Consider the following 54,393-nt stretch of genomic DNA (forward strand, 5'->3'; position numbering starts at 1 on the left):
CTCGTTAGGCAAGTCCTTCGGGCTTGCGGGCTTACGGCTCAGCTTCGCGCTCGCCGCGCCTGATCTCGCTGCGCGGCTCGGCGCCAATCTCGGGCCGTGGCCCGTGTCGGGCGTGGCGCTTGCCATCGGCTCGCGGGCGCTTGCGGATCGTAGGTGGATCGAGACGACTCGAATCTCGCTAGCGGCTGCGGCGGCGCGCCTCAATACCATGCTTCAGGCAAACGGTCTTGAGGTCGTCGGCGGTACGGCACTGTTCCGCCTGGTCCGCACAGACGAGGCATCGCTTCTCTTCGACCGGCTCGGCCGTGCCGGCATTTTCGTGCGCCGCTTCGCTTACGAGCCCCAATGGCTGCGATTTGGCTTGCCCGGCGCAGAGCCAGAGTGGCAGCGCCTCGAGGCGGCGCTTCGCGGTTAGGCCTCGCTCTTCGGCACGCACACGCGCAAGCCGTCGCGCTCGATCTCGACGTGGATGTTGCTCTCTAGCTCGGGCGCATCGAACACCTCGTCGTCGACGCGCAGCGGCCCTTCACGCCAGACCAAGGTTGCTTTCCGCGCCTTGATCTCATCGAGCGGGATCGGCGTGTCGTCGGGCTCCGCCGTCAGCCAATCGATCAGTTTCTTTCTGTGCTCAATCGGGAGATAGACGATGTCGAGCAACTGGTCGGCTCCGCCGCCGGACTGATCAGGACGCGCGGGCCCGTCATGCCGACATTGAGAATCTCCACGAAGAGAAAATCGCCTTCGATTTTCCTGCCATCTGCCTCGAATGAGACGTGCCGTGGTTCTGCCTCGGCGAGGATGCCGGCAAAGTAGTCGCGTCCCCACTCGATTTTCCTGTCCCGCGAAAGCTCGGGGCCGTCACAGCCGACCGCTTTGGCCAGAGCGCCCCAGCCAACCGATTCGAGGAAATGCCATTTCCCCCAGGGTCCGGCGGCGCCGCCGATGTCGAGCCGCTTGACGGGCGCACCGCGCAGAGATTTGACGACAGCCTCGACCTTTCCGGTTATGCCGAGACTGCGGGCGACGTTGTTCGCCGTGCCGAGCGGAAGGACGCCAATAAGAACCTTTCGGTCGGGAATGCTCCGCGCAACCTTGCTGATGGTGCCATCGCCGCCGGCGACGATTACGATCTCGGCGTCGCCGCGCGCCAGCGCCTCTTTGTAGGCGTCGTCCTTTGAGGAGAAATAGCTAGTCGAGAATCCGGCGTCATCGAGGATCGCAAGAAGCGCCTCTGGCGTTGGCTGGCCCGAGCCGGCGGACGGATTGTGAACCAGCAAGGCGCGCATCGCCCAAACAACGCACGCGGCGGCGCTGCCGTTCCGTCAGGCCTGAGGCGCCTTGGTTAATGGGCCCAGCGACGATTGTAGTGCTCGGCGAGCTCGAGATTGCCTTGCGCTTCTTCCGGCAAGAGTCTCGCGATCACCCCCATGGCGAGCTCGACCGAGATCTCGCTGCCGCCGCACTCCTTGAGCTGCGCGCGCAGCCAGCCATAGACCTCTTCGTCGCCGGCCTTGAGCCCGACAGCGATCTCTTCAAGCATTTGCACCAACGATTCGGCTGCCATCGTGCCCCTCCATTCGAACCAAGCCCGACGGGCTTATGGTTGCGGTCACGCGCTCCTGGTGCGATTCCCCCACAGCAATCATACTGCGTCTTGCGCGGACGCGAAGTTGCCTTAGGGCCACAGTCCCGGCTTTTCTCCGCTATTCGCCGCCAGGCGGCCCCACGAACGGGATGGGCTTGATCGATGCGGTGGAGAGAGCATCCCCCTCTGCCGCGGCAAAGAGACCATCGCGCAGCACTGGCCGGCAGTAATGGCGCCCCTTGGAGACGTTCGTGACGAGCAGGTCCACGTGGATGTGGTTGTAATGGTAGCGGTCGCTGCCGGGGCCGAGCACGGTATAGAACTCGGCGCACGCCCCGGTGAACACCTCGCGCAGGAAGGCCTTCTCCCGCGCATCGCCGCGCCACCAGCCCTTCACCACAGTGATCTCCCGGCCGTTGGCAAGCCGGAAGGCGGCGATGTCGATGGCGTTGCCATAGGCATGTTCCGACAGATGCCCTCTGCGGCTGCCATTGCGGCCGCGGCAGCTATAGGAGGCGATCTGCCTCATGCCGACCACCGGCTGGCCGAACTGGCGGTGGGCCGCCTTTTGCACGGAACTCTGCATCCAGCGATCGAGGCTCGCCGTCAGCGGGCAGTTGACGGTGGCGGGCGGCGAGACCGCAACCCTGCCGCCATTAAGTCCTGACACCTTAAGCGCTGCGCCGATCCCGCAGGCGCTTGGGCCGGAGACGCGGGAGGCATTCTGCACATAGGCTGAGGCGCGCACATACCCCGCGGCAAGGCATTGCGCCTCGGTCTTGTCGCGCCAGGCGGCACGCTCCTCGTACGGGACGCCGCCACCGCCGCAACCCTCGACGCAGACCACGACCGCGAGCAATGCGGCCAGATACGCAAACCGTGCCCCCACCATGCCCGGTACGATGCGAGAAAGGGTCTGAAGATTTTCTCAATGCCGCGCGTGCCAAAACAAGAAGGGCCGCCCGCGAGGGCAGCCCTTCCATTGTCGGCCGCGGTCTTAGGAGACCGTACCTTGAAGCGTCGTTAGGCGCTCGTGCCTTGGACCTCACGAGAGGCGAGCGTCCAGGTCACATGAGCCTCCGACCGCGGGCTATGACAATGAGACACTGGATCACCTCCTTTCGATTGTTGCTGGGATGGACCGTCATATAGGCGCTCCAGCGCTGGGAGGGAACGCCAATTCGGCTGCCTATGCGATGGGAGACTGCAATAGTTGTATTTGCGGCCTGGCGCTGAAGGCGTGGCTTGGGCTCCTAATATCCGCCGCTCCGCTTCTTCGAGCACTTGCCGGCCTCGGCATTCCACGTGCCGCCGGCTGCCTCGCAAGCGGCCTTGGTCGTGTACTTGCCGGCGAAAGCGGGGATGGCGACCCCAAGGGTCATGGCGAGGGTCAGCACCGAAATGAGAACTTTCATGACGTTACTCCCGAGCTGAGCTGGAGGAAGTGTAAGCCAATCCTGCGGCCGGCCAAAGACAAGTCTACGAAAGCAGCAGCCATAGCCCCATGAGGATCAGCGCCGCGGTCCATAGCAGGTCGACATTGATCCAGCCGCGCGACAGGAAATCGAGCCCGACCCACTCATAGACGATCAGCGCCACGGTGCCGGTCGTGACGAGCATGGCGAGGCTGTGCACCAGGACGGCAAGCGAAGCGATGGCGAACGAGGTCATCGCCGGTGCATGTCCGGCATGCGCGCTGGCGTCGCCCGCATGCTCGAGCGGCAGCAGCACGGGGATTAGCATCATGCCGGCGCCGTGCGCCGTCGCCATGACGAACGACCAGACGCCGAGCCCGAGCAGGCCGGTCGTCATGCCGATGCGGAAGCGGTGCTTGTGGCCGTAGAGCGCGTGATAGAGGCCCCAGGCGATGAGGAGCAGGCCAGAGACGATCTGGAGCGCGCGTTCGTGGATCGCGAGTCCAAGCGCGCCCACCGCATAGACCACGACGGCTATCGCCAGCGCATGGCCGAGCGCGATGGGAATGAGCGACAGCAGGACCACGCGCCAGCTCTTGCGGTAGAGCCCGAGCGCCACGGCGAACAGCCAACCCATGGCCGGGTTGAGGCCGTGGAACGCGCCGAGCCCGATCAGGATCAGCCATGGCGTGAGACTCGAGGTGCCGGTCATGGTTGGATCGACTTCACCCCGAATCCACTCGTCATGCCCGGCCGAAGTGCCGGGCATCCAATAGGGAGGCGCAACAGCCTCCGAGTCCATCGAGAGTCACCATTGGATGGCCGGGCCTTCGCCCGCCGAAGCGATACTTGGAGAGATGCCGTGACAAGGCTTCGGCCCGCGTAGGCGGGACAAGCCCGGCCATGACGATTTACTACGGATAGCAATAGGAATCCGAGGAGCAGTCGCCGCCTTGCAGGCGTACCTGATGCGGCCGGTGGCTCTTCGGCCAGGTCACGAAGAATTTCTCGTCAAAGGCAAGGCCGCCATCGGCGCCCGCGTCGAGCTTCACCATCCAGCCGTCGATGCCCTCCGGATAGAATTGCGGATCGACCGCTCCATAGAGCGAATTCGTAAAGTAGATGCGCTTGCCGTCGCGGCTGATCTCGACCATTTGCGGGCCGCCATTGAGCGGACCGTTCGCCGCGGGATGTGACGCACGCGACACGATGCCGCCGATGCGCACTTTGCCGGTGAGCTTCGGCGCGAACGGGTCGCTCACGTCGTATTGGTGGAGGTCGCCAGTACCCCAACACGCCACGTAAAGGAAACGGTCGTCCATCGAGAGGTCGATGTCGGTGACGAGCGGCGGTACCGCCTTGAAGCCCTTGAGCAGCGGCGGCAGGAGGTCGGGGTCGGCAGGCTCTGCCGGAATGTCGATCACCTTCTTCACCGCCCATTTCTCGCCATCGCGATACCACGTCCAGATCGACGACGAGAGATCCTTGAGGCTCACGACGCAATTGACGAAGCCATAGGCCTTGGTCGGATCGTGCGCCGGGCGGAGCTCGAACACGAGCTGATAGTCGGGTCCGAAGTCGATCTCTTGCAGATGCTTGCGCTTCTGCAAGTCCCAGAAGTGCAAGCGCCGGCCATATTGCGCGCCAAGCAGGATCTCGGGGATCAGCCCGTTCTCCACCGTGTTGGGCGCGCCCCACTCGCTCGTCACCAGAGTGTCGTAACCGAGATGCCACCACGCGTCGTAGGCGAGCTGCTGCGGCCCGCGCTCCACCTCCCAGCGGCCGAGCAGGTCGAACGTCTCGGGATCCATGAGAAAGATGCCGCCCGGTGCATCGCCGTTGGCATTGCCGAGCGCGGAGACATAGATGCCGTCGGGGCCGCAATGCACGGTGTGCGGCCGGCTGTAGCCGGTGGCTTCGATCAGCTCTTCCGGCTCGATCACCCGGACGATGCTGGGTATCTTCGGGTCCGGCTTGGTGTCGATGATGTACATGCGCGAGGAGCGCAAACCGGGGACAATGAGAAAGCGCCGCTCCATGTGCGGGTGGGGCGCATTAGGGCAGAGACAGGAGCTGCACGCGTTCCAGCCATAGTGGTGCACCTCGTCGCCGGTCTTGGGCATGTCCACACCACCGACGATCTTCGCGTAGGTCGGCGAGCTCGGATCGACATCGACCACGGCGATCGAGTCGGGAACGTCGCGGTTCGGCGCGAAGGCGGCGACATAGGCGAGCGTTTCGGCCGGCGCCTTCGCCGCAAGCCGCGGCGAGGGATAGAACGTTGGGTCTGGCGTCCATCGCGTCATTACGTGCTCCTCCCAGATGGACACCCATCTTCGCCGGTCGCCGTGTCATGGACAAGGCGGAGGAGACAGAACCGACATTCGATTGTGCTAGCCGAGGCCGAGCGCCTTCTTCGCCTTGACCGTAAGCGATTGGCGCGTGGTGAAAAACCCGTCCCACGGGTCGGTCTTCAGCCGCTTGAGGCGGGCAGGGAGCGTTTTCACGTCGTACGGCGCGCCGCTTTTCAGCGATTTCAGCTCGTCCCAGCGGAGCGGCGTCGCCACCGGCGCGCCCGGCTTGGCGCGGGTCGAGTAGTTGCAGATCGACGAGCCGCCGCGCTGATTGCGCAAATAGTCGACGAAGATCTTGCCGACCCGCGTGCGCTTCAGAGGGTTCGCCGTGTAGCGGTCAGGGCGAGCGGCGACGAGCGCGTCGGCCACCGCCTTGGCGAACGGCTTGACCACGTCCCAACCCTCCTTCGGGGTGAGCGGCGCCACGACGTGTAGCCCCTTGCCGCCGGTCGCCTTGAGGAAACTCTTGAGGCCGAGATCGGTCAGGAACTCGCGCACCTCTTGCGCCGCCGCTTTCAGTATAGCGACGTCGAGATCCTCGTCGGGATCGAGATCGAACACCAGCCGGTCCGGCTTGCTGACATTCTTGACCGACACGCCCCAGTCGTGAATTTCGAGCGTGCCGATCTGCACGAGCCCGAGCAGGCCCTCCTCGTTCTCGATATAGAGATAAGGCTTCTTGCTCTCGCCCCCCGGAATCGGCACCTGCTTGATCGCCTTGCTCATGCCTTTCATGGCGTGGCGTTGGAAGAAGCGCTCGCCGTCGATCCCCTCCGGGCAGCGCACGAGGCTGATCGGCCTCTTGGCGACGTAGCGTAAAAGAGGAGATGCAACGTCGTCGTAATAGCGAGCGACGCCGAGCTTGGTCAGATCGATATCGGGGTAATAGACCTTGTCGGGGCTCGACAGCGTGATCTTGCCGAAGGAGACGTCGCTCGTCTTCGCCGTCTTGGTGGTGGCAGTTCTGGCCATGCCGGCCTCCTCATCCTCTTCACCCTCGCGGCGCACCTCGCGCGCCGGCTTGTCTTCGCGCAACCCCTGGAAGCTCGGGTGCCTGAGCCGCCCGTCGCGCGTCCACTCCGCGTAGTTGACGGTGCAGACCAGTCTCGGCTCGAGCCACACCGCGTCCTTGTGTTCCGCCTGGGGCACCTCCTCGAATGGCGACGACTTTCGCTCGAGCGGCTTGAACCTTTTCGCGAGGCTCGAAAAGCTCTCGGCGTTGAAACCGGTGCCGACCTTGCCGGCGTAGATCAGCTTGGCACCATCGAACGTGCCGAGCAGGAGCGATGAGAACGGCTTGCCGCGCACGTCCGACTTGGCGTAGCCGCCGATGACGAACTCTTGCGCCTTCTTGCATTTGATCTTGAGCCAGTCCTTGCCGCGGCCCGAGCGGTAGGGCGTGTCGGCGCGCTTCGACATGATGCCTTCGAGACCTGCGGCCGAAGCCTCGTCGTAGAATGCCTGTCCCGATCCCAGGACATGGTCCGAATAGATGAGGAAGTCAGAGACGCCCTTCGCCGCCATGAGCTTGCGCAGGCGCTCCTTGCGCTCGATCAGCGGCTTTTTTCGGAGGTCCTTGCCGTCGAGGAACAGAAGATCGAAGGCGAAATAGCGGATGGCGGGATCGGCGGAGTCGATATGCTCTTGCAGCGACTTGAAGTCGGTGACGCCGGACGGCAGCACGTAAGCTGCCTCGCCGTCGATCAGCGCGCTCTCGCACGGCAATGTCACAATCGCCTTGGCGATCGCCGGGAAGCGCACCGTCCAATCGAGCCCGCTGCGGCTGAACAGGGTGACGTCGTTGGCCGCCTTTCGCGCCTCGATGCGGTAGCCGTCGTATTTCAGCTCGTGCAGCCAGTTCGCGCCCGCAGGCACCTCCGTGTCGAGGGTTGCAAGCTCGGGTTCGACGAAAGGAGGCGTTACGACTTTGCGCGGCGTTTTGGCTTTGGCTTGGGCTTTGCCTTCGGCTTGGTCTTTGCCGTTGCCGCGCGCTTGGCTCGCGTCGGAGTTTTTTTTTGAGCCTTGTTGGACGACCACACGGCCGAATCTTCGCCGGTCTCGATCTCGGCCATGGTCCGGCCGGTTTTCACGCTCGTATCGTATTTCTCCGTAGGCTCGTTGCCGTCGCCGGCATATGCATCGCGCTTCTTGATGAGGAGCCAGTTCTCGCGCTTTCCGCCCGTGCGGTCCTTCTTCATGCGCACGAGCACGTAGTCGCCCTTGAGCCGCTTGCCGTTGAGGCGGAACTTGAAATCTCCCTTAGCAAGGCCCTCGTCGGGATCGCCGATCGGCTCCCACGTCCCCTCGTCCCAAATCATCACCGGGCCGCCGCCATACTCGCCCTTGGGGATGACGCCCTCGAAGCCGCCATATTCGAGCGGGTGGTCCTCGGTCCTGACCGCAAGCCGCTTCTGGGAAGGATCGAGACTCGGGCCCCTGGTCACGGCCCAGCTCTTCAGGACGCCGTCATGCTCGAGCCTGAAATCGAAATGCGTGCGGCGCGCCGCGTGCTTCTGGATGACGAAGCTGTTGCCCTTCTTTCGCGCGCGTTTTGGCCCCGGCTCCGGCGTCTTGGCGAAGTCCCGCTTCGCCTTGTAGGTGGCGAGCAGGTCCGCATCCCGCGTGCGCGCCATGTCTTTAGGCCGATTTCCGCTTCGGCGTCCGCGCCGTCTTCTTGCTGCCGCGCGCCGCGGCGGCCTTCTTGCCGCCGGATTTGGCCGCGCCCCCGCTCTTGCCCTGCTGCACGCTCTTCTTCAGCGCGTCCATGATGTTGATGACCTTGGCGCCGCCCGGCTCCTCGGTGACGATCTCAGGCTTGCGGTGCTCCAGCTTCGCCTGGATCAGCTCCCACACCGCTTCGGAATACTCGTCCTTGAACTGCTTCGGTTCAAATTTCCCCGCCTTCCGCTTCACCAGCTCCTTGGCAAGATCGAGCGCTTCCTTGTCGACTTTGACCTCGGGGATGTCGTCGAACAGCGCGTCGGCCGCGCGGATCTCGTTGGCGTGGCGCAGCACTTCGAGCAACAGACCCTTCTCGAACGGCTTGATGGCGACGATATTGCCATGGCCGCGCAGGATGAACTGGCCGACCCCGATCTTCTTCGTCTCTTTCAGCGCCCGATGGAGCAGGACGTAGCCCTCATCCGCCATGTCGCCGTCGGGCATCAGGTAATAGGGCGTCTGGAAGTAGCGGTCGTCGATGGCGTCCTCGTCGACGAAGCGCGCGAGATCGATGGTCTGCTTCGATTCGAGCTTGAGCTCGTCGATTTCCTTGGGGTCGATCAGGACGTATTTGCCCTTCTCATACTCGTAGCCCTTGGTGATCTCCTCGTTCTCCACCGGGCCGACGCCTGGCGCGATCTTCTGGTAGCGGATGCGCTTGCCGGACGGTTCGTGAATCTGGTGGAAGGCAATGGCCCGTTCCGCGGTGGTGGCGGGGTAGAGCCTGACCGGGATGTTGACGAGCGACAGACGGAGGTGACCGGTCCAGAAAGCGCGGGGTGCCATTGCGCCTTACTCCTTGGAAACACACGTCAATGCGCCGGCCGCGCGCCCGCGGCCGGGCTAGTTCAACAACGCCCGGCATCCCCAAGTTCCGGCGGAAAACGGGGCCAACGGGCTCAATTTTCTAGCATATAACCATTTTCCTTAAGCATAAGTTCGAGCGCCTCCGGAAACGTGACTTTCGTCATCTCTCCGGGACACTCGCCGCGCTCATCGAGGTCCTGGTCGCAGGCCTCGAGCCCCCAATCGGTATTGCGGTCGTAGTATTTGAGCATCAGGTCCCAGGCGTCCTTGCCTTCGCCGAGCCTGATCTTCTGCGCCACGTAGCCGGCGAGGAATCCGTTCACCTCCTCCTCCGGCACGCCGACGATCATGGTCTTGAGCCATGCGGCGTGCGCCGTCTTGAAGCGCGCATCGCCGCTCATGTCCTCGATCTTGTCGCCCTTCAGCGCCAGCACCTGGAGCGGCGCCTCCGAGCAGGCATAGCAGGCGAAGGCGTAGAGAAACGCGTTGTCGCGGGTCTCAAACTCGTAAGTGCCGTCACCATCGAGATCGACCGCGAGCATGGGGCCGCCGTCGAACTCGCCGACGTCGACCGTCGTCCATTCCGAACCCTCGGCGTTGCTGGTGATGACGCTCGTCACGGAGCAGCAATGCGCGCCGCCGGTGTAGAACGACACCACCACCTCTGGGTAGGGATTGTTGGGATCGAGTTCGGCGATCTGCACGCTGACTGGCGGATCGGCGAAGCCCGCGCTTTCGCCTTGAAGCTTGGCCACGACGCGCGGACCGGCGGGCGAGGCGCCGTCTGCCGCGGCTTCGTTCGTGGCGTTCACCTCCCCGCCGGTGACCCCGGTCCCGGACGCATCGCCCATGTCCGGCTCTGTGCCGCTTTCGAGATAGACCGTCACCACCGGCGCCCGCCACACGGTCTCGCCCACACCGATCTCGCCAGGCAGGATGGCTTCCTCGGGAATGTCTTCCAGCGCGGGCGCCGGCTCGTCCTCGGTGGCGGACTCCGCCGCTGGCGCCTCTCCCGCCTCGTCAGGCATATCGTCGGCAGGCGTTTCCTCTGCCTCCTCGGGCGGCTCCTCATCGATATAGGTGAGGGTCACCCGCACGGGTCCAAGGGAGATTTCCTGCTCGGTTGGCTCCACACCCTCCTCGTAGCCCCCGACCACGATCTTGGGCGAGTCGTCCTCGGTCGCGATCTCTGGAACGTCGAGATATTTTCGGTCCAGTTGCTTGACCGCCGCGCCAAGGCTGGGCTCGGCGCTCTCCGCGGTGGTGGCGATGGCGAAACCCAGCGCCGCGGCCAGGACAAGATACCGAAAGTCGACTAGACGCATGGTGTAAGTCTCTCTAGATACTAACAAAAAAGCTCCTCCCTCAGAGCGACGCCACTCTAGCGCGCCGCCCTGTGCATCCCCAACCCTCGACGCTCGGACGGTTACCGGTGTCAACAACCGCACCCGCTTGCATGATCGCGTGTTAGGTGATTGCTTGCCGCCGCGGCTTCCTAGGGACATTGGGCACCCGGAAAGTGGCATTGGATGGACATGAACGAGAGCGATGAGAGGCAAGGGCCGCTTGCTCCCGCCGCCGTCATCACCGGTGCCACGCAAGGCATCGGCCGGGCGCTCGCCGATGAATTCGCCAAGGGCGGGCACACGCTCCTTCTCGTCGCCCGTGACGAGGCGAAGCTCGCCAAGACCGGCCGTGAGGTCTCGGCCGCACATCACGTCAAGGTCCACCACGTCGCCTGCGATCTTTCCACGGCCGAGAGCTGCGATCGCGTCGAGGACGCGCTCCGCCGCAACGGTCTCTACTGCGAGTCACTGGTCAACAACGCCGCGATCATGAGGGCGGGCTTTTTCCAGGATCAGGACCGGGAAACCCTGCTCAAGCTGGTCGATCTCAACGTGCGCGCCGCGGTCGATCTGACCCGCCGGTTTCTCCCCGACATGCTGGCGCGCGGCCGCGGCGGCGTGCTCAACGTCGCCTCGCTGGAAGGCTTCATGCCGGTGCCCTATCAGGCGACATATGCCGCGACCAAGGGGCTCATGATCGCCTGGAGCCGGGCGCTTGCCTGGGAGGTCTATGGCAGCGGCGTGCGCATCTGCGTGGTGACGCCCGGTCCCATCGCCACCGACTTGCACGCCAAGGCCGGCGCCGAGCACTCGCGCTATGTCGTCTACCTGCCGTTGATGACCCCGGAACAGATGGCCGAGGCCGCCTACCGCCGCTTCATGCGCGGCAACTGGGTGATCATCGAGGGCTGGCTCAACCGGCTCATCGCCTTCGTCGTGCGCTTCGTGCCGGGCATCATGCTGATCCCCGCCATCGGCTGGTTCTTCCGCGTACGCGACGCCGACGGCAACCTTCAGCAGCCCAAGCCGCTCAAGAAGCCCGAAGATGCGAGCCGGCGCCCGACCTCAAAGGCCTGATGCCGCCCTCCTGGAGCGTGTCATTAGCCGAGCCAGCCAAGCTCTTTCGCCTTCGCAACGGCCAGGTGGAAAGCTTGGTCCCTGAACTTGGTCGCGTCCGGTGCCGTGGGGCTTGGCTCTGCCCAAATGTCTGTGACGATCAAGTGGGGATTGTCGGGCCGCTTCTCGTACCTCACCCACATTTCCGTTTCGATCTTCGTCACGGTGATGCTGTTGCCGCGAACCGTGACGGATAGCAGCTCGGCGACTTCATCCTCGGCTATCAGGTCCGCGACGCCTTGAATGAAGCGATCTGTTTCGTCGTCTGGCATGACGGCGATTTTAGTCCAACATCGTGCCGCTTGCAGGGCATCGAACCGGGGTCCGGGCCGGAACGGGGATCTGAACGATCGATTTCCAAGGTAATGGTGGAGCCGAGGGGAATCGAACCCCTGACCTCAGCAGTGCGATTGCTGCGCTCTCCCAACTGAGCTACGGCCCCATCAGGGTGCCAGGTATCAGACATCAGATATCAGATTTCAAGGGGTAGACCGCGGTGCCCGATTTCCGCCCTACTTCCTGATTTCTGACTTCTGACATCTGAAACCTGACGGCTTGCCCTCGCCGCCGCCTCTCCGCTACATGATCGCCAGGCCGCGCCGGGAGGGGTCGTTTCATGGTGCCATTGATCGGTTTCATCGTGCTCGTCATCGACCTCTATATCTGGGTGGTCATCGCGAGCGCGATCCTGAGCTGGCTGATCGCCTTCAACGTGGTGAACACCAGCAATCGCTTCGTCTATACCCTCGCCGACATGCTCTACCGGGTGACGGAGCCCGCGCTTCGGCCGATCCGCAGCATCCTGCCCAATCTCGGCGGCATCGACATCTCGCCGGTGATCCTGATCCTGTTTCTCCTGTTCATCCGCGATGTGGTGCTGCTCGGCTGGATCTTGCCGGCCGTCGCCTAGTTCCGGCGGTGAACGTCACCGGCCCAAGCCTAAACGTTCGCAGGACCGCCACGGGCGTGATGCTGCCGGTGCGGCTCACGCCGAAAGCCGCCCGCGACGAGGTCGTGGGTGTCGAGGACTTCGGCGGCGAGGCGGTGCTAAAAGCGCGCGTGCGCGCGCTGCCCGAGGACGGCCGCGCCAATGCCGCGCTCGAGAAGCTCATCGCCAAGTGGCTGGGTGTGCCGGCAACGTCAGTCAAAGTGGCGCACGGCGGCAAGGCGCGCCTGAAGCAGGTCGCGATTGCTGGCGATCCAACCGCGCTTACCCGCCTGATCTCCGAACGCCTCGCCAAGCTCAGCGCATAGCGCCGGCAATCTCTGCAGCGATAGCTTCCGCCGCCGCGCGCGGATCGTCGGCGCGGGTGATAGGCCGGCCGATCACGACATAGTCGGCCCCCGCCACGATGGCGATCTTTGGCGTCACCACCCGCGTCTGGTCGTGTGTGTCCGCCCCCTCGAGACGAATGCCCGGCGTGACGATCAGAAAGTTGCGCAGGCGCTCGCGCAGGGCCGCCGCCTCCTTGCCCGAAGCGACGATTCCGTCAAGGCCTGCGTCTTGCGCGAGCCGCGCACGCTCCTGAACCAACGCGAGCGGTGGCATCTCGATGCCCTGTTGCGATAGGTCGGCCCGGTCGAGATTGGTGAGCACCGTCACGCCGAGCAGCTTGAGTTTGCTGTCGCCCCGGCCGCGCACCGCCGCGTCGAGCGTCTTGCGGTCCGTGGCATGCACCGTGAGGAATGTGGCGCCGGTCCGCGCGATCGCCGCGGTCGCCCGCTCGACCGTCGCTTCGATGTCGAGCAGCTTGGCATCCAGGAACACGCGGCGGCCATCCCCGACAAGCTCGTGCGCCAGCGTCAGGCCGCCCGCAAACAGGAGCTCGAGCCCGATCTTGTAGACGCCGACGCTGTCGCCGAGCTGGGCGATAAGCGCCCGCGCCTCGTCCACATGCGCCACGTCGAGCGCGACGATGATGCGGTCTTTGGGCTTCATGCGGCGAACCGCTTGGCGGCCACGGCGAGGGCCTCGACCACGCTCTTGAGGAGGGTCTGCTGCGCCTCGTCCTTGAGGCTGCCGTCCTCGTCAAACGCATGCGCCGCCCGCGGCAGCGCGATCTGTTGCGGGATGACCGCGGCGCCCATGCCCACTTCGAGGATCTGCCTCAAAGTGAGCAGGCTTCGCATGCCGCCGTAATAGCCGGGCGACGCGCCGGAGACCGCGAACACCCGCGACTTGAACACTTCGAGCCCCGTTTCGCCCTTCTCGCGTACGCGTGTTACCCAATCGAGCGTGTTCTTGAGCAGCGCGGGAACCGAGGCGTTGTACTCGGGCGTGGCGATGAACACGCCATCGTATTCTTGCAGCAGCGCCTTGAAGGCGCGCGCCCGCTTCGGCGGCCCGTGCTCTGCTTCGAGGTCGCCGTGATAGATCGGCATCTCGTAGTCGGCGAGATCGATAAACACCGCCTCGATGCCGTTCGCCTCGGCAATGCGTTGTCCGAGCCGCGCGAGCTTCTTGTTGTGGGAGCCTTCCCGCGCGCTTCCGGCGAAGAACAATAGGCGCATTCGCTCCTTCCTCTAAGTGCTCGAACTCTTTTTGTCGGCGCCATCCTCGCCAATCGCGAACGCATGGCGCAGCGGCACGGTCGCCGCGGCGGCGAGCGGCGTGGCCAGCGCGAGCCCGAGCAGCCCGAACACGGCGCCGAACACGAGCTGGTTCAAGATCACCACGGCCGGCGGCATCGACACCGCGCGCGCCTGGATCAGCGGCGTGAGCAGATAGCTCTCAAGGAACTGGACGCAGCAGTAAAGCCCGAGCGCCCACAGCGCGAGGTTGAAGCTTTCGCCGCCGGCGACCAGCACGATGGGGATCGCGCCGATGATCGGGCCGAGATACGGCAGGAAACAAGCGAGGCCTGCGAACAGCGCCAGCACGAAGGCGATCGGCACGCCGAGGATCAGGAGGCCGACATAGGTGAACGCGCCGATCACCGACATGGTGATCGACTGCCCGATCAGCCAGCGCCGCAGAAGGTCGCCGGTTTCGAACATCATCCGCAGCACCTCGTCGCGGCGTTCGGCCGGCGCGAGCCGCGCCACCAGATGGACATAGGTATGGGGGTCGGCGGCGAGGTAGACGCCGAAGAACAGCACGATCAGCCCGGCGCTGAACAGGCCGAAGATCGACAGGGCGACGGAAGTAGCGCCGGTGGCGATGCCCCATTGGCTCATGAAGTTGCCGAGAAGCTGGATCAAGTCGACATTTTCGAGCAACGCCGACCGGTCGACGAAGCTGGCGACGGTGGCCGTGAGCGACGTGGCGCCGGCGGCGATGCTCTGGGCGAGCAGCGCGATCTGCTGCGTCAGTGTCGGTCCCGCGGTCCACAGCGCGAAGGCCAGACCCCCGGCAAGGCCGACCGCGACGATGGCGAGCATCAAGAGGCGCGGCAGGCCGGTTAGCTCGGCAAGCGCGCGGCTCGCGCCGTAGAGCACGATGGCGAGCAGTATGCCAGCGAAGGTGAGGAGGATCGCCGTGCGCGCGTACCACAGGCCGACGGCAACGGCGAGGACGGCGATCGCCGCGGCCGCGACCTTAGCCGCCCGCGCGGCATCGAAGGGTACGGAGTCCTTCTTCGCCACTCTCTTGGGATCGCGCAAGGCAGGCTCGCCGGCCATCGCTGTCTCGCTTGCTGGCGCGCATGACTGACGGCGAACTGGCGCGCGGGGAAAGTCTCGCCCGCAATCTACGTCAAAGGCGGAGGCGATGGGTAGCCGCTACTCGCCGATACCCTCGAAGAATTCCTTCACGCGGGCGAAGAACCCGGCCGACGCCGGGCTGGTGTCGGGGTTCGAGGCCTCCTCGAACGCCTTCAGGAGATCGCGCTGTTTGCGCGAGAGATTCTTCGGCGTCTCGACCTCCACCTGGATGTAGAGATCGCCCTGCTGCTTGGAGCGCAGCACCGGCATGCCCTTGGCCTTGAGGCGGAACTGCTTGCCGCTCTCGGTCCCTTCCGGGACCTTGACCCGGCTCCTGCCGCCGTCGATGGTCGGCACGTCGATCTGGCCGCCGAGTGCCGCCGTGGTCATGGATATCGGCACGCGGCAGAACAGATCGGCGCCGTCGCGCTGGAAGAATTCATGCGGCTTGATCGACAGGAAGATATAGAGGTCGCCTGGTGGACCGCCGCGCAACCCCGCCTCGCCCTCGCCGGCGAGCCTGATGCGCGTGCCGTCCTCGACGCCGACGGGGATAGTAACGGACAGTGTGCGCTCGCGCGTGACTCGGCCCGCGCCGTTGCACGACGGACATGGCGTCTCGATGGTCTCGCCCCGCCCTTGGCAGGTCGGACAGGTCCGCTCGATGGTGAAGAAGCCTTGACTCGCCCGCACCTTGCCAGCGCCGCCGCAGGTGCGGCATGGGGTCGGCGTGGTGCCGGCTTTGGCCCCGGAGCCTGAGCAAGCCTCGCAGGTGACAGATGTCGGTACGCGGATCTGTGCCGTCTTGCCCTCATAGGCTTCCGCCAGGGTGATCTCCATGTTGTAGCGGAGGTCGGCACCGCGCTCGCGCGCAGAGCGCTGACGCGGCCGGCGCTGGCCCATGAACTCGCCGAACAGGTCGTCGAACATGGCCGACATGGACGCCGAGAAATCGGCGCCGAAGCCGTGCGGGCCATGGCCGCCGAGGCCGCCGTCGAATGCCGCGTGGCCGAAGCGGTCATAGGCCGCCCGGCGCTGCGGGTCCTTCAAGGCTTCGTAGGCTTCGTTGACTTCCTTGAACCGCTTCTCGGCGTCGGGGTCGCCGTTACAGCGGTCGGGATGGCACTCTTTGGCGAGGCGGCGAAACGCGGACTTGATGTCGCCCTCGCCGGCGCTGCGTTGCACTCCAAGTACGTCGTAGTAGCACCGTTTCGCCATCACCCCTCCGGACCCTCACACCGCCGTCCCGTATCCGGCGGCACAGAAGCCTCTTGTTGGGCGGTGGGGATCCTCACCGAAGCGACGACCCCGCGCCAATCACTTTCCATTACGCCGACTTCTTGCTGTCGTCGTCCTTCACTTCCTCGAAGTCGACATCGACCACCTTCTCGTCGGGGCCGGCGCCGGTCGACGCCGACGGACCGCCGTCGCCGCCGGCGGCCTGGCTCGCCGCATACATCGCTTCGCCGAGCTTCATCGAGGCTTGCGCCACCGCGTCGACCTTCTCCTTGATGGCCGCCACGTCCTCACCCTCGGCGGCGGTCTTGAGCTCGGCCAGGGCCTGCTCGACCGCGGCTTTGTCGCCTGCCGCGACCTTGTCGCCGAAATCCTTGAGCATCCGCTCGGTCGAGTGCACGAGCGCTTCGGCCTGGTTGCGGGCTTCCACCAGTTCGCGGCGCTTCTTGTCCTCCTCGGCGTGGGACTCGGCTTCCTTGACCATGCGGTCGATGTCGGCGTCGGTCAGGCCGCCCGAGGCCTGGATGCGGATCGACTGCGCCTTGCCGGTCGCCTTGTCCGTCGCCGAGACGTTGACGATGCCGTTGGCGTCGATGTCGAAGGTCACTTCAATCTGCGGCACGCCGCGCGGGGCGGGCGGAATGCCGACCAGGTCGAACTGGCCGAGCAGCTTGTTGTCTGCCGCCATCTCGCGCTCGCCCTGGAACACGCGGATGGTGACCGCGTTCTGATTGTCCTCGGCGGTGGAGAACACCTGGCTCTTCTTGGTCGGGATCGTGGTGTTGCGGTCGATGAGGCGGGTGAACACGCCGCCCAAGGTCTCGATGCCGAGAGACAACGGCGTCACGTCGAGCAGGAGCACGTCCTTGACGTCGCCCTGCAGCACACCGGCCTGAATGGCGGCGCCGATGGCCACCACCTCATCCGGGTTGACGCCCTTGTGGGGCTCGCGGCCGAAGAAGTTCTTCACCGTCTCGACCACTTTCGGCATGCGCGTCTGGCCGCCGACGAGGATCACCTCGTTGATCTCGGCAGGCTTGAGCCCGGCGTCCTTCAGCGCGGCTTGGCATGGGCCGACGGTCTTCTGGATCAAATCGTCGACCAGGCTCTCGAGCTTGGCGCGCGTGAGCTTCATGGTCAGGTGCTTCGGCCCGGACGCATCGGCGGTGATGAACGGCAGGTTGATCTCGGTCTGCTGCGTCGACGACAGCTCGATCTTCGCCTTCTCGGCGGCCTCCTTCAGGCGCTGCAGCGCCAGCTTGTCGCCGCGCAGATCGATGCCGCTCTCTTTTTTGAACTCGCTGGCAAGATAGTCGACGATGCGCATGTCGAAGTCCTCGCCGCCGAGGAACGTGTCGCCGTTGGTCGACTTCACCTCGAACACGCCGTCGCCGATCTCGAGGATCGAGATGTCGAACGTGCCGCCGCCTAGGTCATAGACGGCGATGGTCTGGCCTTCCTTCTTTTCCAGGCCGTAGGCGAGCGCGGCGGCGGTCGGCTCGTTGATGATGCGTAGGACCTCGAGCCCGGCGATCTTGCCGGCGTCCTTGGTCGCTTGGCGCTGCGCGTCGTTGAAGTAGGCGGGAACGGTGATGACCGCCTGCTCGACTTTTTGGCCGAGATAGGACTCGGCCGTCTCCTTCATCTTCTGCAAGATGTAGGCGGAAATCTGCGAGGGAGAGTATTTCTTGCCGTGGGCCTCAACCCAGGCGTCGCCGTTGTCGGCTTTGACGATCTTGTAGGGGACGAGTTTCTGGTCCTTGGCGACCGTGGGATCGTCCCAGCGGCGGCCGATCAGGCGCTTGATGGCGAATAAGGTGTTCTCGGGATTGGTGACGGCTTGGCGTTTGGCGGGCAGTCCGACGAGGACCTCACCATCGTCGGTGAACGCCACCATCGACGGCGTCGTGCGCATGCCCTCAGCATTCTCGATGACTTTGGGGTTTTTTCCCTCCATGACCGCGACACAAGAATTGGTCGTGCCGAGATCGATTCCGATCACTTTCGCCATTACGAGCCTCTCCTTCTGGCAAACCGTCCGGGCCCTGGAACGGCACCCGGATGTGACGCCCGCGCCTCACACGCGTCGCATCGGTCCCCATCGCTACGCCGCTCCCGCCGGCGAGGCCGGCAGGGTTCCGCGGTTATATAGGTGGCAACCCTATGACCCGCAAGGATAAGGGATGGTTGAGGATTAAGACGCTACAGTGGCTTCCAGGTCACACGCGATGGAGGCGATCATGGAGACCCTCTTCGAGCAATATCCGCTGCTCCTGCCGGCCCTTGGAATTCTCGCAGTGGCGTCCTTGTTCGCCTTGGTCTGGGTTGCGACCAGCACGATCTGGATTCGACCACCCGGCGATGGCCGGGATCGTGACGCGTGGCCCGGTGGCGCGACATTCACGGGTACCGGCGGCGATGCCGGCTGTTCCAACTCCGGCGGCGGCGATTGTGGTGGCGGCGGCGGCGGCGGGGACTAGGCGTAGCGATCAAGCCAAGCGCTTCCAGACGCCAATCAGAGTTGGAGTGAGACAGTAATAGCGGCCGTCGGCGGCAGCCTCGGCCATGTCCGTCTTGAACGCCTCGGCAAGCGCCCGATCGGCGATGCCAAGTTCGACAGCCGAGGCGAAAAGTCCTTGGTAGACGCCGATCAGCATTGCCGCCATGTCACTGAGCGGAAGGAATTTCACGTCGGCGAGCGTGCCGTCCGGCGCGCCGATGCCCACTCCCTCGAATTGCGCTGGCAGCTGGCGCCCTGCCCGCAGATTGCGCCCATGGCCGCGGAACACGCCCTCGAACAGACGGTTGAACTCCCCCATGGCGGGGCACAGCGGCTCGACCGCGATGCCGCCGAAGTCGAACTCCTGCGCCGCCACCACGCCGCCGGGCTTAGTCCAGCCGAGCATCTTCTCCAGCGCGATGACCGGCTCCTGCATGTGCATGAGGAACAGACGGCAATAGGTGAGGTCGAAGGGAGCGCCGGGAATGGTACCGGCTTCCATTACGTTGGCTTCGACGAGCGCAAACTCGGCGCCGCCCTCCGCTTTGAGATCGGCGAGTGCTTGCGCGCCCAGCGTGCCATCGATTTCGAGACCGGTGACCTTGCCCGAGGGGCCCACCCGGTCGCCCATCAGCCGCATCACTGCGCCGGGGCCTGAGCCCACGTCGAGGCAGGTCATGCCAGGGCCGAGCCCTACTCGGTCGAGCAGCGCCTCGGTCGCGCCCTGCCACATGCCCGCCTGATTGCGCAGGCGCTGATATTCCTCGTCGTCCCGCGCGTGGATGTACCCATCTGGATTTGAGGTCTGCGCCTGAGCCATGGCTCCTCTTCTGCAGCCAATGAGGTATAGGGGCGGGACGGTAGGCTAGGACTGAGGCGGAGCAAAGGTCGCGTGCAATATTATCCGCAACACTTGGACGCCGCGGCGCAAACCGCCCTGCTCGGCGCGATCCGGGAAATCATCGCCGCAGCGCCCCTCTACACGCCGGCCATGCCCCGCTCCGGCAAGCCGATGTCGGTGCGCATGACCAATGCCGGTCCCCTCGGCTGGGTCACCGACAAGGAGCACGGCTACCGCTACCAGGCGACCCACCCCGTGACGGGGAGGCCGTGGCCCACGATCCCGCCGCTATTGCTCGATCTGTGGGACGGGGTCTCGGGCTACCCGCACCCGCCGGAGGCCTGCCTCATCAATTACTATGCGGGCGATGCCAAGATGGGGCTGCATCAAGACAGGGACGAGGAGGACTTCGCCGCGCCGGTGCTTTCTGTGTCGCTCGGCGACACCGGCGTCTTCCGGGTCGGCGGCAAGTCGCGCAAAGATCCGACGCAGAAATTCGAGTTGAAGTCGGGCGACGTGTTCGTGCTGGACGGCGACGATCGCCTCGCCTTTCACGGGATTGACCGCATCCTCCCCGGCACCTCGAACCTTCTGCCCGAGGGCGGCCGCTTCAACCTCACGCTCCGGCGGGTCACCAGCCGAATTTACTTAAATAGCTAGTCGCCGGGGCCGCCTTCGGGGAAATCGTCGTTAGCCGGCGTACCGAAACCGTTGCCCTGCTCCGCCTTCGCCGCCTTGGCACCGCCTTTGGCTACGGCGACCAGCGCCGGACGCAACACTCTGTCGCCGATCATGTAACCCGCCTGCATCACGTCGACCACTGTGCCCTCCGGCACGTCGGTGCTGGCCACCTCGTACATTGCCTGCTGCGTGTTCGGGTCGAAACGCTGGCCAAGCGGCTCGATGCGGGTGACGCCGTGGCGCTCCAGCATATTGTGCAGCTCCCGCTCGGTGAGTTCGACGCCCTCGAGGAAGCTCTTGAGCGCTGGATCCTGCGACGCGGCCTCCGCCGGCACATGCTCGATGGCGCGCCGCAAGTTGTCGCCCATGGTGAGTACGTCGCGGGCGAAGTTGGAGATGGCGTAGCGCGCGGTGTCCGACTTCTCGCGCTCGGTGCGCCGGCGCAAGTTCTCCATGTCGGCCATGGTCCTGAGCAGCTTGTCGCGCATGTCGGCATTTTCGGCGAGCAGCGCCTCGAGGTCGGCGGCGACCTCGCCGTCATTCCCGGCTTTGGTTTCGGCCTTGGGGGAATCAGGTGTCGCCTGATCCTCGTTGACCTCCCGCGGATCACTCTTGTCGTCGGGCATTTGTCGCCTCGGCGAAGTGGTTCAACTATGGATTCCTTGGGGATATCAACCGGGAGCGAATAAAAATCAAGGGACAAGGTGCCGGGATCAGGGGGCGAGGCGCCCGAGTAACCTTGCCGTATAGTCAACCATCGGAATGATGCGCGCGTAGTTGAGGCGCGTCGGGCCGATGACGCCCAGCACGCCGACGATCTTCTGTTCGGTATCGGCAAACGGCGAGACGATCAGCGCCGAGCCGGAGAGCGAGAACAGCTTGTTCTCCGAGCCGATGAAGATGCGCACGCCGTCGGCGCGCTCGGCGAGGCCGAGTAGATGGATGAGATCCTTCTTGGCGTCGAGATCCTCGAACAGGAGCCGCACGCGCTCGAGATCCTCCATCACCCTGACGTCTTCCAGAAGATGCGCGCGTCCGCACACGATGAGGCTCTGACGGTCGCCGCCGTCGCCCGACCAGGTGGCAAGGCCCTCGGTCACCACGCGCGCGGTCAGCTCGTCGAGCTGGGCGCGGTGCGCCTCGATCTCCGCCTCGATGCGGATACGCGCCTCGGCGAGCGTCAGTCCGCCGATGCGCGCGTTGATATAGTTCGTGGCCTCATTGAGCGCCGTGGGCGGCAGCCCGGGGGGGATCGTGACGATGCGGTTCTCCACGTCGCCGTCTTCGCCAACCAGCACGGCAAGCGCCTTGCCTCCCCCGAGATTGACGAACTCGACTTGGCGCAGCCGCTTGCTCTGCTTGTCGACCAGCACGACGCCGGCGCAGCGTGATAGCCCCGACAGCATCTCGCCCGCTTCGGCGAAAAAGTCCTCAATGGCGCGGTTCCGCCCCCCGACCGCCATGCGGCTCTCGATCTGGCTGCGCTCCGCTTCCGTGATGTCGCCAATCTCGAGCAGTCCGTCGATGAAGAGCCGCAAGCCGGTTTGTGTAGGCAGTCGGCCGGCGCTGGTGTGTGGCGCGTAGATAAGGCCGAGGCTTTCGAGGTCGGACATGACATTGCGCACCGAAGCCGGCGACAGGGTCATCGGCAGGGCGCGGCTCAGATTGCGCGAACCGACCGGTTCGCCGGTTTCGAGATAAGTCTCGACGATGCGCTTGAAGATCTCGCGCGAGCGTTCGTTGAGCTGGCGCAAGCCGACCGCGGCTTCGGCGACGAGCTTCGCGCCCTTGACGTCGGAATGACCCATGGCGGGAAATCTAGGAGGCGCCCCGGCCCCCGTCAAACCGGCTCGGGGGCCTAGTTGAGCGGAGCAAAATCGGGCATGGCCGGCGAGGTGAGCTCGTCCGGCGCGCCGAAATGAGCGAAGTAGCGCGTTTTGATGGCCTCGACGGGCATAATGACAAAGACATCGACCGTGCCAAACTGATGGTCGATCACCGCGCCGTCGCCGACATAGGCGCCGACCCGCAAATAGCCCTTGATCAGCGGTGGCAAGGCCTTTAGCGCCGCGCGCATGTTGACCGCCTCTTTCGGCATCATGTTCATGTCGACGCGTAGGTGCTCATGCGCGCGGACTCGCCAGTCCTCCGGCGCAAGTGAATTGTGGTAGAGGAAGCTCAGCGCGAGCGCGTGCTCGGTGGGATCGATCCCGGGGAAGCTCGCACAGCCGATCATCACGTCGCCACCGTGCTCCCGCACATAGGACCACACCCCCTGCCACAGGAGTTCGAGCGTCCGTTTGTTTCGGTAGGGCTTTAGCACGCAGGAGCGGCCAAGCTCGATGAAACTGTAGTCAGGCTTCGATTGGATCAGCGGCGCGATGTTGTATTCACCTTGCGTGTAGAACCCGTCGTAGAGATCGGCGACGTCCTGGCGGAGCACGCGGTAGGTGCCGACTACTCGCGAGCGGCGCCAGCGTCCCTTGGCGGGATCGCCGCGATCGATCACAAGCAGATGGTCGAAGATCGGATCGTAGGCGTCCTCATCGCGCCGCGACAGCATGGCGAGTGCGCCGGGCACGGCTGACATCTCCTCGTAGAACACCGTGTAACGGAGCCGCTGCGCGCGCCTGATCTCGCTCTTCTTGCGAGCGAGCTGCACTTCGAGCCCGCCGATGCGGCCATAGACCTTGGGCGGTTGGAAGCGGTTGCGGAAGCCGCCGGACGAAAGCCGGCGCCGCCCCATGAACGGCAGTCCGCCGCCTTGGCCCGGCCTGAACGTCAACCCTGGAAACATGACCCCACCACGAAATCGGCCCGCAAGACGTCCGGACGTTGGCTTCATCGGCATGCTTTGGCCCGTTTGGTCAACTTTCGGGGAGAACGCGCCGCGGGAGGCCGCAGGCTACCGACGCTACCGAGGCCTGCGGTTACCCCGATTCGGCCACAACACAAGCCGGTTAGCAAACCAATTCGAAGCCAATGTGACAGTCTGGGGATAGTGGCCGCGCCGTCCGATTCGCCCTGAGATTAAGCTGCGCCGGCGCCGGCCGTTTCCTGGCCTTCCGCCCCTCCGCGGCGCCAGCGCCGGAGAAGCACCGCCAGGTCCCGCTTCTCGAATGGCTTGGCGAGGTAATCGTCGAGACCGGCGGCAAGATAGGCGGCTCGGTCCTCGGCGAAAGCATTAGCGGTCAGCGCCACGATCGGCGGGCGCCCTTCGCCCGGTCGCGCACCGTCCGGATAGAGCGCGCGGATGCGACGCGCCGCCTCGACCCCATCCATGTCGGGCATGTGGATATCCATGAGCACAAGGTCGAAGCCGCGTCCCTGGCCGTCGGCGCATTCGCCGGCCGCCTTGGCGATCGCCTCGGCGCCATCGCGCGCGCGCGCCACGCGCGCGCCCGACTTCTCGAGCACGGTGCAGGCGAGTAGGGCGTTGATGTCGTTGTCCTCCGCAAGAAGGACCGAGAGGCCCGCGGCGACGTCCATCGCGCCGGCCGCCGCGCTCGGGCTGGACGCCGCCGCACCAGGCCGCTTGGCTCCGTCCTCTCCCGCCTCGTCGAACAACTGGGTCAGGGCCGACAACGGCCTCACCGGCCGCACCAGATAACCGTTGAAGCCTTGCGCGCGGAAGTGTGGGATATCGCCCCGCTCGCCCGGATCGATGACTACCACTGCCCGCACCCGGCGTTCATTGGTACCGGCGCTGAGCAGCGGCAAGAGGCGCGCCGCGCCCGCCTCGACATTGGCCTTGTCGGTAAGCAACGCGCCGAATGGCATGCCTTTCGCGGCGGCGCCCGACACCACGCGCTCTGCGTCCTTCGCCTTTACCCGCGCGACGGCAGCGCCCATGGCGACGAGAAGATCGCCGACCAGCGCCGCCTCGATCGCGCCGTCGAGCACGAGCAGCACCCGCTCGCCTTGCGGCGGCTTGGGCCATCCAGCGCCGAGCCGCGACATGCGCGCCGGTGTGGCGAACGGCAAGTCCACGGTGAAGGTGGCGCCCGCGCCCGGTACACTCGCCACGTCGATACGGCCGCCCATCTCGTCGACCAGCCGCTTCGAGATGGCGAGCCCGAGCCCAGTGCCGCCGTGGCGCCGCGCCGGGCCCTGCTCGCCCTGCTCGAACTCGGCGAAGATGCGCTCGATGGCGTAAGGCGCGACCCCGGGGCCGGTGTCGCGCACGGCGAAGCGCAGCACGGCGCCGTTCTCCCGTGCCGGATCACCCGGCGCGATGCCAAGGGTCAAGGCCACGCCGCCGTGGTCGGTGAACTTGATGGCGTTGCCCATGAGATTCATCAGGATCTGGCGCACCCGCATCTCGTCGCCGATCACCGTCTTCGGCAGATCGGGCGCGGCGAACCAGCCGATTTCGAGCCCCTTGTCGCGGCCGCGCGGCGCCAGCAGCTCGACCACGCCTTGCGCCGCGTCGGCGATGTCGAACGGCGCGACCCTGAGCTCGATCTTGCCGGCTTCGATCTTGGAGAAGTCGAGCACCTCGTCGATCAGCGCGAGCAAGGTCGTGGCCGAGGTCGAGACGGCCCGCGCATAGGTGCGCTGCTCGGGCGATAGCTCTGTGTCGAGCAACAGCCCGGCCATGCCGAGAATACCGTTCATCGGCGTCCTGATTTCATGGCTCATGGAGGCGAGGAACCGCGACTTGGCATGGCTCGCGGTCATGGCCTGGTCGCGCGCTTCGGCGAGCGCAAGCTCGGTGGCGCGCTGTTCGGTGATGTCGCGGCCGACGCTTTGGATTTCGCTCACGCCTTCCTCGCCGGCGACGGCGAAGTCCTCCCATGCGAACCAGCGCGGGCCTGACACGGTGGAGAGTTCAACCACCCGGCTCCGCCGCTTGTCGCCTTGCGGCGCTGCATCGTCCTGATGGTCGCTGAGAATCGGCAAGTGGAACACCTGCCCGAGCGCCGCATCGCGCTCCAGGCCGAAGGTCCCGCAGAACGCATCGTTGACGAAGGAGAGCCGGTTATCCGCGTCGCGGCGCACGATGACGTCGCCCTGATGATCGAGCAGGTCGCGGTAGCGCGCTTCGCGCTCGCGCACTTCCCACTGCAGGTCCTTCAGCGATTCGAGGCTGGCATCGAGGCGTGCGGCGAGCGTCTCGAGCCGTGCGCTGCCGGAGTCGGAATTGCGGGCGGCGAGGAAGGCGAGGAGGCCCACGCCGAGCACTAGCGGCAAAATCGTCAGCGTGGTGTCGATGCCGAGCAGGGTGACGGAAAGGGCAATCAGCGCTAGCGCGGCGAGGCCGAGAGCCACCCGCACGCCAATCCCACCGGCGCGATCGGCGCCGAATCTATGCCGACTGCTACGCTGCAATGCTGACGCCATCGATTATGGCCGGGCGGAAAACCCGGCGGTTTCGTTGGCGGCAAAGAAGCAGAGAAAGCTTGAAAAAGGCTTTAGCGGCGGGGCCTCACGCCGCGGCCTGAGCCCGGCGCAGGGTCTCGCCGCGATAGCTCAAGGCCTCGGCGATGTGGATGCGGGCGACTTTTTCCTCGCCGTCGAGGTCGGCCAGGGTACGGGCGACCCGCAAGGTGCGGTGATAGCCGCGCGCGCTCAACGAGAGCGCGTCGGCCGCGTCGCGGAGCAGCCTTAGACCGTCGGACTCCGGGGCCGCGATTTCTTCGAGCAGCGCGCCGTCGCATTCGGCATTGGTGCGGATGCGCGGCAGCCCGAGCGCTGCATAGCGCGCGGTCTGCGCACTTCGCGCCGAGGTGACCCGCGCGCGCACTTCGGCGCTGCCTTCGCAAGGTTGCGGCAGCACGAGATCCGCGGCGGACACGGCCGGCACCTCGATTTGCAGGTCGATGCGGTCGAGCATAGGCCCGGAGATGCGCGCCTGGTAGCGCTCGGCGCAAGCCCGCCCTTGGCGGCACACATAGCCGGGCTCGCCCGCATGCCCGCAGCGGCAGGGATTCATCGCCGCGATGAGCTGGATGCGCGAGGGATAAGTGATGCGGTGGTTGGCGCGGGCGATCACCGTCTCGCCGGTCTCGAGCGGCTGGCGGAGCGCGTCGAGGACTTGCGGGTTGAACTCCGGCAACTCGTCGAGGAACAAGACGCCGAGATGGGCAAGCGCGGCTTCGCCAGGCCGCGGGCGGGTGCCGCCGCCGACCAGCGCCGCCATGCTTGCCGAATGATGCGGCGCGCGGAACGGGCGGTTGCGGCCGATACGCCCCCCGGCGAGATCGCCGGCGAGGCTCCGGATCATGGAAACTTCCAGCATCTCGGCCGGTTGGAGTGGCGGCAGAATGGAGGGGAGCCGCCGCGCCAGCATCGACTTGCCGGCGCCTGGCGGACCGATCATCAGGAGGTGGTGCCCGCCGGCGGCCGCCACTTCGAGCGCGCGCTTCGCGGTCTCCTGGCCCTTGATGTCCTTGAGGTCCGGCATCGCCTCGTGGCCGGGATCGGGAATAGGCTCGGGCCGCCGCAAGGTCTGCAGGCCCTTGAAGTGGTTGATGAGCTGGATGAGGTCGGCCGGCGCGAGGATCGCCATGTCAGCCGCGGCCCACGCGGCCTCGGGCCCGCACGGCCCAGGGCAGATAAGCCCCTTGCCAAGGGCGTTGGCGCCGATCGCGGCGGGCAACGCACCGGCGACCGCGGCGATCGACCCGTCGAGCGCCAGCTCGCCGAGCACGCAATAGCTCTCGATGGCGTCGCGCGCGATGGCGCCGGTCGCCGCCATCAGCCCGAGCACGATGGGGAGGTCGTAGTGGCTGCCCTCCTTGGGGTGATGCGCTTCGGCGGCAGCGCGAGGCCTATAGCGTTCAGAGCCCCGCGCACCCGCTCGCGGCTCTCGGCCACCGCCTTGTCGGGGAGGCCGACAATGGTGAAGTGGCGCAAGCCGGGCCCGATCTGCACCTGCACGTCCACGCCGCGGGCCTCGATACCCTCGAAGGCGACCGTGGTGACGCGCGCGAACATGGAGAGCCCCCGTCCTGCAACCGGGTCTTACTCTAGCGAAAAGTCGGCCGGGTCACAAGAACAATAAGGGAACATTCCTCAGCTCCAGACATAGCCTGCAAGACAGCCGAACAGGAGGCCGAGCACGAGGAGATCGGCGATGCCAAAACGCATCAGCCAGTGCGGCGGCTCGCGGTAGCGTGGCACGAGCCGTACGAGCAGGAGCCCACCGTAGAGGATCCAAGCCGTGACAGCGCCTGACAGCAGAAGCGCGGCGCGCTCGGCGTTGTCCTGCGGCGCGTCGCCGAGTAGCAGGAACAGGCCCGCCATGCCCGCCGCGACATAAACCGCGTAAGCAAGGATCAGCCACAGAGTCTTGATGAGGCCCGGCCGGTCGGTGCGCCATTGCTGCACGACCGCGGGCACGTTGGCGATCAGGACGCCAATGACGAGAAGGAAGATGCCCCAGTCCTGCATGTCGGCGCACCCGGCGGAACCACTTGTGACCTCGCGCCATTGTTCTGGGTCAAGGCACGCCGCTGGTGCAAGATCAATCTTGCGCCTGCCTCGCATTCATGAGCTGCTGCCATGCCGAACGACCCCCGCGCACGAATCCTTCTCATTCACATCGCGGCCTATGTCGCCGTCGTCGTCATCTGCGCCGCCGTCAATTTTTGGCTCAGCCCGGACAATCTCTGGTTCGTGTGGGTGCTGCTCGGCTGGGGTATCGGCGTCGCCGCGCATGGCCTTGCCTTCTGGCTGCGCACGACGCATCGCCGCGAGCGCGTGTTCGTCGATCCCAAAGCGCGCGGCTTCACTGTCCACCTGTTCGCCTACCTCGCCGTTGTCATTCTGCTGTTCATCGTCAACCTGACGGTGACGCCGAACGTGTGGTGGTTCTATTGGGTGGCGCTCGGCTGGGGCGCCGGCGCCGCCTTCCACGCCTGGTGCGCGTTCGGTAAGCGCCGCCACGCCGTGACGCAACGCGCGGACAAGGCGGCGGAAGCGCCACCGCGCAAAGGCGCGCGGGGTCGCCGACGCGCGAAGCGGGGCTGACGGCCGTTACGCTTTCGGAATGAGCGTGTTCGACGGCAGGCGCGGGTCGAGCAACCGCGCCGCCTGTTCCGCACCGGTGACGGGCAGACCGGTCTTGTCGAGGAGGCCGATCTGGGCGAGGAGCGATGCTTGGTCCCAATAGATGCGCTCGAACTTGACCTTGCCGCCTTCGAAGCCGACCACCACGACGAACGGGATCGTCACCTTGCGCCCCGTCGGCTTCACGCCGGGCAGGATCGCCGGTATCTCGCAACTATGAGTAAAGGAGAGGATGACCTCGTCGACGAGTTGGGTGTCGCCCACCGTGCGACTGACGAGCTCGATTGCAAGATCCTCGGGCCAATGCCCGATGAACCACGTGCCGTAGAACTGACGTACTGCCTCGCGCCCATTACCGCCCGCCATGGTCGGCACATGGGTCACGTGCGGCGCATCGCCCATGGTCGCCATCGTCGCGCTGAGATCGCGCGCCTTGAACTCGGCATGCGTATGGGCGTCGAACTTCGCGCCGAGCCCTTTGGGGTCGGCAACCGTCATGCCTTCATCCTCACAGGCCGTGCCGCCACCTTCTTCTCGATCACGTCCCAGATCATGGCGGCGATGTCGGGTCCGCCGAACTGCTGCACCTGACGGATGCCGGTCGGCGAGGTGACGTTGATCTCGGTGAGGTAGTCTCCGATCACGTCGATGCCGGTGAAGATTAGCCCGCGCCTCTTCAGCTCGGGCCCGAGCCGCGCACAAATCTCCTTGTCACGAGCGGTTAAGGTCGTCGCCTCGGCGCGGCCGCCAATATGCAAATTTGAGCGCGTCTCGTCCGCCGCCGGCACGCGGTTGATGGCGCCCGCGATCTCGCCGTCGACCAGGATGATGCGCTTGTCGCCGGCGCGCACCTGGCTCAGGTAGCGCTGCACCATGATCGGCTCGCGGAACGTCATGCCGAGCAGCTCGATCAGCGAGTTGAGATTGGTGTCGCCTTCGGCGATGCGGAAGATGGCAGCGCCGCCGTTGCCATAGAGCGGCTTCACGACGATGTCCTTGTGGCGGTCGCGGAAGGCCCGGATCGCCTCGGGCGAGCGGGTGACCAAAGTCGGCGGCATCAAGTCGAGGAAGTCGAGCACGAACACCTTTTCCGGCGAGTTGCGCACCGCGGCAGGATCGTTGACGACGAGCGTTCCGGGTTGCAGCCGCTCGAGGAGATGCGTCGTGGTGATATATGCCATGTCGAACGGCGGGTCCTGGCGGAGCAGCACCACGTCGAACTCCGCGAGGTCCACGGCACGCGGGTGCGCAAGCCGGTAGTGATCGCCCGGCTTGTCCTCCACCGTGAGGCTGTGGCCTTGGGCCATGAGCCGGCCCTCGATCAAGGACAGGTCGGCCGGCGTGTAATAGAACACGTCATGCCCGCGCCATTGCGCCTCGAGCAGGAGTGCGAAGGTGGAATCGCCCCTGATGTCGATGCGCTCGATGGGGTCCATCTGGAAGGCGACTTTGAGCGACATGACATCTGTTATAGGCAGACTCTCTTCGCAAACACCATCTCGTCATTGCCCGTCAACGGGGAATGCGTCGGCTATCACCCGCGGCCAGGCCAAAGGCGCGGTCAGCACCACGTCGAAGGCAATGTCGTGGCCGGCGAAGTCCGGGTGGCTGGAGAGCCAGTATTGCGCCGCGCGCACGATGCGTCGTCTTTGCTTGGCCGGCAGGGTCCACGCCGCGTCGCCAGTGGTTTTGCGCCGCTTCACCTCGACGAACACGAGCCTTCTGCCCTTGAGCGCCACGAGGTCGATCTCGCCGACCGGCGTCTTGTAGCGCCGCGCCACGATCGCATAGCCCTTGAGTCGGAACAGGAGCGCCGCGAGCGTCTCGGCGAACACGCCGCTCCGGTATGCCTTGACCCGCGCGTGTTGCATGCTCAACCGCGCTTGCGGGTGACGGAGAGCCCGAGATCGTACACGCGCGTGCGGCTGACGCCGAGCGCCGCGGTCACCCCTCGCACGGCGTCGCGGAAGCTCTGCGTCGCCAGCGCTTCCTTGAGCGCGGACACGATCTTCTCGTCGCTGACCGCGCTTTCTTCGGCCGTCGGCGGCGCCACCACCACCACGAACTCGCCCTTCGGTGTTTCTTTGTTTGCGGTCGCGAGCTTCAGCGTGTCGAGCCGCCCTCGCGTTACCGTTTCGTGCAGCTTGGTCAGCTCTTTGCAGACTGCCACTTCGCGGGGCCCCAGCACCTCCGCCATATCGGTCAAGCTCTTGGCGAGTCTTGGGCCAGTCTCGAAGAAAATGAGCGTTGCTGGCACACCCTTGAGCTCCGCGAGCCGCGTGCCGCGCGGCCCCGATTTCGGCGGCAGGAAACCGGCGAACAGGAACGTATCAGTGGGGAGCCCGGAGCTCGTGAGCGCGGCGAGCGCGGCGGATGCGCCGGGAATGCTTGTCACTGCGAGCCCTTGATCGAGCGCCTCGCGCACCAGCTTGTAGCCAGGATCGGAGATAAGCGGCGTGCCGGCGTCGGCGATGAGCGCCACCGAGAAGCCGGCGCGGATGCGCGCCAAGAGGCGCGGCCGCTCCCGCTCGGCGTTGTGCTCGTGATAGGGCGTCAGTTCTGCCTGAATGCCGAAATGCGACAGCAGCTTCTTGGAGTGGCGCGTGTCCTCTGCGGCAATCAGGTTCGCGCGCGCCAACACGGCAAGCGCGCGGAGAGAAATGTCACCGAGATTGCCGATCGGCGTTGCCACGAGATAAAGCCCGGGCGGAAGCGGCCGCTCGATGAGGTCCGCCAGCGCCTCGCCGGCGCGCGTCACTGTCCGGCGCGCCGCATCTAGGTTGTCGTTTCGCTGGTCTTGCACGAGGCGAGCTTAGCACTTGTAGCGCGCCGCTGCGTCGACGGCGGCGCCGGCGTTGCCCTGGCCGCCCGAAGCGTCCGTGTTATAGTCCGCACCGCGCCCATCACGATTGAGCCATAGTTGCAGCCGAGTTTCTCGGCTCGCGCAGGGACTGGAGCCATTCCGCACACGCTTCGCCATCATCTGAGCGCCATCAAGCGCATCGTCGCCAGCCTGATCGCGGCGCTGTCCGTGTCGTGTGGCGCGCCTGGCGGTGGCGGCGGTTTTGCCACCATGCCGGGTGAGGCCATCACCGGCGCCCCCGGCCAGGTCAAAGTGGCGCTGCTTCTGCCCATCTCCGCGCCAGGCTCGACCGCCAACGTCGCCAAGGCGATTAAGCAGGCGGCCGAGCTTGCCCTGTTCGACTTCGACAATCCCAACGTGTCGCTGGTGCCCAAGGACACCAAGGGCACGCCGGACGGCGCCCGGCTCGCCGCCGAAAGCGCGATCCAGGACGGGGCGGAGCTCATCGTCGGCCCCCTCTTCGCCCAGGAAGTCGCCGGCGCCGCCGACGTGGCCCGTCGCGCAGGCGTGCCAATGATCGCCTTTTCCAGCGACGAAAAGGTCGCGGGCAATGGGGTTTACCTCCTGAGCTTTCTCGCCGGCCGCGACGTGCCGCGCATCGTGTCCTTCGCCATGGCGCGCGGGAAGCGAAACTTTGCTGTGCTCGTGCCGCAGACGCCTTACGGCCGCATCGCCGAAGCCGCTTTCGCCAAGGCGGTGGCCGCCGGCAGCGGCAGCGCGCCGGTACGTGCGAGCTTCACTTCGGGTAGCATGTCCGGCGCCGTCCAGCAGATCGCGAGCGCGGTCAAGTCGGGCCAGCGCATCGACGCGCTGTTCCTGCCCGCGGGCCGCGAGGAGTTGCCATCGCTCGCGCCGCTTCTGGCCGCCGCCGGCGTCACAGGCACGAATGTGCAATTCATCGGCACCGGCCAGTGGGACTATCCGAATGTCGGCGGCGAGCAGGCCCTGGTCGGCGGCTGGTACCCCGCGCCCGATCCTAGCGGCTGGAACAAGTTCTCCGCGAGCTACGCCAAGACCTTCGGCGGCACGCCGCCGCGCATCGCGAGCCTCGGCTATGACGCCGTGAGCCTCGCCGTGTCGCTGTCGCAGAACCCGCAGGGGCAGCGCTATTCGTTCTCGCAGCTCACGCGGGGAAGCGGCTTTGCCGGCGTCGACGGCCTGTTCCGCCTGCTACCCGACGGTACGTCCGAACGCGGGCTCGCCATCCTCGAAGTGCGGCCGGGGAGCCCGCGGGTGCTCGACCCCGCGCCGCGCTCCTTCGCCACCGCATCTAGCTACTAGGCCGCGAGCTCGAGGATCACACGCTCCAGCACGAGCCGCCCATCTTGCGTCGCCATGAGCCTGTCGCCTTTGCGCGCCACAAGGCCGTCCTCCTCCAGCCGTCGCACGCGATCCTCCCCGAGAGCGCGACCCGAGAGCGCCGCGAGCCTGGCGAGGTCGACTCCCTCGCCGAGCCTGAGCGCCATGAGCAGATACTCCTCGGCGGTCTCCTCAGCGCTCAGCGCCTCGTCGGCGCAAAGCCCGTGCCCACGTACCTCGACCTCAGCGAGCCAGCCCTCCGGCGATTTCGTCGTTGAAAGCGCGCGCTTCGCGCCGCCTGTTGTGATGCGCGCGTGCGCGCCGGGGCCGATACCCGCATAGTCGTGTCCACGCCAATAGATGAGATTGTGCCGCGACTCCGATCCAGGTCTTGCATGGTTGGAAATCTCGTAGGCAGGAAGGCCAGCCGCTTCGGCTAGTTCTTGCGTGAGGAGATAAAGCTCTCTCGCCCGCGCGCCGTCCGGCACGTGCAACGTGCCCGCCGCGTGCCGCGCGGCGAACGGCGTGCCGTCCTCGATGGTGAGCTGATAGAGCGAGAGGTGATCGGCCGCCTGGTCGAGCGCGCGAGACAGCTCGTCTTGCCAGTCGGCGAGCGTCTGTCCCTCGCGTGCATAGATCAGGTCGAACGACACCCTGGCGAAATGGCGTTTGGCGAGCGCCAGCGCCGCGAGCGCCTCGTCCGCCGTGTGCTGGCGGCCCAGCGCCTTCAGACTCGCATCGTCGAGCGCCTGCACGCCGAGCGACAGGCGATTGACGCCTGCCGCGGCATAGCCGGTGAAGTTCTGAGCTTCGACACTGGTCGGATTGGCTTCGAGGGTGATCTCTGCGTCGCGTGCGATCTGCCAATGGCCGGCGACTGCGTCTAGGATCGCGGCGACGGTCGCGGGCTGCATCAGCGACGGTGTGCCGCCACCGAAAAACACGCTCCGCACGGTGCGCCCCGGCGCCCGCGCCGCGAAGTAGTCAAGCTCCGTAAGATAGGCAGTGCGGAATCGCGCCTCGTCGATGCGGCCGTGGCGCACGTGGCTGTTGAAGTCGCAATAGGGGCATTTCGCCTTGCAGAACGGCCAATGCACGTAGACCCCGAACGGCTCCTCGCTCGTCCTCTGAGTAGTTCGCGGCTCCCCCTCACCCAGCGCAGCCTCGCTGCGCGAGCCTCGGCCACCCTCTCCCACCAGGGGAGAGGGCTCGGGCCCGCCGAAGGCGGCGGGAGGGCGAGAGGTTGTACTAGTCCTCGACATACAGAGCATTCATCAATTGCTCGAAAGCGCGCATGCGGTGCGAAAGTTGATTCTTCAGCTTAGGGTCCATTTCGCCGAAGGTCTCAGTATAGCCGTCCGGCACAAAGATGGGATCGTAGCCGAAGCCTCGGGCGCCTCTCGGCGGCCAGACTATGGTGCCGAACACCTTGCCCTCGAACACTTGCGCCAACCCGTCGGGCGCGGCGAGCGCCAGTGCACAGGTGAAGTTCGCCGTGCGGTCGGCAGCGCCGCTCGACTCGAGCTCCCGGTTCACCCGCGTCATGGCTTGACCGAAATCCTTCTCAGGACCGCCCCAGCGGGCAGAGTGAATGCCCGGCTCGCCGCCCAGCGCCGCGACTTCGAGCCCTGAATCGTCAGACAATGCAAGCTGGCCCGAGCCTTTTGCCGCGGCCTTGGCCTTGATCAAGGCGTTCTCGGCAAAGCTTTCACCGGTCTCGTCAGGCTCCGGCAGGCCGAGGCTCGCAGCCGAGAGGCAATTGATGTCGAGCGGTGCGAACAGCTCGCCGAGCTCCCGCACTTTGCCTTCGTTGTAGCTCGCGATGACGAGCCTTGAGCCACGATGGAGCGGCTTAGGCAACGGTCAATTTCTGCAATTCGACAAGCTCGGCTATACCCCGCCGCGCCAGCGCCATGAGCTGATCGAACTGCTCCTGGCTGAACGGCTCGGTCTCCGCCGTGCCTTGCACCTCGACGATGCCACCGGATCCCGTCATGACGAAATTGGCATCCGCGTCGGCTTCCGAGTCCTCGGCGTAGTCGAGATCGAGAACCACGTGCCCGCCATAGAGCCCGCAACTCACGGCGGCGACGTGATCGCGCAACACGCCGTTCTTGATCATGCTGCGCGCAGCCATCCAGGCCAGCGCGTCGTGCAACGCCACCCAGGCGCCAGTGATTGCCGCCGTGCGCGTGCCGCCGTCGGCTTGCAGCACGTCGCAGTCGACGATGATCTGCTTCTCGCCGAGGGCAGGCAGGTCGGCCACCGCTCGAAGCGAGCGGCCGATCAGCCGCTGGATCTCCTGCGTGCGCCCCGACTGCTTGCCGGACGCCGCTTCGCGCCGCGTGCGCTCTTTGGTGGCGCGCGGCAGCATGCCGTACTCCGCTGTCACCCAGCCGCGGCCCGATCCCTTGAGCCACGGCGGCACCGGCTCGCCGGCGGTCGCCGTGCATAGCACGTGGGTCTCGCCGAAGCGGACCAGGCAAGAGCCTTCGGCGTGGCGCGACACCGCGCGTTCCAAACTGATGGGACGAAGCGCGTCGGGCGTGCGTTTGGAGGGGCGAATGATGACGAACTCTCCTCGAAGCTGGCCAGAGCCGGGCACCCTAGAGGAGGCTCCGCCGCGGGAAAAGTCATTTCCCCAACTCCCGCATGGGCGGCCTTGTGTGGCCTTGGAGGAGAAGCTACCACCCTGCCATGGGCTGGTGCGACGAGGTGCTCGGATTCTGCGACGCCTCCGGCGGTGAGGTCGATCCGCCTCCCTCCGCCGAGGAGACCGAGTCGCGCCTTGCGGCGCTGCCGGTAACCGATCTGGTGCGGGCATGGCGCGAGGTAAGCACGACGGGGCTGAAGGGTCAGACTGCCGGCATATACACGCTTCTTATGTATTTCGACCGGCTCGCCCATGACGCCCCGGAGCGCGCTGTCGCCTTTATTGAGGCTGAGCTGGAGAACGAGCCCGACGACGAGATCGTGGCGCTTCTCGCCGAGGGCAAGCCGCTCGGCCAGTTGCTCCACTTCCACGGCCCGCGCATCGCCACCGCTTTGCAAAAGTTGGCGCTGCGGCAGCCGCGGCTGCGCTGGCTCATGGGGCGCAAGGCACCATCGATTGCCAACGGCATGGTGGAGAATCCGGATGCCATGCGGCGGCTGCTGTCGATCGCCGATGAGCCGGCGTACCGTGCGTGGCTGAAGCGGCGCCCAAAAGCCGCGCCCATCGACTTTGGCGCGCTGCCACCGCCCGAACTCGCCTCCGCCTGGGTCGAGATCAATGCCCGCTCCGATCTCGCCAAGGAGCGCGACGATCACTGGAGCGCCCTGTTCGATTTCCAGAGCGATCTCGTCAGCAACGACCCGCTCAGCGCGCTCGAACTGGTTAAGGCCATCCTTGAAATCGAGGACAATCCGAACATGCTCGGCCTGCTCGCCGCCGGCATGCTGGAGGACCTGATACCGGAGCAGGATGGACCGGTGATCGATGCCGTGGTGACGGAGGCCGAGCGCAATCCGCGCTTCAGGCGTCTCCTTGGCGGCGTCTGGTTCTACAGCATGAGTCCTGAAGTGACCGAGCGTCTCGAGAAGGCAAGAGGCGAGGAGCGGTGGTGAAAGGGGCGGACGATACAGCATTGCCGGCCACCGATGCACGCGCCCCAAGTCTCGTGTCCGACGCCACGCCCATGATGGCCCAGTACCTCGAGATCAAGGCGGCCAACGCCGACAGTCTCCTGTTTTACCGCATGGGCGATTTCTACGAGCTGTTCTTCGACGATGCTGCGGTCGCGAGCCGGGCGCTTGGTATCGCCCTCACCAAGCGCGGCAAGCATCAGGGCGAGGACATTCCCATGTGCGGCGTGCCGGTCCATGCCGCCGATGATTATCTCCAGCGCCTGATTGCCCAAGGTTTCCGCGTCGCCGTGTGCGAGCAGATCGAGGACCCGGCCGAGGCCAAGAAGCGCGGACCGAAGGCCGTGGTGCGCCGCGACGTGGTCCGCCTCGTGACGCCCGGCACGCTTACCGAGGAGTCTCTGCTCGATGCGCGCGCGCACAATTTCCTCACGGCGCTGTTCCGCGCGCCGCTGGCTGAAGCGGACGAGCCTCAGTTTGCGCTGGCCTCCATCGACATTTCGACTGGCGAACTGATCGCGACGTCAGTCCGGCTGAGCGATCTCGCGGGCGAACTCGCGCGTCTCAAGCCGGGCGAGGTCCTGATCTCCGACGATCTCGCCGGCGACGCCGATGTCCGCCGCCTTGTGGTGGAGGCCGGCGCCGCGCTCACGCCCTGCCCGCGCGCGCATTTCGATTCGGTGCGCGGCGAGCGGGCATTGAAGGAGCGGCTTCGCGTCGCCGCGCTCGACGCGTTCGGCGAATTCACGCGCGTCGAGCTTGCCGCGCTGGCCGGCCTCCTCACTTACGTCGAGATCACCCAGGTCGGCAGGGCGCCCCTCATCAGGCCGCCGCGGAAGGAGTCTGCCGGCAGTCTGCTCCTCATCGACGCCGCGACGAGAGCCAATCTCGAGCTTGCGCGCTCCAATCAGGGGTCGCGCGCCGGAAGCCTGCTCGCGGCTATCGACCGGACGGTGACCGCCGCCGGCGCGCGGGAACTGGCGCGCCGCCTCGCCAGCCCGTCGACCGACGTCGCCGCCCTGAATGCGCGGCTCGACGCGGTGGCTTATCTTGTGGGCGAGCCGCGCTTGCGCGCGGAATTGCGCGCGGCGCTGAAATCGGCGCCTGATCTTGCTCGCTCGCTCGCCCGCCTCGCCCTTGGCCGCGGCGGTCCCCGCGACCTCGGCGTAGTCCGCCTTGCCATCGTTTCCGCCCACAATCTTGCAGCGCACCTCTTGCGCTTCGGCGAGCTTCTGGGGCTTCCGGGCGAACTGATGGGAATCGTGGAGCGCCTTGCCGCCGCGCCGGCGGAGTTCGCACAGACGCTCGATGCGACGCTCGCCGACGAGCTTCCTATCAACGCCCGCGACGGAAGCTTCATCCGGGGCGGCTACAACGCCGATCTCGACGGGCACCGCCGCTTGCGCGACTCCAGCCGCCAGGTGATTGCCGGATTGCAGACGACCTACGCCGAGGCGACCGGCGTGAAGTCGCTGAAAGTGCGCCACAACAACGTGCTCGGCTATTTCGTCGAGGTAACGGCGCTGCTCGCGCCGAGCCTGACCAAGCCGCCCCATGTGGAAACGTTCATCCACCGTCAGACCATGGCGAACGCCGTGCGCTTCTCCACGCCGGAGCTTGCCGAGCTCGAGGCGCGCATCACCTCTGCCGCGGATCGCGCGCTCGCGTGCGAGCTCGATATCTTCGCCACCCTCACGCGCGCCGTGCTTGACGAGGAACAAGCTTTGTCGGCGGCGAGTGCAGCCCTTGCCGAGCTTGATCATTACGCCGCGCTCGCCGAGCTTGCCGTCGAGCAGAACTATGTGCGGCCAAGAATCGACGGAAGCCTCGTCTTCGCCGTCGAGGAAGGCCGCCACCCGATGGTCGAGCAGGGCTTGCGGCGAGGCGATGGCGCAAGTTTCATCGGCAACGATTGCCGTCTCGGTGGCGAAGGTGACGATGCTGGCACGCGCATCCTCCTCGTCACGGGCCCCAACATGGCCGGCAAGTCGACCTTTCTGCGCCAGAACGCGCTCATCGTCGTGCTCGCTCAGTCGGGCTCCTTCGTTCCGGCGAAGTCCGCGCATATCGGTATCGTCGATCGGCTGTTCAGCCGCGTCGGCGCGGCCGACGATCTCGCTAGAGGCCGTTCGACCTTCATGGTCGAGATGGTGGAGACCGCCTCGATCCTCAATCAGGCGACGGCGCGTTCATTCGTGGTGCTTGACGAGATCGGCCGAGGAACGGCGACCTTCGATGGCCTCTCCATCGCCTGGGCCACGCTTGAGTATCTGCATGAGGTCAACCGCTCCCGCGTGCTGTTCGCCACCCACTACCATGAGCTGACGGCGCTTGCCGACAGGCTTGGCCACGCCGCCAACGCCACGGTCGAGGTGAAGGAGTGGCGCGACGAAGTCGTGTTCCTCTACCGCGTGGTGCCCGGCGCCGCCGACCGGTCCTACGGCATCCATGTGGCCAAGCTCGCCGGCCTTCCCGCGGCGGTGCTGGCGCGCGCCGACGAGGTGCTGAACGAGCTGGAGAAGGCCGATGGGCGCCCCAAGCCTGCCGATCTCGCCGGCGACCTGCCGCTGTTCCAGGCGGCGAAGCCCCCGCAAGGTCTCGCCGAGGCCTCGCCGCTTGAACAAGCGCTTCGTGGTTTGAGCCCCGACGCCATGACTCCGAAAGAGGCGCTCGAGGCCCTCTACCGCCTAAAGGCCCTGCTTGAAAGCGGGGCTTAAAGCCTCGATGTGCTAGACTCTTTGCCCGTTATGGACCAGCCAGCCCCGAAAACAGCGCCCTATTTCGACTTCGACCTCCTGCGCCAGGAGACGTCGACCTTGGCCCGTGCATACGCGGGGCAGGAATCGCAGCTTCGTGCCGCGCTGGTCGACTACCTGAAGCCTCTGGTGGAGAATGCGCGCGCCGCCGCGAGGCAACGGCTCGAACAGGACGGCGACGGCCGCGCCTGCGCGCAAGGCCTGTCCGGCTTCCAGGACGCCCTGATCCGCCTCACCTATGACTTCACCACGGAGCACGTCTATCGCGCCCTCAATCCCTCTGCGGCCGAGCGCATGGCCGTGGTTGCGCAGGGCGGCTACGGCCGCGGGCTCCTCGCGCCTGGCTCCGACATCGATCTCCTGTTCCTGTTGCCGTACAAGCAGACCGCCTGGGGCGAGAGCGTCGCCGAGTACATGCTCTATCTGCTGTGGGATCTCGGCTTCAAAGTCGGCCACGCCACGCGCACCATCGACCAATGCGTGCGGCTCAGCCTCGCCGACATGACGATCCGCACGGCGCTGCTCGATGCGCGGCTCATCCTCGGCGATGCGACATTGTTCGCGGAGTTCCAGCACCGCTTCCGCAAGGACGTGCTCGACGGTAACGCGCGGCCGTTCATCGAGGCCAAGCTCTCCGAGCAGGGCGCGCGGCACGCGCGCACCGGCAACTCCCGCTATCTCGTCGAGCCCAACATCAAGGAAGGCACCGGCGGCTTGCGCGACCTGCACACCCTGCACTGGCTTGCCAAGCACATCTACCCCGACAAGGCCGAGGAGGAGTTCGTCGAGGCGGGCGTCTTCACGCCCAATGAGTACCGCAGCTTCCGCCGTTGCGAGGCCTTTCTGTGGAGCGTGCGGTGCCACTTGCATTTCCTCACCGACCGGCCCGAGGAGCGCCTGAGCTTCGATCTGCAGCGGGCCATGGCCGAGCGGCTTGGCTATCGCGGCCACGCGGGCTTGAGCGCCGTCGAGCGCTTCATGAAGCACTATTTTCTTGTCACAAAGGAAGTCGGCCAGCTGACAAGAATCGTCTGCTCGGCGCTCGAAATGAAGCAATTGAAGTCGGTGCCGACCCTCAACACCCTGCTTGCGCCGTTCGGCTGGCGCCGCCGCGCCAAGCTCAGGCGCACCTCCGACTTCCGCATCGAGAATGGCCGCATCTCGACTGTCGACAAGGATGCCTTTGCCAAGGACAAGGTGAACTTCATCCGGCTTTTCGTCGTCGCCGATGAGCATCAGGCCGCCTTTTCGCCCGAAGTGCTGCGGCAGGTCCGCGCCAACTTTCGGCTGATCGACGACGATCTGCGCACCAACCCGACCGCCAACCGTCTTTTCATTCGGCTTCTAACCGATGCGCGCGATCCGGAGGGAACCTTACGCAAGATGAACGAGGCCGGCGTGCTCGGCCGCTTCATCCCTGAGTTCGGCCGCGTCGTGTCGATGATGCAATTCAACATGTACCACCACTTCACGGTCGACGAGCATTTGGTCCGCATTATCGGCTACCTCTCCGGCATCGAGCGCGGGCGGCTGGCGATGGAGCACCCGGTCTCGAGCGAGGTCGTCCGCACCATTGACAACCGCCGGGCGCTCTACGTTGCCGCACTGGTGCACGACATCGCCAAGGGACGCGACGAGGATCATTCGATTGTCGGCGCGCGCATTGCCCGGGAGCTCGGCCCGCGGCTCGGACTCACCGCCTCCGAGACCGAGACGGCGGCCTGGCTCGTCGAGCACCACCTTGCCATGAGCCTGTTCGCCCAGAGCCGCGACCTGAACGATCCGAAGACCATTCGCGACTTTGCCGCGCTGGTGCAAAGCCGCGAGCGGCTGAAGCTCCTGCTCGTCCTCACGGTGGCCGATATCCGCGCTGTTGGCCCCGGCGTGTGGACAGGCTGGAAGGGCCAGTTATTGCGGACGCTTTACTTCGAGACGGAGCCGCTGCTCGGCGGCGGCCACACCACCTTGACCAGGACCGAGCGCGCCACCCGCGCACAGAATGCCTTGCGTGAGCGGCTCACCGGCTGGCCCGCGGCCGACCTCGAGCACTTCATCGACCGCCATTACCCAGCCTATTGGCTCAGGACCGATCTTGACGTCGTCGCCGAGCACGCGCGGCTCGTGCGCGACGCCGAGGCGCAAGGCCGCGTCGTCGTCACGCACATTTCCACCGACGCGTTCCGCGGCGTGACCGAGATCACTCTGCTCGCGCCCAACCACCCGCGGCTGCTCGCCATGGTCGCGGGCGCCTGCACCGGCGCCGGCGCCAACATCGTCGACGCGCAAATCTCGACCACGCGTGACGGCATGGCTCTGGACACGATCCATCTGGAGCGCGAGTTCGACCAGGCCGAGGACGAGGAGCGCCGGGCGCGGAAGATCGCCACCAATATCGAGCGCATGCTCAGGGGTGAAGCCCGCGCCGCGGAGTTGGTGCAAAGCAAGAAGAAGCCGAAGGCGCGGCTTTCGGCCTTCACTGTCGAGCCGCAAGTGGTGATCGACAACACCTTGTCCGACGCGCTCACGGTGATCGAGATCAATGGGCTGGACCGCCCCGGCCTGCTCTACGACGTGACGCGCGAGATCTCCGACCTCAATCTCGACATCGCCTCGGCGCATATCGCCACGTTCGGCGAGAAGGCCGTCGACGTGTTCTATGTGACCGACCTCACCGGCAAGAAGATCACCAGCTCGAGCCGCGAGATGCTGATCCGCGAGCGGTTGACGAAAGTGCTCATGGCGCGCCAAGACTTGGCTTTCGCCGGCGCATAGCCGACGTCACCAAGAGGGGCCATGAAGCTCTATCGCGGGTTTGCCACCGTCGGCGCCATGACCATGCTGAGCCGCGTGCTCGGCTTCGTCCGCGATGTGCTGATCGCGGCCGTGCTCGGCGCCTCTTCCATCACCGACGCCTTCTTCGTCGGCTTTCGCGTGCCCAACATGTTCCGGCGCATCTTTGCCGAAGGCGCCTTCAACGCGGCTTTCATTCCACTCTTCACCAAGCGCCTTCACGCGGAGGGCCAGGACTCGGCCCGCGAATTCGCCGTGCGCGCCCTCTCCGGCCTGACATTCATCCTGGTGGCTCTGACCGTGCTCGCCGAGATCGCCATGCCCTGGCTGGTGCTGCTGCTCGCGCCAGGTTTCGCCGACGATCCGGACAAGTTCCGCCTCGCGGTCCTCTTGGCGCGCATCGCCTTTCCCTATCTCGTCTTCATGTCATGGGTTGCGCTCTATACCGGCCTCCTCAACGCGCTCGGCCGCTTTGCCATGGCAGCCTTCGCGCCGAGCCTGCTCAACGTCGTGCTCATCGCCGTGCTTCTGGGGCTCATTGCCACCGGCACCGGCGAGCAGACGATCGCTGGCGTGGCGCTTGCCTGGGGCGTCACGGTCTCAGGCCTGTTGCAGGTTCTGGTCGTGGCGTTCGCTGCCGCGCGCTCGGGCCTCCTCCTCAAGCTCGAACGCCCAACGTTCACGCCGGACATGAAGCGGCTCGTCGCGCTCGCCGTGCCGGGGCTCATCGCCGGCGGCATGGCGCAGATCACCATCGTCATCTCGACCATCATCGCGAGCCTTCAGGACCGCGTCGTGTCGTGGCTCTATTACGCCGACCGCATCTTTCAATTGCCGCTCGGCATGATCGGCGTCGCGGTCGGCGTCGTGCTTCTTCCGGATCTAAGCCACAAGCTCCGCTCCGGCGATCACGATGCGGTCATCGAGAGCGAGAACCGCGCCCTCGAATTCTCGCTGCTCGTCACCTTGCCCGCCGCCGTGGCACTCTTCATCGCCTCGTTCCCCATCATGCGCGTTCTGTTCGAGCGCGGCGCCTTCACTGCAGTCGATACGCAGGTCACCGCCGCGATGCTGTCGGCGCTCGCGCTCGGGCTCCCGGCCTATGTGCTGATCAAGGTGCTGCACCCGAGCTTCTTCGCCCGCGAGGACACCAAGACGCCGATGATCTATGCCGGTATCTCCATGGCGGCAAATGCGGCGTTGTGCTTCGTGCTGTTCTTCCTGCTCGGAGCGGTGGGCATCGCCATCGCCACGAGCCTTTCGGGCTGGATCAACGTCGTGCTGCTCGCCATGGAGCTCCGCCGCCGCGCGGAGTTCATCCTGGACGATGCGTTCCGCCGCGCGTTCCTGGGCATCGTGCTGGCGAGCGCCGCCATGGGCGCGGTGCTGTGGTGGCTCGCAGCGAACCTCGATCCCTGGTTTGCGCCGCAGCGGGGTATCCTTGTCCAGCTGATCGCCCTGGCGACGCTCGTCGCCGGCGGACTGCTTACCTATGTCGCCGCGGGTACCCTGCTCGGCGCACTAAAGCCGCGAAGCCTGCTCAAGGACCTGCTAGGCCGTTGATTTAGGCCAAAAAAGCATGGTTTTCCTCGGCACGACTCTGTCCTATGTTGCGCTGCAACAAAGCTTGCCGGGGGATTGCAGATGGAAGGCCGCCCACGCCGCAGCGCGCTCTACATGCCAGGCTCGAACGAGCGCGCGCTCGAAAAGGCAAAAGGCATTCCCGCCGACGCCCTGATCTTCGATCTCGAAGACGCCGTGGCTCCGGACGCCAAGGTGCGCGCCCGCGAGCAGGTCTGCGCGGCGGTGAAGAGCGGCGGCTATGGCGGCCGCGAGGTGGTGATCCGCGTCAATGCGTTGGAGACGCCGTGGGGCACCGACGACCTGATCGCCGCGTGCGAGGCGGTGCCCGACGCGATCCTCGTGCCGAAGGTCGTCCATTCCGGCGACATCATCTCCGCCGCCAAAATTCTCCAGAGCGTGCATGCGCCGGAAAAGGTCAGGCTATGGGCCATGATGGAGACGCCGATGGCGATCCTAAACGCGCGCACCATCGCCGCCACCGCCGTGTACAAGGAGAACCGGCTCTCCTGCCTCGTCATGGGCACCAACGACCTCATCAAGGAATCCCGCGCCCGCGCCCTGCATGACCGCTTCGCCGTGGTCCCGTGGCTCGCCATGACCTTGGTCGCCGCGCGTGCCTACAAGCTCGACATCCTCGATGGCGTCTACAATGACTTCCGCGACGAGGAGGGCTTGCGCGACGAGTGTGAGCGCGGCCGCATCCTCGGCATGGACGGCAAGACGCTCATCCATCCTAGCCAGGTCGTCCCGTGCAACGATATCTTCTCGCCGACGCAAGAGGAGGTCGATTGGTCGCGCAAGATCATCGATGCCTTCGGCCAGCCGGAAAATGCCAACAAGGGGGTCATCGTCGTCGAGGGGCACATGGTCGAGCGGCTGCATTTCGCCATGGCCCAGCGGACCGTCGCCATCGCCGAGCAGATTCGCGAGATGGAGGCGGCTTGCGCCTAGCTGTGTGGCCTTGCGCTGAGGCGAGCCCCACGCCATAACCCGCGAGCGCTCAGGGGCGAGGCATGCAAGAGACCAAGACAAAGACCAAGACCCGCGTCTTCTCGGGCGTTCAGCCGACCGGCAACCTCCATCTCGGCAACTATCTCGGGGCCATCACCCGGTTCGTAGCGCTGCAGGCCGAGCACGAATGCCTCTATTGCGTGGTCGATCTCCACGCCATCACCGTGTTCCAGGACCCCGACGAGCTCGCCCACAACACCCGCGAGGTGACCGCCGCCTTCATCGCCTCCGGCATCGATCCGACCCGCCAGATCATCTTCAACCAAAGCCAGGTCTCCGGCCACGCCGAGCTTGCCTGGATCTTCAATTGCGTCGCCCGCATCGGCTGGCTCAACCGCATGACCCAGTTCAAGGAGAAGGCGGGCAAGGACAAGGAGAACGCCTCAGCCGGGCTTTTCGTCTATCCGAACCTGATGGCCGCCGACATTCTGCTCTATCACGCGACCCATGTGCCCGTGGGAGAGGACCAGAAGCAGCACCTCGAGCTTGCCCGCGACATCGCCCAGAAATTCAACAACGACTTCGCCAAGTCGATCGCCCGCGAAGATTATCCGAACGGCTTCTTCCCGCTGCCCGAGCCGCTCATCGCCGGCCCGGCGACGCGGGTGATGAGTCTGCGCGACGGCACCAAGAAGATGTCGAAGTCCGAAGCCTCGGACATGACGCGCATCAACTTGACCGACGACGCCGACGCTATCGCCAAGAAGATCAGGAAGGCCAAGACAGATCCCGAGCCGCTGCCGTCCGAGGTCAAGGGACTGGCGTCGCGGCCCGAGGCCGACAACCTGATCGGCATCTACGCCGCGTTGGACGGCACCGACAAAGAGGCGGTCTTGCGCGAGTTCGGCGGCGCGCCGTTTTCGAAGTTCAAGGAGGCGCTCGCCGAGCTCGCCACGGCGAAGCTGACGCCAATCGGCGCGGAGATGCGCCGCCTCATGGCCGACCCCGTAGAGATCGACCGCATCCTTGCCGACGGCGCGGCGCGCGCGCACGCCATCGCCGACCCGATTCTCGCCAAGACCAAGGATATCGTCGGCTTTATCCGCAGCTGACGTTAAGCCGAAACCCCCGTCCCAATTGGACAGGAGACGCCGGTGCCGCCGAGCCCGCAATAGCCCGCCGGATTCTTGGCGAGATATTGCTGGTGGTAGCCCTCGGCGAAATAGAACGCCGGCGCCGGCGCGATCTCCGTGGTGATCTGGCCCATGCCGCGCGCCATGAGCGCCGCCTCATAGGCCGCCTTGGACTCCTGCGCCGAGCGACGCTGCTCATCCGAATAGTAATAGATGCCCGAGCGGTACTGGGTGCCGACGTCGTTGCCCTGGCGCATGCCTTGCGTCGGGTCATGGCTCTCCCAGAACGTCTTGAGCAGCTGCTCGTAGCTGATCCGCTTCGGGTCGAACACCACGAGCACGGCCTCGGTATGCCCGGTCATGCCGGAGCACACCTCCTCGTAGGTCGGGTTCGGCGTATGGCCGCCGGCATAGCCCACCGCCGTCACGTAAACGCCGGGCAGCTCCCAGAACTTCCGCTCCGCGCCCCAGAAGCAGCCGAGCCCGAACAGCGCCTTCTCGGCGCCTTCAGGGTAGGGGCCCTTGAGCGGCGCGCCGCTCACGAAATGGTCGGCGGCGGTGGGAATGGGGTGCGGCCGGCCGGGCAAAGCCTCGTCGGGCGAGGGGACGGCGTGCGGCTTGCGCTTGAATGAAAACATGGAGGTCTCCGTTTGTGGCTGCCCCGAACGTCCCCCGCTAATTGATGAACACCTCGACCTGCTTCCGCTTCTGGCCGAGCCAGTAGAGGAACACGCCGAGGATGCCGAACACGACCCAGGTCGGCGCACTCAAGATCGCGACCATCACCGGATCCCAAAGCCACGTGCCGGCGTTCGCCTCGATCCACTTCTTCGACACTTCGAGCGTATCGGGCGCGAGCTGCCGCCACTGCTCGCCCATGGGGGTGACCACCCACGCGCCACCGCCCGCCAGGCTCTTGGTGGCGTCGACGACGGCGGCGACCATGGCGAGCAGAAGCAGCCAGACGCCGAGAATGCGAAGGACAAACCGCATGGACGATAGTGGCAGATCTCGTTTCTCCGCCTACATAAGCCATCGGCCGATCACGTTCAAACGGTGGTTTGGTCACGTTCCGGCGAGCCGCCCCCGCCCACCTGGGGCCGCGCGAGAAGCCGGTAGTCAATCCGCAAGCCCCATGACGAAGGCCAGTGCAATGTTGAGACGCCGGATGTCCGGGGCATCGAGGCGGCCGATGACCTGGCCAATCCTCCGGCGCCGAACCGTCACTGGCTTGTCAGCCATGACCTGCGACCGCATCCGCAATCCGTTTGCACGACTTGGTTCAAGCGTGACTCGAAAGTCCGGAGCATCGACGATCTCCGATGTGATCTGGCAGATCACGACCGAAGCATGCGCTTCCGGAAGTGCATCCGTCTGGACAATCACCGCCGGTCGGGGTTTGCCGTAATCCCCTGTGGCGGCGACGACAACGACATCACCGCGTTTCATCGTCTCTGGGGACGTCAGGCGCGTCGAAATCGGACACCGCTTCGATCCACGTCAAGGCCCCATCCTCGGCATCCGGGCTGAGATGTGCGACTTGAGCCGCCACGCGTCGCCGGACGGAGCGTTGCCGGGCATCGGGTACGAGGAGACGCAATTCGCGCAAGCCCCGGGCCCGTTGCCGCTCGCGCATTGCCCTCATTCTTTCGGCCGGTATGGTCACCTTGATACCTCGCGGGACATGGCTGACCCGACTGTAACGCGTTACGCTCGACGAGACAATGCGAAGATGGAGCGCCCGCCGCTTGCTTGCGCGGCAAGGTCGCTTAGCTATAGTGCGGCGCTTTTGTGAGCCTTTGGAGAGGTGGCCGAGTGGTCGAAGGCGCACGCCTGGAACGCGTGTAGGCGGGCAACCGTCTCGAGGGTTCGAATCCCTCCCTCTCCGCCATCCTACGCCCTCCTCCTGACACCATGCTGTCGGATGTGAGGGATGCCATGTCGTTCGCGCTAACGGGGGATGTCATGATCACCCTTTACAGCTTCGGACCTGCTTTCGGGCTTCCCGACCCGAGTCCGTTCGTGACCAAGGCGGAGACGCTCCTGAAAATGGCCGGTCTCGACTACACCGTCGACACCGCCACCCTCTTCAAGAAGGCCCCCAAGGGCAAGCTGCCCTATATCGAGGATGACTGCGAGATCATCGGCGATTCGACCTTCATCCGCTGGCATATCGAGAAGAAATACGGCTTCGATTTCGACCGAGGCCTAAACCCCGAGCAGCGGGCCATCGCCTGGGCCTTCGAGAAGATGCTTGAAGAGCATCTCTACTGGACCGTGGTTCACGCGCGCTGGATGGATGACGCCAATTTCGACAAGGGCCCGCGCGCATTCTTCCAGGGCGTGCCCGCGCCGATGCGGCCCTTCGTGCTCGGCATGATACGCCGGAAGATTCGCCGGGCGTTGCATGGGCAGGGCACAGGCCGCCACGCGCGGGACGAGATCGTTGCGCTCGGCACGCGCTCGATCGACTCCGCGGCGAATTTCCTTGCCGACAAGCCGTTCATGATGGGCGCCGAGCCGACCGGCCTCGACGCAACGGCCTTCGCCTTCTGCGCCGGCCTGCTCTGTCCGTTTTTTGAAACGCCGCTCCGCGGCGCAGCCGAGCGCCATGGCAACCTGAGGCGCTATGTCGGGCGCGTGGGAGCCCGGTTCTATCCGGATCGACGGGAAATCGCGCAGTACGCTGCCTAGCGGCTCAATGCGCGCCCCGACGTCTGACGCAGCCCGAGCCGGTCAGGCCGCCTTGAGCTCGATGATGACGTTCGTTGGCTCCGGCGCATGCGGCGCAAGGTTGGTGCGGCCTTCGTCGCTCCAACTGGCGAGCTTGACCACCACGCCTTGTTGCGAGCCTGCGTCCGTCGGCTGGACGGGTTCAACGATGAGCAGCCCGCTGCCGTCAACGAAGTAGGTATGATTTCCGAAGAGCTGAATGAGTTGCGGCACAGCGGGGTGTGTTTCGGGCAGAGCCTCGGCATCGAACTGGGCTAGCGTCTGCTGGACGGCTTGAGAGGACAATTTCATCAGGAACTCCTTTCGCTCGGACGCGAGCGCGGCGCTCACGCTTGGTTCCCCTCGGGTCGGTCCTCGATCCTGGCTTCACCATAGAACGCAATGGGCAGACGGCCAAATTTGGCCGGGCTGCCCCAGTTTTTCGTCCGAATCTGCCGTGATTGCTGAGCCCAAGTGCGCGCCAGGGGCGGGCAGTTTACTCCACTCGTTTGACCCGCTTAGTGTCCGCGATGAGTTAGCGCGAAATGACCCCTTGCCCCACGGGGCCGATTTGGCCCAAGTCTCGCGGCAAAAGTCTCGCGGCAAAGGAGCGCCCGCGGCCAGATGTCGGACAAAGATGTTCTAACCATCCTGGAAAAGCGCCTTGGCCGCCGCCATGCGCGCCAGCGTCTCGGCATCGAGAAGGATCACGAGGCGCAGGTCTTCGGCCAGGGCCTCAATTTCTTCCACATCGAGAATCTGCCGTTCGGCCAGGCCATGATCCGCGCGGTGCTCATGGCAAGCGGGCTCTATTGGCGCGGCCTGCGCAACGCCGCCAAGGTCGAGCTGAGGCACAACCAAATCCGCGCGCCGCGCCTGCCGGAGGCCTTTGAAGGCTTCACCATCCTCCAGATCAGCGATCTCCATGTCGAGCAGAGTACAGCGGCGATGGCGCGGGTAATCCAGCTCGTCGAGGACCTTCGCTACGACATGGCCATTCTGACGGGCGACTATCGAGCCAAGACCTGGGGCCCCTATGACGAAAGTCTGGCCGGTGTGGCCAAGGTGTGCGCCGCTCTCAAGGGCCCGGTCTACGGCGTGCTGGGCAATCACGACACTATTCGCATGGTACCGGGACTGGAGGCGATGGGCGTCAGGATGCTGCTCAACGAAGCGGAGGTCGTCGAACGCGGCGGCGCACGCGTCCATCTCGCCGGCATCGACGACGCCCACTTCTATGGCGTGGACAATATCGAGAAGGCGGCCCACAACATTCCGCATGAGGAGTTCTCGATCCTCGTCACGCACACGCCGGAAATTTACCGGCAGGCGGCCCACGCGGACTTCGACGTGCTCCTGAGTGGCCATACCCACGGCGGCCAGATCTGCCTGCCCGGCGGCATACCCATTACCCTGAGCGCGGTGTTGCCGAGGGCTCTAGGCTCGGGTCCATGGCGGCACCACGACATGATCGGCTACACCTCTGTCGGCGCCGGCTCGTCCGTCGTACCCGTGCGCTTCAACTGTTCGCCCGAGATCACCCTTCACCTTCTGTGCCGGTCCGATCAATAGGGCTCGTCACGCAAGCGAAGTTTGAACAGGATGCGTGAGACCACGAGGCTGCCCACGAAGAAGATCGCCGTTCCCGCGGCGATGCCGAGCGGCGTGACGGGGACCAGCAGTCCGGCCGCGATCAGCGGAAAAAGCGCCTCTGGGACTTGATCGAGGCCGATCGCTTGAGCGCTTGGCGGGTATCCCAGACGCCGCTTCACGAAGCTGGAGGTAAGGTCTCCGGCCATGGCTGCAAGGGCGACCACCAGACCGAGCCTCCAGCCGAGCCCCATCAGCACGGCGGCAAGTATCGTTGCCAGCAGTGAAAGCACAATCCCGCGAATGGTCTTGGACGGGCCGAAGAGGGGCCCGCCATCGGCGAGCACCGCGCCGCCGTCCAGAGGCCAGGCATATGCGCCGCCTAGGATCTTCTTGGCGAAGACCGGAGTTCCGTTGGCCACGGCCATCAGGATCAAAAGCTGCAAGATCAACACCGGCTGCATGGATACTCCAAGCTGTCCGCCCAACAAGAAGCGGAACCTGGCAAATCTAAGGTTCTTACCTTGCCGGCAGCCACGCGCCATCCCGCGAGGAAATGCCCTCTTGCCCTCGACGTGTGGTTTGGCACAAGTCTGCGCGCTTCCGCACGCACGATCTTAGGCAGGCTCGACGTCATGACGATCGCAAGAGAAAGCACGGCCCCCGAGGCAGACCAGCAGACCGCGGTCGCCGTGCTCGCCGCCATCAGCGTCTGCCACATGCTGAACGACGTGATCCAGTCGCTGATCATGGCGATCTACCCCATGCTCAAGACGAGCTTGGCGCTCGACTTCGCGCAGATCGGCTTCATCACCTTCACCTTCCAAGCCACCGCCTCGGTGCTCCAGCCGCTCGTGGGCTATGTCACCGACCGGTATCCGACGCCTTATTCGCTCGTCGCCGGCATGGGGTCTTCGTTGTTCGGCCTGCTGCTGATCGCCTTCGCCACGAACTACCTGGCCGTGCTTGCCGGTGCTGCGCTGATCGGCATGGGCTCGTCGGTGTTTCATCCGGAGTCCTCGCGCGTGGCGCGGCTCGCCTCCGGCGGCCGCCACGGCATGGCGCAGTCCGTATTCCAAGTCGGCGGTAATTTCGGCACGGCGCTCGGGCCTCTTGCCGCTGCCTTCATCGTTCTGCCTTTCGGGCAGGAGAGCATCGCCTGGTTCTCGGTCGTGGCGCTGCTCGGCATGGCGCTCCTGGTCGGCGTCGGCTCCTGGTATGGCAAGACTCTGAAGCTGAATGCTGCCGCGCCGCACAGTGAGCGGAAGGCGATCGCCGAGCTCGGCCGCCGCAAGGTGGCGATCTCTATCGCGCTTCTCGTGGTCCTGACCTTCTCCAAGCACTTCTACCTGGTCTCGATCACGAGCTTCTACATTTTCTATCTGATCCACACTTTCGACGTGTCGGTGCAGGCGGCGCAGCTTTATCTGTTCTTGTTCCTTGGCGCGGTCGCGGCCGGCACGGTGATCGGCGGCCCGATCGGCGACCGCATCGGCACGCGCCGGGTAATCTGGTGGTCGATCCTCGGCGTGCTGCCGTTTACCCTCGCGCTCCCCTATGTGGGCTTATTCTGGACGGCGGTGCTCTCCGTCGTCATCGGCCTTATTTTGGCGTCGGCCCACCCGGCTATCATCGTCTATGCCCAGGGACTTTTGCCTGGCCGCGTCGGCATGGTGGCGGGCCTGTTCTTCGGGCTCGCCTTCGGCGTTGCGGGTATCGGCGCGGCGCTACTGGGCAAGCTCGCCGACGCCACCAGCATCACGTTCGTCTATCATGTGTGCGCTTTCCTGCCTGCCATCGGCCTCCTCGCGGCTTTTCTGCCAGAGACCGCGAAGCCGAAGACGCCGAGGCCCAGAAAAATCCGCGCCCGCAAGCGTCCGGCAGCCACCATTTGACAAGATGATGACGCATGATCTGTCGCGTGGAACGTCCCTGTTCAAAAAGCGTCTTGGTTTTGTCTTACGGATTTGCGCACTACCGGAGCGATACCGCCTGGACTGCTCGGGCGCGCCCACGCCAATGCTCGGCGACATTGGCCGGAGCGGCAAATGCGAGACACGGTAGAAGGTTGGGGGTAGTATGACGATCGAGGCGCCGAGGCTTGAGGCTGCGTTCGGCGCATTTCCGTATCAGTTCTGCGTACTTGCCGAGCGGCGGTCGGCGGGCCTTTGTGCTTGTGGAACCCCCTGTTCGGCCCAGTCGTTCTGTTGAGGTCAGTAATCTAGGGGGCGATCGAGATGCGTGATATTCGCGGGGATTTACAGGACCGGGCGAGCTTCCTCGAGGAGGAGATCAGCGCGGTCCAGGCGGACTTGCAAAAACAGATAGAGCAGCTGAAGCGGCAGCACGAAGCCAAGGTCCTGGACCTTCAGGCTGAGCTTGAGGCCGTGACGACGCTCATGGATTTGGAGTGCCGGCGACTAGGCAGCGCCGCTCCTGCGCAAGAGGCCGATCGCGGGCGCCCTGCACAGCCGCAAGCGGCGCAAGCCCGCCGTCAGGCGAGCCCGCCGCCCGCGCCCGAGGCCGACCACCATCGCCGTCCGCCCGCTCCAGAGGCCGAGCCCTATCGCCGTCCAGTTGCACAGGAGGCGGAACATCGGCGGCCTCCCGCACCGGCGCCCGAGCAGCGCCGTCCGGTGATGGCCGAAGCCGAGCAACAGCGTCGTCCGGTGCAAACGGCCGAGCATTATGTCCAGCCGCAGGCACCGAGTGCCGAGCAGCAGCGTCGTCCGGCACAGGCCGCCGAGCACTACGCCCGGCCACAGGCTCCTGAAGCCGAGCATCAGCGCCGTCCGGCGCCCATGGTGGCCCAAGAGGCCGAGCATGAGCATCGCCCGGCCGCGCCTCAGGTCTACCGGCGCCCGGCGCCACCGCCGATGCCGGAGCCCGAGCAGCGCCGGCCTGCGCCGATGCCGCCACAGCCGCAGCCGCCACTCGCCGATTTCCTCATTCGCAAATTGAGCGAGCACGGCGCCATGACGCTCGACGACCTCTGCCATCTCGCGGTGCAGGAGGGCTATTTCGCCGAGGGCGAGATCGCCGACCGCGGCGTCCATGTCACCCTCATGAACGTGGCCAAGGCGGGCTTCATTCGGCAGCTGCCGAACGGAACCTTCGCGCCGGCGACGGTCATGGACACGATCAGGCTGAGGCGCGCGATCTAGGCGTCGCGCGCCTTCGCGCCACCATTGGCGCTGGGCCGTCCGCGCAACAGCTCGACGACGTCGTTGCGGACCTTCTCCTCGGCATAGCGCGCCAGCGCCTTGCGGTCGGGAAACGAATCGAGCGGCACGGGCGGCCCGATGCGGATATTGGCGTCGAGGGGGCCGAGGCCCAGCAGCTTCCAGGCGTGGCTCGCCATGTCCATGTCGCCATACCAGGCGACCTGCGGCCGGCCGCGCCGCCCGAGCGGCAACCCGTAGACCCTGGTGTAGGTCAGCGCCAAGGTCTGCGCCGACACGTTCGATCCCATAGGCCTGCCGCCTATAGGCTTCGCCGCGGCGAACAGCGCGGTGCGGAACGGCACCACGCTATTGCCGTCGCTTGAGGTGCCCTCGGCGAACAGCACGATATGGTCACCGGCCTCGAGCCGGCTCAAGATCTCGTTCGCCTTGTCGCCCACCGCGCTTCGACGCTCGCGATCCACGAACACCGAGCGTTGCAGCTTGGCGAGCCAGCTCACGAACGGCCAGCTCGCTACCTCCTGCTTCGCCACGAACGAGACCGGGGCGACCGCCGACAGCACGGTGATGTCGAGCCATGAGACGTGATTGGAGATGAGGAGCACGCCCTGCTCCGCCGCGACGTCGCCCTCGATGTTGAGGCGGATGCCGACAATTTTGCACACTTGGCGGTGATACCAGTTGGGGAAGGTGCGGGCATAGCGCGAGCCGGTCCTTAGGAACAGGAGCTGGAGCGGCATCAAGGGGAAGGTAAAGGCGAAGAACGCCGCCAGCACGAGAAACGCCCGCACGCTTCGCATGGTTATGCCGTCAATCGAGACTTGTGCACGGTCACGTCGCTGTCAGTGGCAGGTGCGGCGGCCGTAATACGTCGTGCAGATGCCGCGCAAGGCAGGGTTGCCGCGCGGCGGCGGCAGCATCTCGTAGCGGCAATCCGTGCGCACCTCGTCATATCCCCATTCGCTGACCGTGCAGACCTCGCGCGTCACTGCCGGCACCAGTTCGACCTCGGCTTCTGTCTCTGGCACGAACGCGTGCTCGGCCTCCGCCGCACCACAAAGCATCGCCACCGTCAAGGCGATAACCGCCCGCTTACCCATCGCGCCACCCCCTTATCGTTCGTCTCGACGCACCTCAAGTTGTCCCGGCCTTCGCGCGAAGTCAAACGCGCCGAGCGTGTACCTCACTTGTCCTTCTTGAGCGGGGCGCCGAACAGCTCGAGCCGGTGGCCGATCAGGCGGAAGCCAAGCTCCTTCGCCACCCGCTCCTGCAGGCGCTCGATGTCCTCGTTGCGGAACTCGATGACTTCCCCTGTCTTGACGTTGATGAGATGGTCGTGATGGGCGTGCCCGGCCGGCTCGTAGCGCGCGCGGCCGTCGCCGAAATCGTGACGCTCGACGATGCCGGCATTCTCCAGGAGGCGCACCGTGCGATAGACGGTGGACAGCGAGATGCGCGGGTCGCGTTCGCTCGCCCGCCGGTAAACCTCTTCGACGTCGGGATGATCGTGCGCCTCCGACAGCACGCGGGCGATGGTCCGCCGCTGGCCCGTCATGCGCATGCCGCTATCGGCGCAGAGCCGCTCCAGCCTGCTCTCCCGTGTCGCTGGCTTGGCCATGGACCCCTGGCTATCGCTGACTTTCATCTGACTC

58 protein-coding genes, 1 tRNA gene, 1 other RNA gene and 1 pseudogene (2 of these 61 cut by a window edge) are annotated in these 54,393 nt (G+C 65.6%); 19 read left to right on the forward strand and 42 right to left on the reverse strand.

Annotated elements, in window-relative coordinates:
- Positions 1 to 415: the 3' end of a threonine-phosphate decarboxylase CobD gene (gene cobD / locus ACRECX_RS04890; protein WP_431557695.1), read on the forward strand. It extends 596 nt beyond the left edge of the window; 415 of the gene's 1,011 nt are visible here — the last part of the coding sequence; its start codon lies off the left edge, out of view; it ends in the stop codon at positions 413 to 415.
- Here the strand turns inward: cobD and ACRECX_RS04895 are convergent.
- The 11 genes from ACRECX_RS04895 to ACRECX_RS04945 form a co-directional block, all read right to left on the reverse strand.
- Complete coding sequence (locus ACRECX_RS04895; RefSeq protein WP_431557696.1) at positions 412 to 657, reverse strand: hypothetical protein; 246 nt, start codon at positions 655 to 657, stop codon at positions 412 to 414. The two genes, cobD and ACRECX_RS04895, sit on opposite strands and share 4 nt — an antisense overlap.
- Positions 612 to 1,277, reverse strand: coding sequence for a diacylglycerol/lipid kinase family protein (locus ACRECX_RS04900; protein WP_431557697.1), 666 nt, complete (start codon positions 1,275 to 1,277; stop codon positions 612 to 614). The genes ACRECX_RS04895 and ACRECX_RS04900 overlap by 46 nt, the downstream gene beginning before the upstream one ends.
- Positions 1,278 to 1,342: 65 nt before the next feature.
- Positions 1,343 to 1,564, reverse strand: a complete 222-nt coding sequence (locus ACRECX_RS04905) for a hypothetical protein (protein WP_431557698.1) — start codon at positions 1,562 to 1,564, stop codon at positions 1,343 to 1,345.
- Positions 1,565 to 1,703: 139 nt separating this feature from the next.
- Complete coding sequence (locus ACRECX_RS04910; RefSeq protein WP_431557699.1) at positions 1,704 to 2,477, reverse strand: extensin family protein; 774 nt, start codon at positions 2,475 to 2,477, stop codon at positions 1,704 to 1,706.
- A gap of 361 nt (positions 2,478 to 2,838) precedes the next feature.
- Positions 2,839 to 3,000 carry a hypothetical protein gene (locus tag ACRECX_RS04915; protein ID WP_431557700.1) on the reverse strand — a complete coding sequence of 54 codons (162 nt, stop codon included), beginning with the start codon at positions 2,998 to 3,000 and terminating at the stop codon, positions 2,839 to 2,841.
- 64 nt (positions 3,001 to 3,064) lie between these two features.
- Positions 3,065 to 3,802 carry a hypothetical protein gene (locus ACRECX_RS04920; protein ID WP_431557701.1) on the reverse strand — a complete coding sequence of 246 codons (738 nt, stop codon included), beginning with the start codon at positions 3,800 to 3,802 and terminating at the stop codon, positions 3,065 to 3,067.
- 112 nt (positions 3,803 to 3,914) lie between these two features.
- On the reverse strand, positions 3,915 to 5,306 hold the full coding sequence (locus tag ACRECX_RS04925; protein WP_431557702.1) for a selenium-binding family protein: 1,392 nt from the start codon (positions 5,304 to 5,306) through the stop codon (positions 3,915 to 3,917).
- A gap of 87 nt (positions 5,307 to 5,393) precedes the next feature.
- Entirely contained in the window at positions 5,394 to 7,391 is a 1,998-nt protein-coding gene (ligD, locus tag ACRECX_RS04930) for a DNA ligase D (RefSeq protein WP_431557703.1), read from the reverse strand.
- Entirely contained in the window at positions 7,274 to 7,987 is a 714-nt protein-coding gene (locus ACRECX_RS04935; protein WP_431557704.1) for a DNA polymerase ligase N-terminal domain-containing protein, read from the reverse strand. Before ACRECX_RS04935 ends, ligD begins: the two co-directional genes overlap by 118 nt.
- Before the next feature lie 4 nt (positions 7,988 to 7,991).
- Entirely contained in the window at positions 7,992 to 8,861 is an 870-nt protein-coding gene (locus ACRECX_RS04940; RefSeq protein WP_431557705.1) for a Ku protein, read from the reverse strand.
- Between the two features lie 113 nt (positions 8,862 to 8,974).
- A complete protein-coding gene (locus tag ACRECX_RS04945; RefSeq protein ID WP_431557706.1) occupies positions 8,975 to 10,207 on the reverse strand; it encodes a hypothetical protein in 1,233 nt (410 codons plus the stop codon).
- A gap of 210 nt (positions 10,208 to 10,417) precedes the next feature.
- Between ACRECX_RS04945 and ACRECX_RS04950 the strand changes: the two genes are divergently transcribed.
- A complete protein-coding gene (locus tag ACRECX_RS04950; protein WP_431557707.1) occupies positions 10,418 to 11,305 on the forward strand; it encodes an SDR family NAD(P)-dependent oxidoreductase in 888 nt (295 codons plus the stop codon).
- A gap of 23 nt (positions 11,306 to 11,328) precedes the next feature.
- Here ACRECX_RS04950 and ACRECX_RS04955 read toward each other — a convergent pair whose 3' ends face one another.
- Both ACRECX_RS04955 and ssrA read right to left on the reverse strand, forming a co-directional pair.
- Complete coding sequence (locus tag ACRECX_RS04955) at positions 11,329 to 11,616, reverse strand: hypothetical protein (RefSeq protein WP_431557708.1); 288 nt, start codon at positions 11,614 to 11,616, stop codon at positions 11,329 to 11,331.
- A 94-nt stretch (positions 11,617 to 11,710) separates the two neighbouring features.
- Positions 11,711 to 11,786: a transfer-messenger RNA gene (gene ssrA / locus ACRECX_RS04960) on the reverse strand.
- Between the two features lie 174 nt (positions 11,787 to 11,960).
- On the opposite strand from ssrA, the gene ACRECX_RS04965 reads away from it, so the two are divergent.
- Both ACRECX_RS04965 and ACRECX_RS04970 read left to right on the forward strand, forming a co-directional pair.
- Complete coding sequence (locus ACRECX_RS04965; RefSeq protein WP_431557709.1) at positions 11,961 to 12,254, forward strand: YggT family protein; 294 nt, start codon at positions 11,961 to 11,963, stop codon at positions 12,252 to 12,254.
- Between the two features lie 59 nt (positions 12,255 to 12,313).
- Positions 12,314 to 12,598, forward strand: coding sequence for a DUF167 family protein (locus tag ACRECX_RS04970; RefSeq protein ID WP_431557829.1), 285 nt, complete (start codon positions 12,314 to 12,316; stop codon positions 12,596 to 12,598).
- Here the strand turns inward: ACRECX_RS04970 and pyrF are convergent.
- The 5 genes from pyrF to dnaK all read right to left on the reverse strand — a co-directional run bounded on the left by pyrF (position 12,588) and on the right by dnaK (position 18,233).
- Entirely contained in the window at positions 12,588 to 13,283 is a 696-nt protein-coding gene (gene pyrF / locus ACRECX_RS04975; RefSeq protein WP_431557710.1) for an orotidine-5'-phosphate decarboxylase, read from the reverse strand. The two genes, ACRECX_RS04970 and pyrF, sit on opposite strands and share 11 nt — an antisense overlap.
- Positions 13,280 to 13,855, reverse strand: a complete 576-nt coding sequence (locus ACRECX_RS04980) for an NADPH-dependent FMN reductase (RefSeq protein ID WP_431557711.1) — start codon at positions 13,853 to 13,855, stop codon at positions 13,280 to 13,282. Before ACRECX_RS04980 ends, pyrF begins: the two co-directional genes overlap by 4 nt.
- Before the next feature lie 12 nt (positions 13,856 to 13,867).
- On the reverse strand, positions 13,868 to 14,965 hold the full coding sequence (locus ACRECX_RS04985; RefSeq protein WP_431557712.1) for an AI-2E family transporter: 1,098 nt from the start codon (positions 14,963 to 14,965) through the stop codon (positions 13,868 to 13,870).
- A gap of 99 nt (positions 14,966 to 15,064) precedes the next feature.
- Entirely contained in the window at positions 15,065 to 16,204 is a 1,140-nt protein-coding gene (gene dnaJ, locus ACRECX_RS04990) for a molecular chaperone DnaJ (RefSeq protein ID WP_431557713.1), read from the reverse strand.
- A 109-nt stretch (positions 16,205 to 16,313) separates the two neighbouring features.
- Entirely contained in the window at positions 16,314 to 18,233 is a 1,920-nt protein-coding gene (gene dnaK / locus ACRECX_RS04995) for a molecular chaperone DnaK (protein WP_431557714.1), read from the reverse strand.
- Positions 18,234 to 18,462: 229 nt separating this feature from the next.
- On the opposite strand from dnaK, the gene ACRECX_RS05000 reads away from it, so the two are divergent.
- On the forward strand, positions 18,463 to 18,702 hold the full coding sequence (locus ACRECX_RS05000; protein ID WP_431557715.1) for a hypothetical protein: 240 nt from the start codon (positions 18,463 to 18,465) through the stop codon (positions 18,700 to 18,702).
- Positions 18,703 to 18,711: 9 nt separating this feature from the next.
- Here ACRECX_RS05000 and ACRECX_RS05005 read toward each other — a convergent pair whose 3' ends face one another.
- Positions 18,712 to 19,542 (reverse strand): methyltransferase domain-containing protein, encoded by an 831-nt coding sequence (locus ACRECX_RS05005; protein WP_431557716.1) that lies wholly within the window; start codon positions 19,540 to 19,542, stop codon positions 18,712 to 18,714.
- Positions 19,543 to 19,614: 72 nt separating this feature from the next.
- Between ACRECX_RS05005 and ACRECX_RS05010 the strand changes: the two genes are divergently transcribed.
- Positions 19,615 to 20,223 carry an alpha-ketoglutarate-dependent dioxygenase AlkB family protein gene (locus tag ACRECX_RS05010; protein WP_431557717.1) on the forward strand — a complete coding sequence of 203 codons (609 nt, stop codon included), beginning with the start codon at positions 19,615 to 19,617 and terminating at the stop codon, positions 20,221 to 20,223.
- Here the strand turns inward: ACRECX_RS05010 and grpE are convergent.
- The 6 genes and pseudogenes from grpE to ACRECX_RS05040 all read right to left on the reverse strand — a co-directional run bounded on the left by grpE (position 20,220) and on the right by ACRECX_RS05040 (position 27,639).
- Positions 20,220 to 20,870 (reverse strand): nucleotide exchange factor GrpE, encoded by a 651-nt coding sequence (gene grpE, locus ACRECX_RS05015; RefSeq protein WP_431557718.1) that lies wholly within the window; start codon positions 20,868 to 20,870, stop codon positions 20,220 to 20,222. The two genes, ACRECX_RS05010 and grpE, sit on opposite strands and share 4 nt — an antisense overlap.
- Before the next feature lie 87 nt (positions 20,871 to 20,957).
- On the reverse strand, positions 20,958 to 22,052 hold the full coding sequence (gene hrcA, locus ACRECX_RS05020; protein WP_431557719.1) for a heat-inducible transcriptional repressor HrcA: 1,095 nt from the start codon (positions 22,050 to 22,052) through the stop codon (positions 20,958 to 20,960).
- 50 nt (positions 22,053 to 22,102) lie between these two features.
- Positions 22,103 to 23,041, reverse strand: coding sequence for a GNAT family N-acetyltransferase (locus ACRECX_RS05025; protein WP_431557720.1), 939 nt, complete (start codon positions 23,039 to 23,041; stop codon positions 22,103 to 22,105).
- 233 nt (positions 23,042 to 23,274) lie between these two features.
- Positions 23,275 to 25,521 carry an ATP-binding protein gene (locus ACRECX_RS05030; protein WP_431557721.1) on the reverse strand — a complete coding sequence of 749 codons (2,247 nt, stop codon included), beginning with the start codon at positions 25,519 to 25,521 and terminating at the stop codon, positions 23,275 to 23,277.
- Between the two features lie 151 nt (positions 25,522 to 25,672).
- Positions 25,673 to 27,183: pseudogene (locus tag ACRECX_RS05035) on the reverse strand (YifB family Mg chelatase-like AAA ATPase).
- Between the two features lie 78 nt (positions 27,184 to 27,261).
- Positions 27,262 to 27,639, reverse strand: a complete 378-nt coding sequence (locus ACRECX_RS05040) for a hypothetical protein (protein ID WP_431557722.1) — start codon at positions 27,637 to 27,639, stop codon at positions 27,262 to 27,264.
- A gap of 111 nt (positions 27,640 to 27,750) precedes the next feature.
- Here ACRECX_RS05040 and ACRECX_RS05045 point away from each other — a divergent pair, with 111 nt between their 5' ends.
- Positions 27,751 to 28,218 carry a 2TM domain-containing protein gene (locus ACRECX_RS05045; protein WP_431557723.1) on the forward strand — a complete coding sequence of 156 codons (468 nt, stop codon included), beginning with the start codon at positions 27,751 to 27,753 and terminating at the stop codon, positions 28,216 to 28,218.
- A 6-nt stretch (positions 28,219 to 28,224) separates the two neighbouring features.
- Here ACRECX_RS05045 and ACRECX_RS05050 read toward each other — a convergent pair whose 3' ends face one another.
- Genes ACRECX_RS05050 through rsmI form a run of 4 tightly spaced genes read right to left on the reverse strand, consistent with a single transcriptional unit; the run spans position 28,225 to position 31,060 of the window.
- Positions 28,225 to 28,755, reverse strand: a complete 531-nt coding sequence (locus tag ACRECX_RS05050) for an ester cyclase (RefSeq protein WP_431557724.1) — start codon at positions 28,753 to 28,755, stop codon at positions 28,225 to 28,227.
- Complete coding sequence (gshB, locus tag ACRECX_RS05055) at positions 28,752 to 29,717, reverse strand: glutathione synthase (protein WP_431557725.1); 966 nt, start codon at positions 29,715 to 29,717, stop codon at positions 28,752 to 28,754. The genes ACRECX_RS05050 and gshB overlap by 4 nt, the downstream gene beginning before the upstream one ends.
- Positions 29,718 to 29,759: 42 nt before the next feature.
- Positions 29,760 to 30,128, reverse strand: coding sequence for a YraN family protein (locus tag ACRECX_RS05060; protein WP_431557726.1), 369 nt, complete (start codon positions 30,126 to 30,128; stop codon positions 29,760 to 29,762).
- Positions 30,129 to 30,130: 2 nt separating this feature from the next.
- Positions 30,131 to 31,060: a 16S rRNA (cytidine(1402)-2'-O)-methyltransferase gene (rsmI, locus tag ACRECX_RS05065; RefSeq protein WP_431557727.1), complete on the reverse strand. Its 930-nt coding sequence runs from the start codon at positions 31,058 to 31,060 to the stop codon at positions 30,131 to 30,133.
- 117 nt (positions 31,061 to 31,177) lie between these two features.
- On the opposite strand from rsmI, the gene ACRECX_RS05070 reads away from it, so the two are divergent.
- Positions 31,178 to 32,401 (forward strand): penicillin-binding protein activator, encoded by a 1,224-nt coding sequence (locus ACRECX_RS05070; protein WP_431557728.1) that lies wholly within the window; start codon positions 31,178 to 31,180, stop codon positions 32,399 to 32,401.
- Here ACRECX_RS05070 and hemW read toward each other — a convergent pair.
- From hemW to rph, 3 genes are all read right to left on the reverse strand, one after another.
- Positions 32,398 to 33,516, reverse strand: coding sequence for a radical SAM family heme chaperone HemW (hemW, locus tag ACRECX_RS05075; protein WP_431557729.1), 1,119 nt, complete (start codon positions 33,514 to 33,516; stop codon positions 32,398 to 32,400). The two genes, ACRECX_RS05070 and hemW, sit on opposite strands and share 4 nt — an antisense overlap.
- Before the next feature lie 151 nt (positions 33,517 to 33,667).
- Complete coding sequence (gene rdgB, locus ACRECX_RS05080; protein WP_431557730.1) at positions 33,668 to 34,279, reverse strand: RdgB/HAM1 family non-canonical purine NTP pyrophosphatase; 612 nt, start codon at positions 34,277 to 34,279, stop codon at positions 33,668 to 33,670.
- Entirely contained in the window at positions 34,272 to 34,985 is a 714-nt protein-coding gene (gene rph / locus ACRECX_RS05085; RefSeq protein ID WP_431557830.1) for a ribonuclease PH, read from the reverse strand. The genes rdgB and rph overlap by 8 nt, the downstream gene beginning before the upstream one ends.
- Positions 34,986 to 35,116: 131 nt before the next feature.
- On the opposite strand from rph, the gene ACRECX_RS05090 reads away from it, so the two are divergent.
- From ACRECX_RS05090 to trpS, 6 genes are all read left to right on the forward strand, one after another.
- A complete protein-coding gene (locus tag ACRECX_RS05090) occupies positions 35,117 to 36,025 on the forward strand; it encodes a DUF6869 domain-containing protein (RefSeq protein ID WP_431557731.1) in 909 nt (302 codons plus the stop codon).
- Positions 36,026 to 36,096: 71 nt separating this feature from the next.
- Positions 36,097 to 38,760: a DNA mismatch repair protein MutS gene (gene mutS, locus ACRECX_RS05095; protein WP_431557831.1), complete on the forward strand. Its 2,664-nt coding sequence runs from the start codon at positions 36,097 to 36,099 to the stop codon at positions 38,758 to 38,760.
- A 30-nt stretch (positions 38,761 to 38,790) separates the two neighbouring features.
- Positions 38,791 to 41,571, forward strand: coding sequence for a [protein-PII] uridylyltransferase (locus ACRECX_RS05100; RefSeq protein ID WP_431557732.1), 2,781 nt, complete (start codon positions 38,791 to 38,793; stop codon positions 41,569 to 41,571).
- 21 nt (positions 41,572 to 41,592) lie between these two features.
- Positions 41,593 to 43,152 carry a murein biosynthesis integral membrane protein MurJ gene (murJ, locus tag ACRECX_RS05105; RefSeq protein ID WP_431557733.1) on the forward strand — a complete coding sequence of 520 codons (1,560 nt, stop codon included), beginning with the start codon at positions 41,593 to 41,595 and terminating at the stop codon, positions 43,150 to 43,152.
- Positions 43,153 to 43,233: 81 nt separating this feature from the next.
- Complete coding sequence (locus ACRECX_RS05110) at positions 43,234 to 44,124, forward strand: HpcH/HpaI aldolase/citrate lyase family protein (RefSeq protein ID WP_431557734.1); 891 nt, start codon at positions 43,234 to 43,236, stop codon at positions 44,122 to 44,124.
- 62 nt (positions 44,125 to 44,186) lie between these two features.
- A complete protein-coding gene (gene trpS / locus ACRECX_RS05115) occupies positions 44,187 to 45,236 on the forward strand; it encodes a tryptophan--tRNA ligase (protein WP_431557735.1) in 1,050 nt (349 codons plus the stop codon).
- Positions 45,237 to 45,238: 2 nt separating this feature from the next.
- Here trpS and msrA read toward each other — a convergent pair whose 3' ends face one another.
- From msrA to ACRECX_RS05135, 4 genes are all read right to left on the reverse strand, one after another.
- Positions 45,239 to 45,895 (reverse strand): peptide-methionine (S)-S-oxide reductase MsrA, encoded by a 657-nt coding sequence (gene msrA, locus ACRECX_RS05120; protein WP_431557736.1) that lies wholly within the window; start codon positions 45,893 to 45,895, stop codon positions 45,239 to 45,241.
- Between the two features lie 37 nt (positions 45,896 to 45,932).
- Complete coding sequence (locus ACRECX_RS05125) at positions 45,933 to 46,250, reverse strand: hypothetical protein (protein WP_431557737.1); 318 nt, start codon at positions 46,248 to 46,250, stop codon at positions 45,933 to 45,935.
- 126 nt (positions 46,251 to 46,376) lie between these two features.
- Positions 46,377 to 46,706, reverse strand: a complete 330-nt coding sequence (locus ACRECX_RS05130) for a type II toxin-antitoxin system PemK/MazF family toxin (RefSeq protein WP_431557738.1) — start codon at positions 46,704 to 46,706, stop codon at positions 46,377 to 46,379.
- The gene (locus ACRECX_RS05135) at positions 46,693 to 46,902 is read right to left on the reverse strand and encodes an antitoxin MazE-like protein (protein ID WP_431557739.1); all 210 of its coding nucleotides are present in this window, start codon (positions 46,900 to 46,902) and stop codon (positions 46,693 to 46,695) included. The genes ACRECX_RS05130 and ACRECX_RS05135 overlap by 14 nt, the downstream gene beginning before the upstream one ends.
- Before the next feature lie 156 nt (positions 46,903 to 47,058).
- On the opposite strand from ACRECX_RS05135, the gene ACRECX_RS05140 reads away from it, so the two are divergent.
- Together ACRECX_RS05140 and ACRECX_RS05145 are read left to right on the forward strand one after the other, a co-directional pair.
- Positions 47,059 to 47,148: transfer RNA gene (locus tag ACRECX_RS05140), tRNA-Ser, on the forward strand.
- 74 nt (positions 47,149 to 47,222) lie between these two features.
- The gene (locus ACRECX_RS05145) at positions 47,223 to 47,951 is read left to right on the forward strand and encodes a glutathione S-transferase family protein (protein WP_431557740.1); all 729 of its coding nucleotides are present in this window, start codon (positions 47,223 to 47,225) and stop codon (positions 47,949 to 47,951) included.
- Positions 47,952 to 47,993: 42 nt separating this feature from the next.
- On the opposite strand, the gene ACRECX_RS05150 is transcribed toward ACRECX_RS05145, so the two are convergent.
- Positions 47,994 to 48,320 carry a hypothetical protein gene (locus ACRECX_RS05150; protein ID WP_431557741.1) on the reverse strand — a complete coding sequence of 109 codons (327 nt, stop codon included), beginning with the start codon at positions 48,318 to 48,320 and terminating at the stop codon, positions 47,994 to 47,996.
- 273 nt (positions 48,321 to 48,593) lie between these two features.
- On the opposite strand from ACRECX_RS05150, the gene ACRECX_RS05155 reads away from it, so the two are divergent.
- Positions 48,594 to 49,541 (forward strand): metallophosphoesterase, encoded by a 948-nt coding sequence (locus ACRECX_RS05155; protein WP_431557742.1) that lies wholly within the window; start codon positions 48,594 to 48,596, stop codon positions 49,539 to 49,541.
- Here the strand turns inward: ACRECX_RS05155 and ACRECX_RS05160 are convergent.
- Positions 49,535 to 50,023 carry a CDP-archaeol synthase gene (locus tag ACRECX_RS05160; protein WP_431557743.1) on the reverse strand — a complete coding sequence of 163 codons (489 nt, stop codon included), beginning with the start codon at positions 50,021 to 50,023 and terminating at the stop codon, positions 49,535 to 49,537. The two genes, ACRECX_RS05155 and ACRECX_RS05160, sit on opposite strands and share 7 nt — an antisense overlap.
- Positions 50,024 to 50,194: 171 nt before the next feature.
- Between ACRECX_RS05160 and ACRECX_RS05165 the strand changes: the two genes are divergently transcribed.
- Both ACRECX_RS05165 and ACRECX_RS05170 read left to right on the forward strand, forming a co-directional pair.
- Positions 50,195 to 51,454, forward strand: coding sequence for an MFS transporter (locus ACRECX_RS05165; RefSeq protein WP_431557744.1), 1,260 nt, complete (start codon positions 50,195 to 50,197; stop codon positions 51,452 to 51,454).
- 342 nt (positions 51,455 to 51,796) lie between these two features.
- Positions 51,797 to 52,723 carry a hypothetical protein gene (locus tag ACRECX_RS05170; protein WP_431557745.1) on the forward strand — a complete coding sequence of 309 codons (927 nt, stop codon included), beginning with the start codon at positions 51,797 to 51,799 and terminating at the stop codon, positions 52,721 to 52,723.
- Here ACRECX_RS05170 and ACRECX_RS05175 read toward each other — a convergent pair.
- The 4 genes from ACRECX_RS05175 to ACRECX_RS05190 form a co-directional block, all read right to left on the reverse strand.
- Complete coding sequence (locus tag ACRECX_RS05175; protein WP_431557746.1) at positions 52,720 to 53,541, reverse strand: lysophospholipid acyltransferase family protein; 822 nt, start codon at positions 53,539 to 53,541, stop codon at positions 52,720 to 52,722. The genes ACRECX_RS05170 and ACRECX_RS05175 overlap by 4 nt on opposite strands.
- Positions 53,542 to 53,583: 42 nt before the next feature.
- Positions 53,584 to 53,841: a hypothetical protein gene (locus tag ACRECX_RS05180; protein ID WP_431557747.1), complete on the reverse strand. Its 258-nt coding sequence runs from the start codon at positions 53,839 to 53,841 to the stop codon at positions 53,584 to 53,586.
- 83 nt (positions 53,842 to 53,924) lie between these two features.
- Positions 53,925 to 54,386 carry a Fur family transcriptional regulator gene (locus tag ACRECX_RS05185; RefSeq protein WP_431557832.1) on the reverse strand — a complete coding sequence of 154 codons (462 nt, stop codon included), beginning with the start codon at positions 54,384 to 54,386 and terminating at the stop codon, positions 53,925 to 53,927.
- 5 nt (positions 54,387 to 54,391) lie between these two features.
- Positions 54,392 to 54,393: a 2-nt sliver of a GNAT family N-acetyltransferase gene (locus tag ACRECX_RS05190; RefSeq protein ID WP_431557748.1), read on the reverse strand. It continues 487 nt past the right edge of the window; a 2-nt sliver of its 489-nt coding sequence is all that appears in the window; its start codon lies beyond the right edge, outside the window; only part of the stop codon is in view: it crosses the right edge, with 2 bases visible at positions 54,392 to 54,393.

The sequence above is a fragment of the Methyloceanibacter sp. genome, assembly GCF_050726195.1.
GTDB lineage: Bacteria > Pseudomonadota > Alphaproteobacteria > Rhizobiales > Methyloligellaceae > Methyloceanibacter.

Excerpts from the sequence above, each read along its gene's own strand:
- ACRECX_RS04935 (WP_431557704.1), bottom strand. The coding sequence starts at position 7,987 with ATGGCGCGCACGCGGGATGCGGACCTGCTCGCCACCTACAAGGCGAAG.
- ACRECX_RS05050 (WP_431557724.1), bottom strand. The coding sequence starts at position 28,755 with ATGACGGTTGCCGACCCCAAAGGGCTCGGCGCGAAGTTCGACGCCCAT.
- ACRECX_RS05090 (WP_431557731.1), top strand. The coding sequence starts at position 35,117 with ATGGGCTGGTGCGACGAGGTGCTCGGATTCTGCGACGCCTCCGGCGGT.
- ACRECX_RS04985 (WP_431557712.1), bottom strand. The coding sequence starts at position 14,965 with ATGGCCGGCGAGCCTGCCTTGCGCGATCCCAAGAGAGTGGCGAAGAAG.
- ACRECX_RS05040 (WP_431557722.1), bottom strand. The coding sequence starts at position 27,639 with ATGCAGGACTGGGGCATCTTCCTTCTCGTCATTGGCGTCCTGATCGCC.
- ACRECX_RS04950 (WP_431557707.1), top strand. The coding sequence starts at position 10,418 with ATGAACGAGAGCGATGAGAGGCAAGGGCCGCTTGCTCCCGCCGCCGTC.
- ACRECX_RS05180 (WP_431557747.1), bottom strand. The coding sequence starts at position 53,841 with ATGGGTAAGCGGGCGGTTATCGCCTTGACGGTGGCGATGCTTTGTGGT.
- ACRECX_RS05110 (WP_431557734.1), top strand. The coding sequence starts at position 43,234 with ATGGAAGGCCGCCCACGCCGCAGCGCGCTCTACATGCCAGGCTCGAAC.
- ACRECX_RS05060 (WP_431557726.1), bottom strand. The coding sequence starts at position 30,128 with ATGCAACACGCGCGGGTCAAGGCATACCGGAGCGGCGTGTTCGCCGAG.
- ACRECX_RS04970 (WP_431557829.1), top strand. The coding sequence starts at position 12,314 with ATGCTGCCGGTGCGGCTCACGCCGAAAGCCGCCCGCGACGAGGTCGTG.
- pyrF (WP_431557710.1), bottom strand. The coding sequence starts at position 13,283 with ATGAAGCCCAAAGACCGCATCATCGTCGCGCTCGACGTGGCGCATGTG.
- msrA (WP_431557736.1), bottom strand. The coding sequence starts at position 45,895 with ATGTTTTCATTCAAGCGCAAGCCGCACGCCGTCCCCTCGCCCGACGAG.
- ACRECX_RS05155 (WP_431557742.1), top strand. The coding sequence starts at position 48,594 with ATGTCGGACAAAGATGTTCTAACCATCCTGGAAAAGCGCCTTGGCCGC.
- ACRECX_RS05025 (WP_431557720.1), bottom strand. The coding sequence starts at position 23,041 with ATGTTTCCAGGGTTGACGTTCAGGCCGGGCCAAGGCGGCGGACTGCCG.
- hrcA (WP_431557719.1), bottom strand. The coding sequence starts at position 22,052 with ATGGGTCATTCCGACGTCAAGGGCGCGAAGCTCGTCGCCGAAGCCGCG.
- trpS (WP_431557735.1), top strand. The coding sequence starts at position 44,187 with ATGCAAGAGACCAAGACAAAGACCAAGACCCGCGTCTTCTCGGGCGTT.
- ACRECX_RS05005 (WP_431557716.1), bottom strand. The coding sequence starts at position 19,542 with ATGGCTCAGGCGCAGACCTCAAATCCAGATGGGTACATCCACGCGCGG.
- ACRECX_RS05125 (WP_431557737.1), bottom strand. The coding sequence starts at position 46,250 with ATGCGGTTTGTCCTTCGCATTCTCGGCGTCTGGCTGCTTCTGCTCGCC.
- ACRECX_RS04920 (WP_431557701.1), bottom strand. The coding sequence starts at position 3,802 with ATGGACTCGGAGGCTGTTGCGCCTCCCTATTGGATGCCCGGCACTTCG.
- ACRECX_RS04980 (WP_431557711.1), bottom strand. The coding sequence starts at position 13,855 with ATGCGCCTATTGTTCTTCGCCGGAAGCGCGCGGGAAGGCTCCCACAAC.
- ACRECX_RS04915 (WP_431557700.1), bottom strand. The coding sequence starts at position 3,000 with ATGAAAGTTCTCATTTCGGTGCTGACCCTCGCCATGACCCTTGGGGTC.
- grpE (WP_431557718.1), bottom strand. The coding sequence starts at position 20,870 with ATGCCCGACGACAAGAGTGATCCGCGGGAGGTCAACGAGGATCAGGCG.
- ACRECX_RS05170 (WP_431557745.1), top strand. The coding sequence starts at position 51,797 with ATGCGTGATATTCGCGGGGATTTACAGGACCGGGCGAGCTTCCTCGAG.
- ACRECX_RS05175 (WP_431557746.1), bottom strand. The coding sequence starts at position 53,541 with ATGCGAAGCGTGCGGGCGTTTCTCGTGCTGGCGGCGTTCTTCGCCTTT.
- ACRECX_RS04965 (WP_431557709.1), top strand. The coding sequence starts at position 11,961 with ATGGTGCCATTGATCGGTTTCATCGTGCTCGTCATCGACCTCTATATC.
- ACRECX_RS05100 (WP_431557732.1), top strand. The coding sequence starts at position 38,791 with ATGGACCAGCCAGCCCCGAAAACAGCGCCCTATTTCGACTTCGACCTC.
- gshB (WP_431557725.1), bottom strand. The coding sequence starts at position 29,717 with ATGTCGCTCAAAGTCGCCTTCCAGATGGACCCCATCGAGCGCATCGAC.
- ACRECX_RS05045 (WP_431557723.1), top strand. The coding sequence starts at position 27,751 with ATGCCGAACGACCCCCGCGCACGAATCCTTCTCATTCACATCGCGGCC.
- ACRECX_RS05185 (WP_431557832.1), bottom strand. The coding sequence starts at position 54,386 with ATGAAAGTCAGCGATAGCCAGGGGTCCATGGCCAAGCCAGCGACACGG.
- ACRECX_RS05135 (WP_431557739.1), bottom strand. The coding sequence starts at position 46,902 with ATGAGGGCAATGCGCGAGCGGCAACGGGCCCGGGGCTTGCGCGAATTG.
- dnaK (WP_431557714.1), bottom strand. The coding sequence starts at position 18,233 with ATGGCGAAAGTGATCGGAATCGATCTCGGCACGACCAATTCTTGTGTC.
- ACRECX_RS05145 (WP_431557740.1), top strand. The coding sequence starts at position 47,223 with ATGATCACCCTTTACAGCTTCGGACCTGCTTTCGGGCTTCCCGACCCG.
- ACRECX_RS04910 (WP_431557699.1), bottom strand. The coding sequence starts at position 2,477 with ATGGTGGGGGCACGGTTTGCGTATCTGGCCGCATTGCTCGCGGTCGTG.
- ACRECX_RS04925 (WP_431557702.1), bottom strand. The coding sequence starts at position 5,306 with ATGACGCGATGGACGCCAGACCCAACGTTCTATCCCTCGCCGCGGCTT.
- dnaJ (WP_431557713.1), bottom strand. The coding sequence starts at position 16,204 with ATGGCGAAACGGTGCTACTACGACGTACTTGGAGTGCAACGCAGCGCC.
- ACRECX_RS04940 (WP_431557705.1), bottom strand. The coding sequence starts at position 8,861 with ATGGCACCCCGCGCTTTCTGGACCGGTCACCTCCGTCTGTCGCTCGTC.
- ACRECX_RS05130 (WP_431557738.1), bottom strand. The coding sequence starts at position 46,706 with ATGAAACGCGGTGATGTCGTTGTCGTCGCCGCCACAGGGGATTACGGC.
- mutS (WP_431557831.1), top strand. The coding sequence starts at position 36,097 with ATGATGGCCCAGTACCTCGAGATCAAGGCGGCCAACGCCGACAGTCTC.
- ACRECX_RS05000 (WP_431557715.1), top strand. The coding sequence starts at position 18,463 with ATGGAGACCCTCTTCGAGCAATATCCGCTGCTCCTGCCGGCCCTTGGA.
- ACRECX_RS04955 (WP_431557708.1), bottom strand. The coding sequence starts at position 11,616 with ATGCCAGACGACGAAACAGATCGCTTCATTCAAGGCGTCGCGGACCTG.
- ACRECX_RS05160 (WP_431557743.1), bottom strand. The coding sequence starts at position 50,023 with ATGCAGCCGGTGTTGATCTTGCAGCTTTTGATCCTGATGGCCGTGGCC.
- ACRECX_RS04905 (WP_431557698.1), bottom strand. The coding sequence starts at position 1,564 with ATGGCAGCCGAATCGTTGGTGCAAATGCTTGAAGAGATCGCTGTCGGG.
- ACRECX_RS05165 (WP_431557744.1), top strand. The coding sequence starts at position 50,195 with ATGACGATCGCAAGAGAAAGCACGGCCCCCGAGGCAGACCAGCAGACC.
- ACRECX_RS04945 (WP_431557706.1), bottom strand. The coding sequence starts at position 10,207 with ATGCGTCTAGTCGACTTTCGGTATCTTGTCCTGGCCGCGGCGCTGGGT.
- murJ (WP_431557733.1), top strand. The coding sequence starts at position 41,593 with ATGAAGCTCTATCGCGGGTTTGCCACCGTCGGCGCCATGACCATGCTG.